The 56485-nt window shown below is 74.4% G+C and carries 57 protein-coding genes, 1 tRNA gene and 1 riboswitch (1 of these 59 cut by a window edge); of the genes, 29 read left to right on the forward strand and 29 right to left on the reverse strand.

From position 1 onward, the window contains the following. Positions 1 to 57: 57 nt before the first annotated feature. Positions 58 to 681, reverse strand: a complete 624-nt coding sequence (locus UXQ13_RS16870; protein WP_225233239.1) for a methyltransferase domain-containing protein — start codon at positions 679 to 681, stop codon at positions 58 to 60. A 75-nt stretch (positions 682 to 756) separates the two neighbouring features. Here UXQ13_RS16870 and UXQ13_RS16875 point away from each other — a divergent pair. The 3 genes from UXQ13_RS16875 to UXQ13_RS16885 all read left to right on the forward strand — a co-directional run bounded on the left by UXQ13_RS16875 (position 757) and on the right by UXQ13_RS16885 (position 2106). After that, positions 757 to 830, forward strand: a tRNA-Gly gene (locus UXQ13_RS16875). Positions 831 to 979: 149 nt separating this feature from the next. After that, positions 980 to 1549: an NADPH-dependent FMN reductase gene (locus UXQ13_RS16880; protein WP_225233240.1), complete on the forward strand. Its 570-nt coding sequence runs from the start codon at positions 980 to 982 to the stop codon at positions 1547 to 1549. Positions 1550 to 1572: 23 nt separating this feature from the next. Continuing rightward, a complete protein-coding gene (locus tag UXQ13_RS16885; RefSeq protein ID WP_225233241.1) occupies positions 1573 to 2106 on the forward strand; it encodes a GNAT family N-acetyltransferase in 534 nt (177 codons plus the stop codon). Positions 2107 to 2310: 204 nt separating this feature from the next. Here UXQ13_RS16885 and UXQ13_RS16890 read toward each other — a convergent pair whose 3' ends face one another. The 3 genes from UXQ13_RS16890 to UXQ13_RS16900 are packed head-to-tail and all read right to left on the reverse strand — an operon-like array spanning position 2311 to position 4469. Then, the gene (locus UXQ13_RS16890) at positions 2311 to 3339 is read right to left on the reverse strand and encodes a type III polyketide synthase (RefSeq protein ID WP_225233242.1); all 1029 of its coding nucleotides are present in this window, start codon (positions 3337 to 3339) and stop codon (positions 2311 to 2313) included. 22 nt (positions 3340 to 3361) lie between these two features. Further along, on the reverse strand, positions 3362 to 4090 hold the full coding sequence (locus UXQ13_RS16895; protein ID WP_225233243.1) for a methyltransferase domain-containing protein: 729 nt from the start codon (positions 4088 to 4090) through the stop codon (positions 3362 to 3364). 10 nt (positions 4091 to 4100) lie between these two features. Next, on the reverse strand, positions 4101 to 4469 hold the full coding sequence (locus UXQ13_RS16900) for a DUF3140 domain-containing protein (protein WP_225233244.1): 369 nt from the start codon (positions 4467 to 4469) through the stop codon (positions 4101 to 4103). Between the two features lie 17 nt (positions 4470 to 4486). Between UXQ13_RS16900 and UXQ13_RS16905 the strand changes: the two genes are divergently transcribed. The 3 genes from UXQ13_RS16905 (at position 4487) to UXQ13_RS16915 (ending at position 6186) form a co-directional block, all read left to right on the forward strand. Then, positions 4487 to 4996: a DUF6328 family protein gene (locus tag UXQ13_RS16905; protein ID WP_225233245.1), complete on the forward strand. Its 510-nt coding sequence runs from the start codon at positions 4487 to 4489 to the stop codon at positions 4994 to 4996. Between the two features lie 63 nt (positions 4997 to 5059). Continuing rightward, entirely contained in the window at positions 5060 to 5980 is a 921-nt protein-coding gene (locus UXQ13_RS16910) for a ribokinase (protein WP_225233246.1), read from the forward strand. A 35-nt stretch (positions 5981 to 6015) separates the two neighbouring features. Beyond that, positions 6016 to 6186 (forward strand): hypothetical protein, encoded by a 171-nt coding sequence (locus UXQ13_RS16915; protein WP_225233247.1) that lies wholly within the window; start codon positions 6016 to 6018, stop codon positions 6184 to 6186. Between the two features lie 2 nt (positions 6187 to 6188). Here the strand turns inward: UXQ13_RS16915 and UXQ13_RS16920 are convergent, their stop codons facing one another. The 8 genes from UXQ13_RS16920 to UXQ13_RS16955 are packed head-to-tail and all read right to left on the reverse strand — an operon-like array spanning position 6189 to position 16765. After that, on the reverse strand, positions 6189 to 7346 hold the full coding sequence (locus UXQ13_RS16920) for an acyl-CoA dehydrogenase family protein (RefSeq protein WP_225233248.1): 1158 nt from the start codon (positions 7344 to 7346) through the stop codon (positions 6189 to 6191). After that, a complete protein-coding gene (locus tag UXQ13_RS16925) occupies positions 7343 to 8857 on the reverse strand; it encodes a class I adenylate-forming enzyme family protein (RefSeq protein WP_336392575.1) in 1515 nt (504 codons plus the stop codon). The genes UXQ13_RS16920 and UXQ13_RS16925 overlap by 4 nt, the downstream gene beginning before the upstream one ends. Then, a complete protein-coding gene (locus tag UXQ13_RS16930) occupies positions 8857 to 10785 on the reverse strand; it encodes an ATP-binding protein (RefSeq protein ID WP_225233250.1) in 1929 nt (642 codons plus the stop codon). Before UXQ13_RS16930 ends, UXQ13_RS16925 begins: the two co-directional genes overlap by 1 nt. Beyond that, positions 10782 to 12395: an acyl-CoA carboxylase subunit beta gene (locus UXQ13_RS16935; RefSeq protein WP_336392576.1), complete on the reverse strand. Its 1614-nt coding sequence runs from the start codon at positions 12393 to 12395 to the stop codon at positions 10782 to 10784. Before UXQ13_RS16935 ends, UXQ13_RS16930 begins: the two co-directional genes overlap by 4 nt. Then, positions 12392 to 13543 carry an acyl-CoA dehydrogenase family protein gene (locus UXQ13_RS16940; protein ID WP_225233252.1) on the reverse strand — a complete coding sequence of 384 codons (1152 nt, stop codon included), beginning with the start codon at positions 13541 to 13543 and terminating at the stop codon, positions 12392 to 12394. The genes UXQ13_RS16935 and UXQ13_RS16940 overlap by 4 nt, the downstream gene beginning before the upstream one ends. Continuing rightward, complete coding sequence (locus tag UXQ13_RS16945) at positions 13540 to 15240, reverse strand: acyclic terpene utilization AtuA family protein (RefSeq protein ID WP_225233253.1); 1701 nt, start codon at positions 15238 to 15240, stop codon at positions 13540 to 13542. Before UXQ13_RS16945 ends, UXQ13_RS16940 begins: the two co-directional genes overlap by 4 nt. Further along, positions 15237 to 16004, reverse strand: coding sequence for a TIGR03084 family metal-binding protein (locus tag UXQ13_RS16950; RefSeq protein ID WP_336392577.1), 768 nt, complete (start codon positions 16002 to 16004; stop codon positions 15237 to 15239). The genes UXQ13_RS16945 and UXQ13_RS16950 overlap by 4 nt, the downstream gene beginning before the upstream one ends. Before the next feature lie 50 nt (positions 16005 to 16054). Then, the gene (locus UXQ13_RS16955) at positions 16055 to 16765 is read right to left on the reverse strand and encodes a TetR/AcrR family transcriptional regulator (RefSeq protein ID WP_225233255.1); all 711 of its coding nucleotides are present in this window, start codon (positions 16763 to 16765) and stop codon (positions 16055 to 16057) included. 112 nt (positions 16766 to 16877) lie between these two features. On the opposite strand from UXQ13_RS16955, the gene UXQ13_RS16960 reads away from it, so the two are divergent. The 11 genes from UXQ13_RS16960 (at position 16878) to UXQ13_RS17010 (ending at position 26136) form a co-directional block, all read left to right on the forward strand. After that, positions 16878 to 18407, forward strand: a complete 1530-nt coding sequence (locus tag UXQ13_RS16960; protein ID WP_225233256.1) for an acyl-CoA synthetase — start codon at positions 16878 to 16880, stop codon at positions 18405 to 18407. Then, entirely contained in the window at positions 18407 to 19417 is a 1011-nt protein-coding gene (locus UXQ13_RS16965) for a TIGR03617 family F420-dependent LLM class oxidoreductase (protein ID WP_225233257.1), read from the forward strand. The genes UXQ13_RS16960 and UXQ13_RS16965 overlap by 1 nt, the downstream gene beginning before the upstream one ends. 80 nt (positions 19418 to 19497) lie before the next feature. Continuing rightward, positions 19498 to 20427 (forward strand): metal ABC transporter solute-binding protein, Zn/Mn family, encoded by a 930-nt coding sequence (locus UXQ13_RS16970; RefSeq protein WP_225233258.1) that lies wholly within the window; start codon positions 19498 to 19500, stop codon positions 20425 to 20427. Continuing rightward, complete coding sequence (locus UXQ13_RS16975) at positions 20424 to 21209, forward strand: metal ABC transporter ATP-binding protein (protein WP_225233259.1); 786 nt, start codon at positions 20424 to 20426, stop codon at positions 21207 to 21209. Before UXQ13_RS16970 ends, UXQ13_RS16975 begins: the two co-directional genes overlap by 4 nt. Before the next feature lie 12 nt (positions 21210 to 21221). Then, positions 21222 to 22109 (forward strand): metal ABC transporter permease, encoded by an 888-nt coding sequence (locus UXQ13_RS16980; RefSeq protein WP_225233260.1) that lies wholly within the window; start codon positions 21222 to 21224, stop codon positions 22107 to 22109. 64 nt (positions 22110 to 22173) lie between these two features. Further along, entirely contained in the window at positions 22174 to 22299 is a 126-nt protein-coding gene (locus UXQ13_RS16985) for a hypothetical protein (protein ID WP_263639366.1), read from the forward strand. 163 nt (positions 22300 to 22462) lie between these two features. Beyond that, positions 22463 to 23116: a TetR/AcrR family transcriptional regulator gene (locus tag UXQ13_RS16990; protein ID WP_225233261.1), complete on the forward strand. Its 654-nt coding sequence runs from the start codon at positions 22463 to 22465 to the stop codon at positions 23114 to 23116. A 43-nt stretch (positions 23117 to 23159) separates the two neighbouring features. After that, positions 23160 to 23582, forward strand: a complete 423-nt coding sequence (locus UXQ13_RS16995; protein WP_336392578.1) for a hypothetical protein — start codon at positions 23160 to 23162, stop codon at positions 23580 to 23582. 37 nt (positions 23583 to 23619) lie between these two features. Beyond that, complete coding sequence (locus tag UXQ13_RS17000; protein WP_336392579.1) at positions 23620 to 23907, forward strand: lipopolysaccharide assembly protein LapA domain-containing protein; 288 nt, start codon at positions 23620 to 23622, stop codon at positions 23905 to 23907. A gap of 106 nt (positions 23908 to 24013) precedes the next feature. Continuing rightward, entirely contained in the window at positions 24014 to 25858 is a 1845-nt protein-coding gene (locus UXQ13_RS17005; RefSeq protein WP_225233264.1) for an acyl-CoA dehydrogenase, read from the forward strand. Positions 25859 to 25977: 119 nt separating this feature from the next. After that, positions 25978 to 26136, forward strand: a complete 159-nt coding sequence (locus UXQ13_RS17010) for a hypothetical protein (protein ID WP_225233265.1) — start codon at positions 25978 to 25980, stop codon at positions 26134 to 26136. Position 26137: 1 nt separating this feature from the next. Here UXQ13_RS17010 and UXQ13_RS17015 read toward each other — a convergent pair whose 3' ends face one another. The 5 genes from UXQ13_RS17015 to UXQ13_RS17035 all read right to left on the reverse strand — a co-directional run bounded on the left by UXQ13_RS17015 (position 26138) and on the right by UXQ13_RS17035 (position 31207). Next, on the reverse strand, positions 26138 to 26743 hold the full coding sequence (locus UXQ13_RS17015; protein ID WP_225233266.1) for a response regulator transcription factor: 606 nt from the start codon (positions 26741 to 26743) through the stop codon (positions 26138 to 26140). Continuing rightward, entirely contained in the window at positions 26740 to 27921 is a 1182-nt protein-coding gene (locus tag UXQ13_RS17020) for a sensor histidine kinase (RefSeq protein ID WP_225233267.1), read from the reverse strand. Before UXQ13_RS17020 ends, UXQ13_RS17015 begins: the two co-directional genes overlap by 4 nt. A gap of 41 nt (positions 27922 to 27962) precedes the next feature. Next, the gene (locus UXQ13_RS17025; protein WP_225233268.1) at positions 27963 to 28823 is read right to left on the reverse strand and encodes an ABC transporter permease; all 861 of its coding nucleotides are present in this window, start codon (positions 28821 to 28823) and stop codon (positions 27963 to 27965) included. Next, entirely contained in the window at positions 28820 to 29758 is a 939-nt protein-coding gene (locus tag UXQ13_RS17030; RefSeq protein ID WP_336392580.1) for an ABC transporter ATP-binding protein, read from the reverse strand. Before UXQ13_RS17030 ends, UXQ13_RS17025 begins: the two co-directional genes overlap by 4 nt. 117 nt (positions 29759 to 29875) lie before the next feature. Then, the gene (locus UXQ13_RS17035) at positions 29876 to 31207 is read right to left on the reverse strand and encodes an MFS transporter (RefSeq protein WP_225233270.1); all 1332 of its coding nucleotides are present in this window, start codon (positions 31205 to 31207) and stop codon (positions 29876 to 29878) included. A gap of 89 nt (positions 31208 to 31296) precedes the next feature. Between UXQ13_RS17035 and UXQ13_RS17040 the strand changes: the two genes are divergently transcribed. After that, positions 31297 to 32121 (forward strand): tyrosine-protein phosphatase, encoded by an 825-nt coding sequence (locus UXQ13_RS17040; protein WP_225233271.1) that lies wholly within the window; start codon positions 31297 to 31299, stop codon positions 32119 to 32121. Positions 32122 to 32239: 118 nt separating this feature from the next. Here UXQ13_RS17040 and UXQ13_RS17045 read toward each other — a convergent pair whose 3' ends face one another. Together UXQ13_RS17045 and UXQ13_RS17050 are read right to left on the reverse strand one after the other, a co-directional pair. Next, the gene (locus UXQ13_RS17045; protein WP_225233272.1) at positions 32240 to 32395 is read right to left on the reverse strand and encodes a hypothetical protein; all 156 of its coding nucleotides are present in this window, start codon (positions 32393 to 32395) and stop codon (positions 32240 to 32242) included. Between the two features lie 332 nt (positions 32396 to 32727). Then, positions 32728 to 34437, reverse strand: coding sequence for a phosphoenolpyruvate--protein phosphotransferase (locus UXQ13_RS17050; protein ID WP_336392581.1), 1710 nt, complete (start codon positions 34435 to 34437; stop codon positions 32728 to 32730). A gap of 259 nt (positions 34438 to 34696) precedes the next feature. On the opposite strand from UXQ13_RS17050, the gene UXQ13_RS17055 reads away from it, so the two are divergent. From UXQ13_RS17055 to UXQ13_RS17070, 4 genes are all read left to right on the forward strand, one after another. Next, the gene (locus UXQ13_RS17055) at positions 34697 to 35464 is read left to right on the forward strand and encodes a DeoR/GlpR family DNA-binding transcription regulator (protein WP_225233274.1); all 768 of its coding nucleotides are present in this window, start codon (positions 34697 to 34699) and stop codon (positions 35462 to 35464) included. Continuing rightward, positions 35461 to 36435, forward strand: a complete 975-nt coding sequence (locus UXQ13_RS17060; protein ID WP_225233275.1) for a 1-phosphofructokinase family hexose kinase — start codon at positions 35461 to 35463, stop codon at positions 36433 to 36435. The genes UXQ13_RS17055 and UXQ13_RS17060 overlap by 4 nt, the downstream gene beginning before the upstream one ends. 28 nt (positions 36436 to 36463) lie before the next feature. Further along, entirely contained in the window at positions 36464 to 38584 is a 2121-nt protein-coding gene (locus tag UXQ13_RS17065) for a PTS fructose transporter subunit IIABC (protein ID WP_336392582.1), read from the forward strand. Between the two features lie 81 nt (positions 38585 to 38665). Continuing rightward, complete coding sequence (locus UXQ13_RS17070) at positions 38666 to 38926, forward strand: HPr family phosphocarrier protein (protein WP_225233277.1); 261 nt, start codon at positions 38666 to 38668, stop codon at positions 38924 to 38926. 87 nt (positions 38927 to 39013) lie between these two features. On the opposite strand, the gene UXQ13_RS17075 is transcribed toward UXQ13_RS17070, so the two are convergent. Genes UXQ13_RS17075 through pdhA form a run of 3 tightly spaced genes read right to left on the reverse strand, consistent with a single transcriptional unit; the run spans position 39014 to position 42647 of the window. Continuing rightward, a complete protein-coding gene (locus tag UXQ13_RS17075; RefSeq protein WP_225233278.1) occupies positions 39014 to 40543 on the reverse strand; it encodes a dihydrolipoamide acetyltransferase family protein in 1530 nt (509 codons plus the stop codon). Next, positions 40543 to 41517 carry an alpha-ketoacid dehydrogenase subunit beta gene (locus UXQ13_RS17080; RefSeq protein ID WP_225233279.1) on the reverse strand — a complete coding sequence of 325 codons (975 nt, stop codon included), beginning with the start codon at positions 41515 to 41517 and terminating at the stop codon, positions 40543 to 40545. Before UXQ13_RS17080 ends, UXQ13_RS17075 begins: the two co-directional genes overlap by 1 nt. Further along, a complete protein-coding gene (gene pdhA / locus UXQ13_RS17085) occupies positions 41514 to 42647 on the reverse strand; it encodes a pyruvate dehydrogenase (acetyl-transferring) E1 component subunit alpha (protein WP_336392583.1) in 1134 nt (377 codons plus the stop codon). The genes UXQ13_RS17080 and pdhA overlap by 4 nt, the downstream gene beginning before the upstream one ends. A gap of 130 nt (positions 42648 to 42777) precedes the next feature. Here pdhA and UXQ13_RS17090 point away from each other — a divergent pair, with 130 nt between their 5' ends. Genes UXQ13_RS17090 through UXQ13_RS17100 form a run of 3 tightly spaced genes read left to right on the forward strand, consistent with a single transcriptional unit; the run spans position 42778 to position 45344 of the window. After that, positions 42778 to 43248 carry an Lrp/AsnC family transcriptional regulator gene (locus tag UXQ13_RS17090; protein ID WP_225233281.1) on the forward strand — a complete coding sequence of 157 codons (471 nt, stop codon included), beginning with the start codon at positions 42778 to 42780 and terminating at the stop codon, positions 43246 to 43248. A 29-nt stretch (positions 43249 to 43277) separates the two neighbouring features. Then, positions 43278 to 44786 (forward strand): alpha/beta fold hydrolase, encoded by a 1509-nt coding sequence (locus UXQ13_RS17095; RefSeq protein ID WP_225233282.1) that lies wholly within the window; start codon positions 43278 to 43280, stop codon positions 44784 to 44786. A 39-nt stretch (positions 44787 to 44825) separates the two neighbouring features. After that, on the forward strand, positions 44826 to 45344 hold the full coding sequence (locus UXQ13_RS17100; RefSeq protein ID WP_225233283.1) for a hypothetical protein: 519 nt from the start codon (positions 44826 to 44828) through the stop codon (positions 45342 to 45344). A 166-nt stretch (positions 45345 to 45510) separates the two neighbouring features. On the opposite strand, the gene UXQ13_RS17105 is transcribed toward UXQ13_RS17100, so the two are convergent. From UXQ13_RS17105 to UXQ13_RS17115, 3 genes are all read right to left on the reverse strand, one after another. Beyond that, on the reverse strand, positions 45511 to 46824 hold the full coding sequence (locus UXQ13_RS17105) for a serine hydrolase domain-containing protein (protein ID WP_225233284.1): 1314 nt from the start codon (positions 46822 to 46824) through the stop codon (positions 45511 to 45513). Between the two features lie 9 nt (positions 46825 to 46833). Further along, positions 46834 to 47172 (reverse strand): DUF3817 domain-containing protein, encoded by a 339-nt coding sequence (locus tag UXQ13_RS17110; RefSeq protein ID WP_225233285.1) that lies wholly within the window; start codon positions 47170 to 47172, stop codon positions 46834 to 46836. Positions 47173 to 47322: 150 nt separating this feature from the next. Beyond that, positions 47323 to 48405, reverse strand: coding sequence for a C40 family peptidase (locus UXQ13_RS17115; protein WP_225233286.1), 1083 nt, complete (start codon positions 48403 to 48405; stop codon positions 47323 to 47325). 15 nt (positions 48406 to 48420) lie between these two features. Next, positions 48421 to 48578, reverse strand: a riboswitch (cyclic di-AMP (ydaO/yuaA leader). Positions 48579 to 48781: 203 nt separating this feature from the next. Here UXQ13_RS17115 and UXQ13_RS17120 point away from each other — a divergent pair. From UXQ13_RS17120 to UXQ13_RS17135, 4 genes are all read left to right on the forward strand, one after another. Further along, the gene (locus UXQ13_RS17120; protein WP_225233287.1) at positions 48782 to 50305 is read left to right on the forward strand and encodes a phytoene desaturase family protein; all 1524 of its coding nucleotides are present in this window, start codon (positions 48782 to 48784) and stop codon (positions 50303 to 50305) included. A gap of 63 nt (positions 50306 to 50368) precedes the next feature. After that, complete coding sequence (locus UXQ13_RS17125) at positions 50369 to 51046, forward strand: DUF433 domain-containing protein (protein ID WP_225233288.1); 678 nt, start codon at positions 50369 to 50371, stop codon at positions 51044 to 51046. A 3-nt stretch (positions 51047 to 51049) separates the two neighbouring features. Next, positions 51050 to 51469: a PIN-like domain-containing protein gene (locus UXQ13_RS17130; protein WP_225233289.1), complete on the forward strand. Its 420-nt coding sequence runs from the start codon at positions 51050 to 51052 to the stop codon at positions 51467 to 51469. A gap of 20 nt (positions 51470 to 51489) precedes the next feature. Next, positions 51490 to 52605: an NDMA-dependent alcohol dehydrogenase gene (locus tag UXQ13_RS17135; protein ID WP_225233290.1), complete on the forward strand. Its 1116-nt coding sequence runs from the start codon at positions 51490 to 51492 to the stop codon at positions 52603 to 52605. Here the strand turns inward: UXQ13_RS17135 and UXQ13_RS17140 are convergent, their stop codons facing one another. From UXQ13_RS17140 to UXQ13_RS17155, 4 genes are all read right to left on the reverse strand, one after another. After that, complete coding sequence (locus tag UXQ13_RS17140; protein ID WP_225233291.1) at positions 52606 to 53499, reverse strand: carbohydrate ABC transporter permease; 894 nt, start codon at positions 53497 to 53499, stop codon at positions 52606 to 52608. Between the two features lie 4 nt (positions 53500 to 53503). Further along, a complete protein-coding gene (locus UXQ13_RS17145; RefSeq protein ID WP_225233292.1) occupies positions 53504 to 54664 on the reverse strand; it encodes a carbohydrate ABC transporter permease in 1161 nt (386 codons plus the stop codon). Then, positions 54661 to 55899: a sugar ABC transporter substrate-binding protein gene (locus UXQ13_RS17150; RefSeq protein ID WP_225233293.1), complete on the reverse strand. Its 1239-nt coding sequence runs from the start codon at positions 55897 to 55899 to the stop codon at positions 54661 to 54663. The genes UXQ13_RS17145 and UXQ13_RS17150 overlap by 4 nt, the downstream gene beginning before the upstream one ends. 73 nt (positions 55900 to 55972) lie before the next feature. Next, positions 55973 to 56485 carry the end of a LacI family DNA-binding transcriptional regulator gene (locus tag UXQ13_RS17155; protein WP_225233294.1) on the reverse strand. The gene runs 579 nt beyond the window's last position, so 513 of the gene's 1092 nt are visible here — the last part of the coding sequence; the start codon falls outside the window, past its right edge — the gene reads right to left on this strand; its stop codon occupies positions 55973 to 55975.

Raw genomic sequence — 56485 nt, forward strand, 5'->3', positions numbered from 1 at the left:
GTCCTACGTCCCGGCCCCTACCGCCCCGCTGTCAACAACCTCATGCACCGCAACATCCTAGGCGCGACGGGCGGTGACCGCCCAGAGCGGGTCGCCGCGGCCGGCCGGGGTGCGCAGCTGCACCTCGGGCTCGGTGAACCCGCCGGCCCGGCGCAGCAGCTCGACGACCAGTGCCCCGTGCTGGGCGTCGGAGGTGCCGAGCCAGCCGTGCACGGCCTTGGTCGGGAAGCAGCGGTTGGAGAAGGTGATCGCCACGGTCCCGCCGGGTCGCAGCACCCGGACGGCCTCGGTGAGCACCTCGACCGGACGGGTCAGGTAGTCGATCGAGACGCAGCAGACGACGGCGTCCACGTCGGCGTCGGGCAGCGGGATCCGCGGGTCGGCGTTGAGGTCGTGCACGATGCGCTGGGTCGCGGCCGGGTTCGCGTCGAGCTCCGCGGCGTTCATGCCCAGGACGACGAGCTCGACCGGCGGCTGCTCGAAGTGCGAGACCCACGACGACATCAGGTCCAGCACCCGGCCGGTGAGTCCGAGCTCGGTGTACAGCGCCCCGACCGCGGCGATCGCGCGGTCGTCGATGTGCGTGACCAGGCGGGGCGGGCCGTAGAAGACGGTGTCCGGCGTGGGGTCGTCCCGGTCGAAGAAGCCGGGCGGGAAGCCGTCGTACGGGTCGGTGGTCACCCGTCGAGTCTGCGGCCGGTGCGGGGGTCTCCGCCGGGCGGAGCGGGCGCTGCGGTAAGGTTCTGGAGCGCTCACGCGGGTGTAGTTCAATGGTAGAACATCAGCTTCCCAAGCTGACAGTGCGAGTTCGATTCTCGTCACCCGCTCCACGTGAAAGGCCCCGGTCCGTCGTGGATCCCGGGGCCTTCGTCGTCGCTGCCGCCGGGCCGACCGACGTGAGCACCCGTCACCGAGAGCGGGTCGATCCGGGCTGCGGCGTAGCTTGAGGGCTCAACCAGTCGTCCCGAGGAGTTCCGCCGTGCCGCTTCCCGTCCTCCAGGTGATCGCCGCCAGCACCCGTCCCGGCCGCAAGGGCATCGCCGTCGCCCGCTGGGTGGCGCAGCAGGCCGAGGCGCACGGCGGGTTCGACGTCGAGCTGGTGGACCTGGCCGACGCCGGTCTGCCGGTGCTCGACGAGCCCAACCACCCGCGGCTGGGCCAGTACACCCAGCAGCACACCAAGGACTGGTCGGCGACGATCTCCCGGGCCGACGCCTTCGTGTTCGTCTTCCCCGAGTACAACCACTCGATGCCCGGCGGTCTGAAGAACGCGCTGGACTTCCTGTTCCACGAGTGGGCCGACAAGGCCGCCGGCCTGGTCTCCTACGGCGGCGTCTCGGCCGGCACCCGCTCGGCCGCTGCGCTCAAGCCGGTCCTCGGCGCGCTGCGCATGGTGCCCGTCGTCGAGGCCGCCACCATCCCGTTCTTCACCCAGTTCATCGACGAGGACGGCGTCTTCACCGGCAACGCGGAGCTGGAGGCCGGCGCCACGGCGATGCTCGACGAGATCGCCCGGCTGACCGCGGGCCTGCAGACCGTGCGCCGCTGACCGGCAGGCACGAGGCTGTCGGGATGGACCTGCGGACCCTCCCGACCGCCGACCTGGACGCCGGTGAGCTGGTCGCGCTCCGCGCCTTCCTGGACGGCGTCTTCACCGACGGCTTCCGGGACGACCACTGGAGCCACGCCCGCGGCGGCCTGCACGTCCTGGCCACCCGCAACGGCGAGCTCGTCGGGCACGCCGCGGTGGTCGGCCGCCAGCTCCTGGTCGGCGACCGGACCCTGCGCACCGGCTACGTCGAGGCCGTGGCGGTGGCCTCCTCGGCGCGCCGGCAGGGGGTCGCGACCGCACTGATGACCGAGGTCGAGCGGTTGGTGCGGGGCGGCTCCGAGCTCGGCGCGCTGGCCGCCAGCGTGGACGGCGTCGGGCTGTACGAGGCCCGCGGCTGGACCCGGTGGCAGGGCCCGCTGTGCGCCCTGACCCCGGACGGCCGGACCGAGGGCGACGCGTCCCGGGTCTACGTGCTGGCCACGCCGGAGACCCCGATCGCCCTGGACCCGACCATCCCCCTGGTCTGCGACTGGCGGCGCGGCAGCCTCTGGTGAGCTAGCGGGTTGTGCGCGCCGATTGCCACAGCGTGCCGACCCGCCGGAGCGGTGGGACAAGCGGTGCGCACGGTTCGTCCGGGACGCCGGAGGGCTGGCGGCCCGGCGTGCCAGCCGTCACGATCGACGCGGCGGATGTGAGACGGCATCGTTCCGCTCGTGCCCGCCCGACCAGGCCCTGCCCCCGCCCGGTCGCCCCCGGGTTCAGGCCGGCAGGAGCAGCGTGGCGTAGAGCGTCAGCCCAGGCCCGAAGGCCATGGCGACCACCGGCCCGTCGACGTCCCCGAGGTCCTCGAGGACCAGCAGCACCGTCGCCGACGAGCAGTTGCCGTGCTCGGCGAGCACCCGGCGCGAGGGCGCCATCTGCGCCTCGGTGAGCCCCAGCTGGTCGCGGGCGACGTCCAGGATCCGCGGGCCACCGGGGTGCACCGCCCACCCGGCCACGTCCTCCACCTTCAGGCCGGCGGTGTCCAGCAGCTCCTGCACCACGTCGCCGACGTGCCGGGCCAGCACGTCGGGCACCCGCGGCGACAGGCCCATCTTGAAGCCGAGGTCGGTGACGTCCCAGGTCATGTGGTCGGCGGTGGAGTGGTCGGTGCGCGCCACCGTCGCCGCCACCCGCATGCCGCGGCGGGCGTCGGGCTCGAGCACCACCGCGCTGGCCGCGTCGCTGAACAGCGCGTGCGCCACCACCTGCGACAGGTCGTGCCGGGCCGGCTGCACGTGCAGGCTGGTCAGCTCGCAGCACAGCAGCACCGCCGGCCGGGACCGCGCGGTCACGTAGTCCCCCACCGCGCCCAGGCCGGGCAGTGCCGCGTAGCAGCCCATGTGCCCGACCAGCAGGCGCTGCACCCCGGCCGGCATGCCCAGGTCGCTGGCCAGCCGGATGTCCAGACCCGGGGTGGCGTACCCGGTGCAGGTGACGACGGCGAACAGCCCGACGTCCCCGGGTGCCAAGCCCGCGGAGTCCAGCGCGGAGGCGACCGCCTGTTTGCCCAGCGGGAGCGCCTCGGTGATGAACCGCTCCATCCGGGCGCCGGTGCCCCACTGCGACAGGTCCTCGTGCACCGGGTTGGCCACCGCGTGCCGGGTCCGCACCCCGGCGGCGTCGAACACCCGGCGGGCCGACCGCAGGCTGGCGTAGTGCTCGGCGAAGAAGCCGTCCCACACCTCGTCCTGGGTGTAGGTCGCCGGCAGCGCCCGGCCGGCACCGGTGATCACGGCGCCGCTCATCGGGGCCGGTCCTGGGGAAACGTCACTCCTCGACGGTACGGGCGGGAGCGCCGGGGCGCTTGCGGCCGTAGCCGGCGAACAGGATGCCGCTCCAGCGCATCGGCACCATCCGCACGGTGGGCCGCCGTCCGCGCTTCCAGGCGACCAGGTCGCGCACCGACGGCCGCAGACCGACCAGCCGCAGGTCCAGGCCAAGGCGGTCGGCGGCGGCCAGCAGCCGGCGGCGGTCGACGAACAGTGCCGCGTCGTGGATGCCCGGCGGCGGCCCGCCCGGGATGCGCTCGGCGATGCCGATGGCCACCGGCCCGGCCAGCCGGGAGTCCGCGATCGCGTCGACGACCAGGGTCCCACCCGGCCTGAGCAGCCGGGCGCACTCCGCCAGCACCGCGACGTCGTCCTCGACGTGCTCGAGGATCTCGCCGCAGACGACGACGTCGGCGCACCCGTCGGCCAGCGGCACGGCCAGCACGGACCCGCGGACGGCGGCCACCCCGTGCTCTCTGGCCAGCCCCAGACCGGCCGCGCCGAGGTCGACCCCGACGTGCCGGTAGCCCAGCCTGCGGACGTGCGGGGCCATCAGACCGCCGCCGCAGGCCAGGTCCACCAGGACGGCGTCCGGGGACGGCGCCGGCGGCAGGTGCTCGGCGCGGGAGGCGGCCAGCCAGTGCAGCATCGCGAACCCACCGGCCGGGACCCACCACTGGTCGGCGAGCTGGTCGTACTGGGCGGGGTCGTTCCTGGCCAGCGGCACCCCCGGGACGCTACTTCTTCACTGGGTCGTGACCCCAGTTCATCAGCGAGTACCGCCAGCGGGAGTCCTCCATCGACTCCGACGTGGGCCGCTGGGCCAGGTGCCGCTTCACGTAACCGGTCACCTTCCGCATGTGCTCGTGGTCGTCGTCGGTCAGGTCGGCCACCTTCGTGTGCAGCAGCTCCACGATCCGGCGCCCGGACTCGTGTCCGGTCGACTCCCCCGACCCGCCGGACTTCTGGCCCACCGACTTCGACTCGTCGGTGTCCAGGAAGTCCTCGAGCTGCTTCGCGGTCATGTTCACCGCCTCGTGGAACCCGTCCCGGGTCTGCTTGTCGTCGTCGGCCACGCCGTCCTCCAGGTGATCGGTGCTCCCCACCGGGGTACCGCCTGGCCATGGAGGGGAAACCGGGACCGCAGCACACCGCCCGCGATCGGGACGAGACCCCTGACCAGGTGCTCGACCGCAACACCGGTGAGCTGCTGCAGGAGCTGCGGGTCACGATCACCGGCGTCCAGGTGCTGTTCGGCTTCCTGCTGACGCTGCCGTTCAGCTATCGCTTCGGCGACCTGGACGGCCTGGAGACCGCGCTCTACACGGTCACGCTCATGGCCACGGCGCTGTCGACGATCGCGCTCATCGCCCCGGTCCCGGTCCACCGACTGCTCTTCCGGCGGCGCGAGCGGGCGGCGCTGGTCCGCGTCGGCGACCGGCTGCTGGTGGTCGGGCTGGCCCTGCTGCTGCTCGGCGTGGTCAGCGCGGTGCTGCTGGTCCTGGACGTGGTGCTCGGCTGGACGGCGGCCCTGGTCGGCGGCGGGGTCGTGGCGGTCGCGGGCCTGGTGACCTGGTACGCGGTGCCGATCCGCATCCGCACCCGGAGCGACCGGGATGATCAGCTGCGGTGAGGACGGCGCCTGGCCGACCGGGCCCCCGGCGGCGCCACCTAGGCTCCCGACCGTGATCCAGCTGTGAGCGTGACCGTCGTCGGCAGCCTCAACGAGGACGTCGTGGTGACCGTCGACCGGCTGCCCGGCCGCGGCGAGACCGTCATCGGCACCGGCGTCCAGGTCCTGCCCGGCGGCAAGGGCGCCAACCAGGCGGCCGCGGCCGGTCGGCTGGGCCGCGGCGTGCACATGGTCGGCCGGGTCGGTGCGGACGACGCCGGGGACCGGCAGCTGGCCGCCCTGGCCGAGGCGGGCGTGAACGTCGGCCGGGTGCACCGGACCGACGGCGTCCCGACCGGCTCGGCGACCATCCCCGTCGAGGCCGCGGGCGGGGAGAACCTGATCGTCGTCGTCCCCGGGGCGAATGCCGCGCTGACCGCGGCCGACGTGGACGTCGAGAGCGTGCACCGGGCCGGCGTCCTGCTGCTGCAGCTGGAGACCCCGCTGGAGACCGTGCTGGCCGCCGCCCGCGCCACCGGGGGCACCGTGGTGCTCAACCCGGCCCCCGCCCAGCCGCTGCCGGCCGAGCTGCTGGCCGCCGTCGACGTGCTGGTGCCCAACGAGCACGAGCTGGTCCAGCTGGCCGGTGCGCCGACCGCGGAGCGCTCCCCCGCGCAGCTCGCCGAGCTGGCCCGCGGCCTGGCCGCCCGCTCCGTCGTGGTCACCCTCGGCGGCGCCGGGGTGCTCGTCGTCCCGGCCGAGGGCCCGGCGCTGCACCAGCCGCCGCTGGCCGTCGAGCCGGTGGACACCACCGGCGCCGGGGACTGCTTCAACGGCGCGCTGTGCCAGGCGCTGTCCCGCGGCGACGACCTGCCGACCGCGGTGGGCTACGCCGCGGTCGCCGCGGCGCTGTCCACCACCGGGCCGGGCGCCCGGGGCGGGCTGCCCGACGACGACGCCGTCCGGGCCGCGCTGCCCCGACTGCCGGGGGCGCGCCAGGTCTGAGGTTGGCCCGCGCACCGATCGGGCACGGCACAGCCATGACCGACACCACGCCCACGCACCCCGAGGACCCCGCCGAGGGCGCCGACCCCACCGGTCCCGACGGCGCCGGCCGCACCCCGCACCCGGACGAGCCCGCCGAGGGCGGCGACGACGAGGCCGACGCCGCCGCCGGCCTGGACCCGGAGAACCGGGTCACCGGCATCTGAGCTCAGTAGGACCGGGGCAGCCGGAGGTCGTGCTGGGCGATGAAGTTCAGCACCATCTCCCGGCTGACCGGCGCGATCCGGGAGAACCGGGACGAGGTGATCAGCGCACCGATCCCGGTCTCCTGGGACAGGCCCGTCCCGCCGTGGGTCTGCACCGCGGCGTCCACGGCGTGCACGACGGCCTCGGCGGCGGCGTACTTGGCGCTGTTGGCCGCCGACGCCGCGTCCTTGCCGGTGTCGATCAGCCAGGCGGCCTTGAGCGTCATCAGCCGGGCCAGCTCGACCTCGACCTGCGCGGCGGCCAGCGGGTGCGAGACGCCCTGGTGCGCGCCGATCGGGGTGCCCCAGACCCGGCGGTCCCTGGCGTAGGCGGCGGCCTTGTCCAGCGCCAGCCGGGCGGTGCCCAGCGAGTAGGCCGCGCCCATCACCCGCTCGGGGTTCAGCCCGGCGAACAGCTGCGCGATGCCGGCGTCCGGGGAGCCGACGAGGGCGTCGGCGGGCAGCCGGACGTCGTCCAGGAAGAGCTGGAACTGGTGCTCGGGGCTGACCAGCTCCATCGGGATCGGGGTCCGCGACAGGCCCGGCGCATCGACGGGGACGACGAACAGCGCCGGCCGCAGCGTGCCCTTGGCCGAGTCGGCCAGCTTCGCCACGACGAGCACCGCGTCCGCGACGTCGACGCCGCTGATCCACACCTTCTGGCCCTTCAGCACCCACTCGTCGCCGTCCCGGCGGGCGACGGTGGTGATCTCGTGGCTGTTGGACCCGGCGTCGGGCTCGGTGATGGCGAACGCCATGGTCAGCGAGCCGTCAGCGATGCCGGGCAGCCAGCGGTCGCGCTGCTCGGGGGTGCCGGAGCGGGCGATGATCGTGCCGCAGATGGCCGGGCTGACCACCATCATCAGCAGCGGGCAGCCGGCCGCCCCGAGCTCCTCCAGCACGATCGACAGCTCGACCATGCCGCCGCCCCCGCCGCCGTGCTCCTCGGGCAGGTTGACGCCCAGGAACCCGGCCTTGCCGGCCTCGTCCCACAGCGCCCGGGTGGTCCCGCCGGTGCGGGACTGCTCCAGGTACCAGGAGTGGCCGTACCGGCCGGCCAGGTCGGCCACGGCCGTGCGCAGGTCGCGCAGCTCATCGCCCTCGTCGAAGTCCAGGGTCACGGGGACACCACCTCACGGCGCAGCTGCGCCTTCGCGATCTTCCCGGCGGGCGTCGTCGGCAGCTCGCCGCGCACCTCGAACCGGCGGGGCACCTTGTAGTCGGCCAGCCGCTCCCGGCACCAGGCCGCGAGCTCGGTCGGGGTGGGCGGGGACGCGGGGTCCCGCGGGACGACGAAGTACAGCCCCACCTCGCCGAGGACGTCGTCCGGGACGCCGATGCCGGCGGCCAGCGCGACGCCCGGGTGCGCGGCGAGGACGTTCTCCACCTCGACGGGGTACACGTTGAACCCGCCCTGCAGGAACATCTCCTTGCGGCGGCCGCGCAGCACCAGGTGGCCGGTGGCCTCCCGGATGACCATGTCGCCGGTGGCCAGCCAGCCGTCGGGGAACCCGGCGGCGGTCTCCGCCGGCAGCTCCCAGTAGCCGCGGGCCACCGAGGGCGCCCGGACGTACAGCTCGCCGTCCTCGCCGTCTGGAACGTCGGTGCCGGTGGCCGGGTCGACGACCCGCAGCTCGACGTCGTCCAGCGCGGTGCCCAGCGTCCGGCAGACGGTGTCCAGGTCGTCGGTCAGCGGGCTCATCACGCAGGCGCCCGACGTCTCCGACAGCCCGAACAGGTTCTGCACCACGGCGCCGGGGAACGCAGCGCCCATCGCCCGGGCCAGCGGCGGGTCCACGTTGGAGCCGCCCACGACGGCGATCCGGGCGCTGGAGACGTCCCGCGGGGCCTTCGCCTGCTCGGCCAGCATGAGCACGTACATCGTCGGCACGCCGGCCACCACGGTCACCCGGTGCGCGGCGACGGCGTCCAGCGCGGCGGCCGGGGAGAAGGCCGGCAGCATCGCGATCGACGCCCCCGAGGTCAGCGCCGCGAGCACCGTGCAGGTGATGCCGCCGACGTGGTTGAACGGCAGGTTGGACACGAAGACGTCGGTCGGGCCGGCCTGCTGCCGGTCGCGCTGCCCGATGGCGGAGGCCAGCAGGCTGCCGTGGGTGAGCACCGCGCCCTTGGGCCGGCCGGTGGTGCCCGACGTGTAGAGCACGACGGCGGGGGTGTCCGGGCCGAGCTCGACCTCGGGCACCGCGGCGTCGACGTCGCAGAGCGAGGCGAAGCCGTCCGGGCCGTCGTCGCCGAACCAGATGACCTGCAGGCCGGGCAGGTCCAGCGAGGCGTACAGCGCCCGGACGTCGACCCCGGGCAGCTCGCCCTCGCTGACCACCAGCGTCGTCCCCGACTGGCCGAGCATGTGGGTCAGCTCGGTCTCCCGGTACCGCGGGTTCAGCGTGACGACGGCGGCTCCGGCCCGGACGGCGCCGAAGAAGAGCACCAGCCAGTCGGTGGTGTTCAGCCCGGACACCGCCACCCGGTCGCCGGGCCGGATGCCGCGGGCTGCCAACCCGGCCGCGCACCGGTCGGCCCGGGCGTCGAGCTCCCGGACGGTGACCGGGTCGGCCCCGCCGAGCAGGAAGGGCCGGTCGGGCGCCTCGCGCAGTGCGGTGGACAGGTCCATCAGGTCTCCCCCTCCAGGACGGTGAGGACCGCGCCGGCCTCCACCTGGGCACCGACGACGACGTCCACGCTGGTCACGACGCCGTCGGCGGGCGCGGTGACCGGGTGCTGCATCTTCATCGCCTCGAGCACGAGCAGCCGCTGGCCGGCGGTGACCCGGTCCCCGACGGACACGTGGACGGCGACCACGGAGCCGGGCATCGGGGCGACCAGCGACCCGGCGGCGACGGCGGCCGACGGGTCGGGGAACCGCGGCAGCACCCGCAGGGGCACCGACCAGCCGTCGCCGTCCACCCAGACGTCGTCCCCGTGCACCGCGACGGACAGCCGGCGCTCGACGCCGTGCACGGTCAGCACCACCTCGTGCGGCTCGGCGGACACCAGCTCGACGCCCTCGGGGCCCTGCAGGCCGTCGCGGGTCAACCGGTAGCTGACCTCGGCCGTCTCGAACGCCGTCCGCTGCGGCTGCGAGACCACGTTGCGCCACCCGCTGGGCAGGTCGCCCAGCACGGCGGCGTCCCGGCGCCGTCCGGCGGCCAGCGCCAGCGCAGCGGCGAGCGGGGCCAGGGCAACCTCGTCGTCGCTGGCCAGCGGTGCGGCCAGCACGTCCAGGCCGTGCCGGTCGAAGAACGCGGTGTCGGTCTCCCCGGCCAGGAACGCCGGGTGCCGCAGCGAGCGGACCAGCAGGTCGCGGTTGGTGGTCGGGCCGTGCAGCCGCGCGTTCGCGAGCGCGGCGGCCAGCCGGGCGGCGGCCTCGGCCCGGGTGGGCGCCCAGGCGACGACCTTGGCCAGCATCGGGTCGTAGTGGGTGGAGACCACGCTGCCGGCGACGACCCCGGCGTCCACCCGGATGCCCGCGGCGGGCGGCACCGCGAACGCGGTCCCGGGGACGTCGAAGCCGTGCACCGGTCCGCTGACCGGCCGCCAGTCCTGCGCCGGGTCCTCGGCGTAGAGCCGGACCTCGATCGCGTGGCCGGTCGGCGCCGGGGGCTCCGCGGGCAGCCGCTCGCCGGCGGCGATCCGCAGCTGCCAGGCGACCAGGTCCAGGCCGGTGACGCACTCGGTGACCGGGTGCTCGACCTGCAGCCGGGTGTTGGTCTCCAGGAAGAAGAACGCCCCGTCGGCGCGGACCAGGAACTCCACGGTGCCGGCGCCGACGTAGTCGATCGCCCGGGCCGCGGTGACCGCCGCGTCGCTCAGCGCGGCGCGCAGCTCCGGGGTGACGAACGGCGACGGGGTCTCCTCGACCACCTTCTGGTGCCGGCGCTGCAGCGAGCACTCCCGCTCCCCCAGCGACCAGACGGTGCCGTGCGCGTCGGCCAGCACCTGGACCTCGATGTGCCGGCCGGCCTCGACGTAGGGCTCCACGAACACCGTCGGGTCGCCGAACGCCGACGCGGCCTCGGCCCGGGCCGTCTCGACCTCCGCGTCCAGGTCGGCCAGCGCGCGCACGATCCGCATCCCGCAGCCGCCGCCGCCGGCCGACGCCTTGACCAGCACCGGCAGGTCGGCCTCCGTGACCTCGTTCAGCTGCAGCACCGGCACACCGGCGGCGGCCATCAGCGCCTTGGCCTCGACCTTCGAGCCCATCGCGTCGATCGAGGTGGCCGGCGGGCCGATCCAGGTCAGCCCGGCGTCGACCACCGCCCGGGCGAAGTCGGCGTTCTCCGACAGGAACCCGTAGCCCGGGTGCACCGCGTCGGCGCCGGCGGCCCTCGCCGCGGCGACCAGCAGGTCGGCGCGGAGGTAGGTCTCCGCCGGCGTGGCCCCGGGCAGCCGGACGGACCGGTCCGCCTCGGTCCGGTGCGGGCTGCCGGCGTCCGGGTCGCTGTAGACGGCGACCGTGCCGATGCCCAGGTCGCGGCAGGTCCGGAACACCCGCCGCGCGATCTCCCCCCGGTTGGCCACGAGCACGCGGGTGACGGTCACGGGCGGAACACCCCGTAGGCGGGGGTGCCGTGGCCGGCGCCGGTGCCGGCGACCTCGCCGGACGCGATCGCGGACAGGCACATGCCGAGCACGGTGCGGGTGTCGCGCGGGTCGATGATCCCGTCGTCGTAGACCCGGCCGGACAGGAACTGGGGCATCGACTCCGCCTCGATCTGGGCCTCGACGGCGGCGCGCATGGCGGCGTCGCCGTCCTCGTCGAACGGGGTGCCGCGGGACTCCGCCGCGGCCCGGGCCACGATCGAGAGCACGCCGGCGAGCTGGGCCGGGCCCATGACGGCGGACTTCGCCGTCGGCCAGGCGAACAGGAACCGCGGGTCGTAGGCCCGCCCGCACATGCCGTAGTGGCCGGCGCCGTAGGAGGCGCCCAGCAGCACCGACAGGTGCGGCACCCGGCTGTTGGAGACGGCGTTGATCATCATCGCGCCGTGCTTGATGATCCCGCCCTGCTCGTACTCCTTCCCGACCATGTAGCCGGTGGTGTTGTGCAGGAAGAGCAGCGGGGTGTCGCTGGCGTTGGCCAGCTGGATGAACTGGGTGGCCTTCTGCGCCTCGGCGCTGAACAGCACGCCCTGCGCGTTGGCCAGCACGCCGACCGGGTGGCCGTGGATGCGCGCCCAGGCGGTGACCAGCGAGGGCCCGTAGCGCGGCTTGACCTCGTCGAGGTCGGAGTCGTCGACGACCCGGGCGAGCACCTCGCGGGGGTCGAAGGGCTGGGACAGGTCGGTGCCGACGACGCCGAGCAGGTCGTCCTCGGCGTACCGCGGCGGCAGCACCGCCGAGGGCGCCGGCCCGCGCTTGCGCCAGTTCAGCCGGGCGACGACCCGGCGGCCGATCCGCAGCGCGTCCACCTCGTCGACCGCGACGTGGTCGGCCAGCCCGGACACCCGGCCGTGCATCGCCGCACCGCCCAGGGACTCCTCGTCGGCGACCTCGCCGGTGGCCATCTTCACCAGCGGCGGGCCGCCGAGGAACACCTTCGCGCCGCCGTCGACCATCACGACGTGGTCGCTCATGCCGGGCACGTAGGCCCCGCCGGCGGTGGAGTTGCCGAAGACGATCGCGATCGTCGGGATGCCGGCCGCGGACAGCCGGGTGAGGTCGCGGAACAGCTGCCCGCCCGGGATGAAGATGTCCTTCTGGGTGGGCAGGTCGGCGCCGCCGGACTCCACCAGGTTGACCAGCGGCAGCCGGTTCTCCCGGGCGACCTGCATGGCGCGCAGCGTCTTCTTCAGCGTCCACGGGTTGCTCGACCCGCCGCGGACGGTGGGGTCGTGCGCGATCACGACCACCTCGACGCCCTCCACCACGCCGACGCCGGTGACCACGCTGGCGCCGACGGTGAAGTCGGTGCCCCACGCGGCCAGCGGGGAGAGCTCCAGGAACGGGCTGTCGGCGTCCAGCAGCAGCTCGACCCGCTCCCGGGCCAGCAGCTTGCCCCGCCCCCGGTGCCGGGCGACGGCCTTCTCCCCTCCCCCGGCGACGGCGCGGGCGTGCTCGTCGTCCAGCGCGCGCAGCGCCGCGAGCACCGCGGTCCGGTTGGCGGCGAACTGGTCGCCGGCGGTGTCCAGGGCAGAGCGGAACACGGTCATGCGGGGGCCTCCGAGTAGCCGAGGAGCCGGCCGGCCAGGTCGGTGAGCACCTCGGTGGCGCCGCCGCCGATGCCGAGGATCCGGACGTCTCGGAAGTGGCGCTCCACCTCCGAGTCGCGCAGGTAGCCCATCCCGCCGTGCAGCTGGACGGCCTGGCTGCAGACCCACTCCCCGGCGGCGACGGCGGCGTTCTTGGCCAGGCAGGCCTCGGCGGCGACGTCCTCCCCCGCGGCGTGCCGGACGACGACCGAGCGGGTGTAGGTGCGGGCCAGCTCGACCCGGGAGTGCATCTCGACCAGCCGGTGCACCACGGCCTGCCGGCCGGCCAGCGGGACGCCGAACGTCGTCCGGTCCCGGGTCCAGGCGCGGGTCAGCGCCAGCGCGCGGTCGGCGACGCCGTAGGCGTGCACGGCCAGCGCCAGCCGCTCGGTGACGAACTGCCGGGTGATCTGGCCGAACCCGCCGCCCTCCGGGCCGACCAGGTTGCCCACCGGCACCCGGGCGCCGGCGTAGGCCAGCTCCGCGGTGTCCGAGCAGTGCCAGCCCATCTTCGCCAGCGCCCGGGAGACGGTGAACCCGGGCGTGCCCCGGTCGACGACCAGCAGGCCGACCCCCCGGGCGCCCGGCCCGCCGGTGCGCACCGCGGTGGTCACGAAGTCCGCGCGGGTGCCGCTGGTGATGAAGGTCTTGGTGCCGTCCACGACGAAGGAGTCGCCGTCCCGGACCGCGCGGGTGCGCAGCGCGCCGACGTCGGAGCCGGCGTCGGGCTCGCTGACCGCCAGCGACCCGATCAGCTCCCCGGCCAGCGTCGGCCGGACGTACCGCTCGACCAGGTCGGGATCCCCGGCGGCGACCAGGTGCGGCAGCGCGATCGAGTGCGTGAACAACGCCGCCAGCAGCCCGGACGACGCCCCGGCCGCGAGCATCGCCTCCAGCACGGTGACCACGTCGACCAGGTCACCGCCCTGCCCGCCGACCTCCTCGGGGAAGCCGATGCCCAGCAGCCCGGCGTCCGCGGCGGCCCGGTGCAGCGCGCGCGGCACCGCGCCGGCGGTCTCCCAGGCGTCCAGGTCGGGCAGCACGTGCCGCTGCACGAACCCGGCGGCCGACTCCCGCAGCTGCACGCGCTCCGCCGACTCCCAGCTCACAGCAGGGCCTCCGGGATATCCATCTCGCGCCCGCGCAGCCACTCGCCGACCGCCTTGCCCTGCGGGTCGAACCGGGTGCTGGCGGCCACCCCCTGACCGAGCAGGCCCTCGACCACCACGTCGACCGCGCGCAGGTTCGGCAGCGGGTGCACGGTGACCGGCAGGTCCGCGGCCTCGGGCAGCAGCTCCCGGACGACGTCGGGGGTCAGCGCGGCGGCCAACCACGCGGCGCCCTCGTCGGTGCGCGCCCAGAGGCCGACGTTCGCCGTCCCGCCCTTGTCGCCGCTGCGGGCCCGGGCGACCGCACCCAGCGGCGCGCGCCGGGTCGGACCGGGCTCGACGGACGTGGCGGGGACGGCGGGCAGGTCGGCCAGCGGTGCGGTGACCGCCGGCGGCGGGATGTCCACCCGGCTGCCGTCGGGCAGCACCGCGACGTGCGGCACCGCGGTCTGCGGCACGTAGGCCGGCGCGTAGACGCCGTACGCCGAGCCCGACCCGGGCGGCGCGGTCAGGTGGAAGCCCGGGTAGGAGGCCAGCGCCATCTCCACCGCGGCGCCGGAGAACGCCCGGCCGACGACCTCGGCGACCGGGTCGGTGGCCTGGGCGCGCAGCAGCACGCTGGCGCCGGCCTCGGTGTCGGCGTCCGGGCGCTGCACGCCGACGGTCGACCAGACCAGCTCGGCCGGGCGCGGGTCCAGCGCGGCCTCGAACTGGGCCCGGGCCAGCGCCGCCTTGGCCTCGATCCGGTCGCCGGTGAGCACGAAGGTGACCTCGTTGCGGTGCCCGCCCAGGGCGTTGAGGCAGACCTTGACGTCCGGCGGCGGGGCCTCGCCGCGGACGCCGTCCAGCAGTACCCGGTCCGGGCCGTCCGGGGTCAGCCGCACGGTGTCGAAGCGGGCGACGGCGTCGGGGCCGGCGTACCGGGCGCCGGTGATCTCGTAGAGCAGCTGCGCGGTGACGGTGTCCACGTCGACGACCCCGCCGGTGCCCGGGTGCTTGGTGATCACGCTGGACCCGTCGGCGCGCAGCTCGGCCAGCGGGAAGCCGGGGTGCAGCAGCTGCTCCAGCGGGTGCTCGTCGAAGGCGGACAGGTTGCCGCCGGTGGCCTGGGTGCCGCACTCCAGCACGTGCCCGCAGGCCATCGCGCCGGCGATCGCGTCGTGGTCCTCCCGCCCCCAGCCGAAGTGCGCGATGCCCGGGCCGACGACCAGCGAGGCGTCGGTGACCCGCCCGGTGACCACGACGTCGGCGCCCGCGCGCAGGCACTCGGCGATGCCGAACGCGCCCAGGTAGGCGTTGGCGGTGATCGGCTCGCCGAACCCGAGCTCGGCCGCGCGGGGCAGCAGGTCGTCGCCCTCCACGTGCGCGACCGCCGTCGGCACGCCGAGCCGGTCGGCCAGCGCGCGGACGGCGTCGGCCAGCCCCGCCGGGTTGGTGCCGCCGGCGTTGACCACCAACCGCACGCCCCGGTCCCGGGCCAGGCCCAGGCACTCCTCGAGCTGGGCCAGGAAGGTCCGGGCGTACCCGCGGGAGGCGTCGCGAGCCCGGTCCCGGCCCAGGATCAGCATGGTCAGCTCGGCCAGGTAGTCCCCGGTGAGCACGTCCAGCGGGCCGCCCTCGAGCATCTCCCGGACGGCGGCCCGCCGGTCGCCGTAGAAGCCCGACGCGTTGCCGACCCGCAGCGCCGGCGGCGTCACCGGGCCTCGCTGCCGGCGCCGGGCTCACCGGCGAAGGCCTGGGCGACGGCCATCCAGCGGGCGGCGGCCTCGCCGGTCGTGGCCAGGTCGAGCGCGGCGAGGGGACGGCGCTGGGTGACCCGCAGGCAGAAGTCCAGCGCCGGGCCGGTCACCCGGTCGGCCGCGGACTCCTCGCCCCAGCTCCACACCGCCCCCGACGGCGCGACGAGCTCGACCCGCACGTCCTCGGTCGGGGCCGGCAGGCCGTGCTGGGCGTGCGCGAAGCCGCGGGTGACCACGCCCAGGTGCGCGACCGCCCGCAGCCGGTCGGTGGCCGAGACCGGCAGCCCCAGCGCGTCGGTGACGTCGACGCCGTGCGCCCAGGTCTCCATCAGCCGGGCGGTGGCCATCGACGCGGCGCTCATCGGCGGGCCGTACCAGGGCAGCTTCTGCCCCGCGGGGACGGCCGCGAGCGCTGCGGCCAGGGCTGCGCGCCCGGTCCGCCAGCGCTCGAGCAGCTCGGCCGGGGGGACGGCGGCGCCGGCCGCGGCCTCGGCGTCGACCAGGCCGTCGGTGTCCGGGAGCGCGCGGAAGGCCGTCGGGTCGGTGGCCGCCAGCGCGGCGACGTCGTCGGTCCAGGCCAGGTGGGCGACCTGGTGGGCGACGGTCCAGCCCGCGGCCGGCGTCGGGGTGGCCCAGCCGGTGTCGTCGAGACCGGCGACCACGTCGTCCAGCGCCCTGCTCTCGGCGTCCAGATCGGCCAGCAGACCCTGCAGCAGCGACACCCGAGATCTCCCTCGCCAGGCCGGGCGGTCAGCACTGACCGCCCGTACGGTCAGCTTGGCCCGACGTCCTCGTCGGCGTCAAGACCCGCGACCGCGCGACCGGCGGCGAGCGCCTCGTCGACCACCGCCACCACCGCCCCGGCGGGGTCGGCCAGGTCGGCGGCGCGGCTCGGGTCGGCCAGCAGCCCGCCCAGGTAGGTGTCCACGTAGGACGCCGCCACCGCCGCCACCGGCTCGGCCCCGGCGGGGTCGAACCAGGTCCACATCCAGTGCACCGAGCCGAACAGCTGCAGCGTGCGCAGCCGGGCGTCGCCGGGCCGGAAGTCCCCGGTGCGCTCGCCCTCGGTCAGGACCGACACCACCAGCTGCCGGTACTCGTCCCGCAGCCCGCGGGAGGTCTCCATGCCCGGGGCGGCGGCGAACCGGCGCACCTCGCGCTGGAAGGCGATCGTCGCCGTCCGGTCGACGACCTGGTAGCGCACGCCCAGGTGCAGGAAGGCCGCCAGCCGCTGGGCCGGCCCGGGCAGGGCGTCCCAGACCACCCGCACCTCGGCCAGCCGGCGTCGCATGTAGGTCTCGTGCAGCTCGGTGAGCAGCTGCTCCTTGGTGCCGAAGTGGTGCACGATCGTGCCCTTGCTCAGCCCCAGGCCGGCGGCGAGGTCGCCGAAGTTCGTGCCGTCGTAGCCGCGCTCGGCCACCATCGCGGTGAAGGCGTCGAGGATGTCGCCGCGCCTGCTGCCGCGCCGCACGGGTCCGCCCACGGCGCCGACCGTACCGGGCACCGGCCCCGGGCAGTCAGGGTTGACCGTGCGCCCGGTCACACCGCAGGATCCCCCGGTACACCCGCCGCCGAGCACCCCGAGGGAGCGCGCCGTGTACCCCGGCACCTACGCCGACCGCACGCCGGACAAGGCGGCCGTCGTCGTCGCCGAGACCGGGCGGGTGGTCACCTACGCCGAGCTCGACGACCGGTCGACCCGGCTCGCCGACGTCCTCCGCCGGCAGGGGCTGGGCCCCGGCGACCACGTCGCGTTCATCGCCGACAACACCCCCGAGGTCTTCGAGGTCTACTGGGCCGCGCTGCGCTCGGGCCTGTACGTCACCGGGGTCAACAACCACCTGACCGCCGACGAGGCCGCCTACATCGTGCGCGACTGCGGCGCCCGGGTGCTCGTGGCGTCGGCGGGTGCCGGCGCCCTGGCCCGGGGCGTCGCCGAGCGCTGCCCCGACCTGGGCCTGCGGCTGGCCTGGGGCGGCCCGGTCGAGGGGTACGAGGACTACGAGGCGGCCCTGGCGGCGGCCTCGCCCGAGCGGCCGGCCGTGCAGCCCGCGGGCGCGGACATGCTCTACAGCTCGGGCACCACCGGCCGGCCCAAGGGCGTGCTGCCCAACCTGCCCACCCACCGCATCGACGAGCCCGGCGACGTGTTCACCGCCGTCTTCGGCCCGCTCTACGGGTTCGACGCCGACACCGTCTACTACTCGGCCGCGCCGCTCTACCACGCGGCGCCGCTGCGCTTCGGCGGCATGCAGCACCGGTCCGGCGGCACCGTCGTCATGGCCGCGAAGTTCGACGCCGAGACCGCGCTCGGGCACATCGAGCAGTACCGCGTCACGCACAGCCAGTGGGTGCCGACCATGTTCGTGCGGATGCTCAAGCTGCCGGCGGAGGTGCGCGAGCGGTTCGACGTGTCCAGCCAGCAGGTGGCCATCCACGCCGCCGCGCCGTGCCCGGTCGAGGTCAAGCAGCAGATGATGGAGTGGTGGGGGCCCATCCTCGACGAGTACTACTCCTCCACCGAGGGCAACGGCGTCACGATCATCCGCCCGCAGGACTGGCTGGCCCACCCCGGCACCGTCGGCCGGGCCGCCCTCGGCGTGCTGCACATCTGCGACGAGGAGGGGACCGAGCTCCCGCCCGGGGAGATCGGCACCGTCTGGGTCGAGCGCGACGCCATGCCCTTCAGCTACCACGGCGACCCGGAGAAGACCGCGGCCGCGCAGCACCCCGACCACCCGACCTGGTCGGCGATCGGCGACATCGGCCGGGTGGACGACGAGGGCTACCTCTACCTCACCGACCGCAAGGCCTTCATGATCATCTCCGGCGGGGTGAACGTGTACCCGCAGGAGGCCGAGGACGTGCTCGTCATGCACCCGGCGGTGGCCGACGTGGCGGTGATCGGCATCCCCGACGACGACCTCGGCGAGGCCGTGCTCGGGGTGGTGCAGACCGTCGAGGGCGTCGAGCCCTCGCCGGACCTGGCCGCCGACCTGATCGGCTTCGCCCGCGAGCGGCTGGCCGGCTACAAGGTGCCCCGGCGCATCGAGTTCATGGCCGAGCTCCCGCGCAGCGCCGCCGGCAAGCTGGTCAAGCGCCGGCTGACCGAGGTGTACCGCTGATGTTGCTCGACGCGTCGCTGACCACCGCCGAGGACCCGGCCGCCACCGCCCGCGACCTGGAGGAGCGGGGCTACGCCGGGGTGTGGGCCTCCGAGGTCGCGCAGGACCCGTTCCTGCTGCTGCACACCGCGGCGCTGGCCACCTCCCGGGTGTCGGTGGGCACCGGCATCGCGGTGGCCTTCGCCCGCTCGCCGATGACGCTGGCCTACACCGCCTACGACCTGCAGCGGTACAGCCGGGGCCGGTTCGTGCTGGGCCTGGGCACCCAGATCCAGGCGCACGTGGAGCGCCGGTTCTCCATGCCCTGGTCGGCCCCGGCCGCGCGGATGCGGGAGTACCTCGGCGCGCTGCGGGCGATCTGGGCGACCTGGACCGACGACGTCCCGCTGCGGTTCCGCGGCGAGCACTACCGGCACACGCTGATGACCCCGATGTTCACCCCGGCCCGGCACGCCTGGGGCGCCCCGCCGGTGCACCTGGCCGCGGTCGGCCCGCTGATGACCCGACTGGCCGGCGAGGCCGCCGACGGGCTGCTCGCGCACTCCTTCACCACCGAGCGCTACCTGCGCGAGCGCACCCTGCCCGCCCTGCACGAGGGCCTGGACGCCGAGGGCCGGTCCCGGGCCGACGTCCAGGTCAGCCTGCCGGGGTTCGTCGTCGGCGGCCGGGACGACGCCGAGCGGTCGGCCGCCGCGGCCGCGGTGCGCGGCCAGATCGCGTTCTACGGGTCGACGCCGGCCTACCGCCCGGTGCTCGAGCTGCACGGCTGGGGCGACCTGGGCGACGAGCTGCACGCGCTGTCGACGTCGCGCAGCGAGGACAAGTGGCAGGCGATGGCCGACCTGGTGGACGACGAGGTGCTCGGCACGTTCGCCGTGGTCGCCGACCCGGACGAGGCCGGCGCCGCCCTGCTGGCCCGGTTCGACGGGCTGGTCGACCGGTTCAGCATCTACCCCGGCACCGGCGTCCCGCTGGCCGCCTGGGACCCGGTGGTGCAGGCCCTGCGCTGACCCGACTGGACGGCACCCTGCCCGGTGTGGTGACATTGCTTCCGAGAATCATTGTCAACAAGCTGCGCAGGAGTGCCATCGTGTCCCGCCGTCCCACCGTCCTGGCCCTGCTGGCCGCCTCGTCCCTCGCCCTCGCGGCCTGCGGTTCCGACGGCGGCAACTCGACCCTCACCACCGAGGCCGACACGGCCAACTGCCCCGGCGACGTGCTCGACGTCGTGGTCTCGGTGAACCAGTGGGGCGACATCGCCCGGGCGCTGGGCGGCGACTGCGCGACCGTCACCACGGTCATCAACTCCACGGCCGTCGACCCGCACGACTACGAGCCCAGCACCGGCGACATCGCCTCCTTCGAGGACGCCGACCTGGTCGTGGTCAACGGCGCCGACTACGACCACTGGGCCTCCGACGCCCTGGCCAACCTGGACCCCGAGCCGGCCGTCGTCGACGCCGCCGAGGTCGTCGGCGTGGCCGACGGCACCAACCCGCACCTCTGGTACTCCCCCGACTACGTGCAGCAGACCGCCGCGGCGATCACCGCCGAGCTGACCGAGCTGTCGCCCGACGCCGCGGACCACTTCGCCGGCCGGGCCGCCGCCTTCGCCACCGACCTGGAGCCCTGCACCGCCGAGCTGACCACGATCCAGGGTCTGGCCGCCGGCAAGAGCTACGCCGCCACCGAGACGGTCTTCGACTACACGGCGGCCGCCGTCGGGCTCACCGACGCCACCCCCGAGGGCTACCGGGACGCCGCCAGCAACGAGAGCGACCCGTCCTCCGGTGACGTGGCGGCGTTCGAGGCCGCTCTGTCCGACGGCAGCATCGACGTGCTGGTCTACAACACCCAGACCGAGGGCAGCGTGCCCGAGCAGCTGCGGGCCGCCGCCGAGGCCGCCGACGTCCCGGTGGTCGAGGTCACGGAATCCGTGCCGGACGGGGATGATTCCTTCGTCGAGTGGCAGCTGGCCCAGCTGCAGCAGCTCGCGGACGCACTCGGTGGGGGTCAGTGACGCACGGATCGACCTCGGAGACCCCGCCTGCCCTCGTGCTGGACGGGGTCTCCGTCGTGCGCGGCGGGCGCACCGTGTGGACCGAGGGCGACCTCGCCGTCCCCGCCGGCGCGGTCGTCGGCGTGATCGGGCCCAACGGCGCGGGCAAGACCACCCTCTTCCAGCTGGCCCTGGGCCTGCTGCCGGTGGCCACCGGCCGGATCGAGGTGCTCGGCGCCCCGCCCCGGCGGGGGAACCGCCGGATCGGCTACGTGCCGCAGAACTACACCGCCGCGCTCGGCGAGGCCGTGCGTGCCCGCGACCTGGTCGGCCTGGGGCTGACCGGCAACCGGTTCGGCATCCGGCGCAGCACGCCGGCCGAGCGCGCCCGGGTCGACGACGCGCTGCGCCGGGTCGGCGCCGCCGGCTACGCCGACCGCCGGATGAGCGAGCTGTCCGGCGGCCAGCAGCAGCGGGTGGCGATCGCCCAGGCGATCGTGGACGACGCCGACCTGCTGCTGCTCGACGAGCCGCTGGCCAACCTGGACCTGCGCAACTCCCAGGAGATCGTCACCCTGCTCGGTGAGCTGCGGCAGGAGCGGGCGGTGACGATCATGGTCGTCGCGCACGACCTCAACCCGCTGCTGCCGGTGCTCACCGACGCGGTCTACCTGCTCGACGGCCACCCGCACCACGACGTCATCGGCGAGGTCGTGACCGAGGAGCTGCTCACCCACCTCTACGGCACCCGCGTGCGCGTCGTCCGGACCGCGCAGGGCGACCTGTTCACCCGCAGCGGCTGAAGGAGCCCTCCCGTGCGCTACCAGGAGAACTGGCTCCAGATCCTGCAGACGACCTTCATGCAGCACGCCCTCGTCGGCGGCAGCCTGGTCGCCCTCACCGCAGGCCTCATGGGCTACTTCGTCATCACCCGGCAGAACGCGTTCGCCGCGCACGCCCTGGCCCACATCGGCTTCCCGGGCGCCACCGGCGCGATCCTCGTCGGCGCCCCGGTGACGCTGGGCCTGGCGGTCTTCTGCGTGGGCGGCGGGCTGCTGATCGGCCTGTTCGGCAAGCGGGTGGCCGAGCGGGAGATCGCCACCGGCACGATCCTCGCCTTCGCCACCGGCCTGGGCGTGCTGTTCGCCTCGCTGGCCACCGCCAACGCCTCCACCACGACGAACGTGCTCTTCGGCAACCTGCTGGCGATCAGCACCGACCAGCTGTGGCTGTTCGGCGGGTTCACCCTGCTGGTGGTCGTGGCGCTCGCGGTCATCGCCCGGCCGCTGGTGTTCGCCTCGGTCGACCCGGCCGTCGCTGAGGCCCGGGGCGTGCCGGTGCGCGCGCTGGGCGTCGCCTTCGTCGTCCTGCTGGCCCTGACCGTGACGATGGCCGTGCAGGTCGTCGGCACCCTCCTGCTGTTCGCGCTGGTGGTCACCCCCGCCGCGGCGGCGCTGCGGCTCACCGCCCGGCCGGGGCTCGTGGCGGCGCTGTCGGTGGCGTTCGCGCTGGCCTCGGTGTGGATCGGCCTGGTGCTCTCGGCCGTCGTCGACCTGCCGCCGAGCTTCTTCGTGGTCAGCGTGGCGGTGCTGATCTGGGGTGCGGTGCTGCTGGGCACCCGGGAGCGTCACCGGGCCCGGCCGACCGACCCGGTGGCCGGCGGGCACGACACCGTGCCCGCGGTGCCCGAGCACACGCACTGACCCCTCCGGGGGTGCCACGCGCCACCGGTGGTCAGCGGGCGGTCACCGGGTGCATCCTGGGGCGATGACGAGCCCGGACCAGCCGCAGCGCAGCGGCACCTCCTCCACCGACCCCGCCGAGGGCAGCGAGCCCACCGCCGCACCGGTCATCCGGATGCTGGCCAACCCGCGCCGGGTACGACGCGCCTGACCCCCTCGGCAGAGTTCGGCCAGGCGTGACCGCCCAGTCACAACGGTCCCCTCCGTCTCCGGTGGCACGGGCGGCTCACCAGTACGTATGACCCTGAGTTGTGGCGCCGACACACCGGCGTGCCGCGAACTGCTCCGTCACGGAGACGTGCACCATCGCTGACGTGACCGCCGCCCTCGCCCTCGACTACAGCCCCGCGCCCAGCGACGCCCACGGCTCGCTGGCCGCACCGATCCCGGTGCGCCGCAGCCGCGAGGAACGCCAGGCCATCGTGCTGGACACCGCCGAGCGGTTGTTCTCCGGCCGCAGCTCGCGCAGCGTCGGCATGGACGAGCTGGTCCGGGAGACCGGCCTGGGCAAGATGACCGTCTACCGGCTCTTCAAGAGCAAGGACGACCTGGTCGGGGCCTACCTCTCCCGCAAGGCCGCCACGCTGCTGGGCTACATCGACTCCCAGCTGGGCGGCTTCGCCGACGACCCGCGCGGCGCCCTGCTGGCCGTCGTCGACGTGGTGGAGAAGGACGTCACCCGCACCGGCTTCCGCGGCTGCCCGTTCACGAACGTCAGCAGCGAGTACGACGACCCGCAGCACCCGGCCCGCTCGGCCGCGGCGGACTACAAGTACGAGCTGCACATGCGCCTGGTCCACCTCGCCGAGGAGCTCGTCCCCGGGCACGGCGACGACCTGGCCTCGCAGCTGCACCTGATCATCGACGGCATGCAGCTGTCCGGTGGCCTGCTGGGTCCCGACGGCCCGGCCAGCCACGGCCGCCGCCTGGCCGAGCGCCTCGTGGACGCCGCGGTCGCCGGCGCCTGACCGCGACGGTTCGAGCCGGTCGCGCCGGGGCAGCAGTGCCTGCGTGACCGACCGATCCCGCCCCGACCTCGACGACACCACCGTCGAGGCGCTGGGCAAGCTGTCCGAGGCGCTGGAGACCGTGGAGCAGGCCCGCGGCTTCCTCTACGCGTTCCACCAGCTCTCCGGCAAGGCCGACATCCTGCTCGGCGAGGCGCTGGACTCCTTCCGGGAGGCCGGCGCCACCGCGCTGGCCGACGACCTGGAGCGGGACCTCCTGGGCCGCGACGTGGTGGCCGACCGGTGGACCTTCCAGGTCGTCGAGGACTACGACGACGGCTACTGGACGGCGTTCCGCGCGGCCGACGCCCGGGCCCGCACCGAGCTGTCCGGCGGCGACCGGCACGTGCTCGAGGCCCGGATGAAGCAGCGCGAGCGCACCCCCGGGGCGCCGCGCCAGGAGGCCGGTCCCGGGCTCGCGCCCTGACGGGCGGACCGACCGGTCCACCCCTACGGTCGGCGGCGTGACCTCCTCGTCCCCCGCCGCCGACCCGACCCCGCCGCCGGCCACCGCGCCCGCCCCCAAGCGCCGCGGGGGCAGCAGCCTGGGCCGGACGCTGGCCGGGGTCCTGCTGGTCACCCTCACCGTCGTCCTGGTGCTCTTCGTCGTCTTCAACACCCAGACCGTGCGCGTCTCGCTGGTGTTCGGCGTCGTGGACCTGCCGCTGGTCATCGCCCTGCTGGCCGCCGCCGTCCTGGGCGCCCTGATCGTCGCGCTGCTCTCGATCCGCGCCCGCCGCCGCGACCGCTGACCCCTCGGGGCGAGCCGGCTCGACACTTGTTACCGGCGGGTAATAGGGTTTGTTACCCACGGGTACGAACGGCCCGTCGGTAGCCAGACGCGCCGGGAGCAGCCAGATGGGCCACTACACCGCCAACTTGCGGGACCTCGAGTTCAACCTCTTCGAGTTCCAGTCCACCAAGGACCGCTTCGGCACCGGGCCGTTCGCCCAGATGGACGCCGCGACCGCCCGCGGGGTGCTCGACGAGGTCCGCCGACTGGCCGAGGGCCCGCTGGCCGAGAGCTTCGTGGACGCCGACCGCCACCCGCCGGTGTTCGACCCGGCCACCCACACGGTGACCATGCCCGAGTCGTTCAAGAAGTCGATCAAGGCGATCGACGACGGCGAGTGGTTCCGCCTCGACCTGCCCGAGGAGCTCGGCGGGTTCGGTGCTCCCCCGAGCATGCGCTGGGCCGCCTACGAGATGATCCTGGGCGCCAACCCCGCCGTCTTCATGTACGGGTCGGGCCCGAGCTTCGCCTCCGTGCTGCACGGGTTGGGCACCCCGGAGCAGCAGAAGCTCGCCGAGCTGATGATCGAGCGGCACTGGGGCGCCACGATGGTGCTCACCGAGCCCGACGCCGGCTCCGACGTCGGCGCCGGCCGCAGCCGCGCGGTGCGCCAGGACGACGGCACCTGGCACATCCACGGCGTGAAGCGGTTCATCAGCTCCGCCGAGCACGACATGGCCGAGAACATCGTGCACCTGGTGCTGGCCCGGCCCGAGGGCCACGGCCCGGGCACCAAGGGGCTGTCGCTGTTCGTCGTCCCCAAGTTCCACGTGGACGTGGAGACCGGCGAGCTGGGCGAGCGCAACGGCGCCTACGTGACGGGCGTGGAGAAGAAGATGGGCCTCAAGGTCTCCACCACCTGCGAGCTCACCTTCGGCGACGGCCCGGTGCCCGCGGTCGGGACGCTGGTCGGCGAGGTGCACGACGGCATCGCGCAGATGTTCCAGATCATCGAGTACGCCCGGATGTTCGTCGGCACGAAGGCGATCGCCACGCTGTCGGCCGGCTACCAGGTGGCGCTGGACTACGCGAAGTCCCGGGTGCAGGGCGCGGACATGACCGCGACCAGCAAGGATGCCCCGCGGGTCACGATCACCCACCACCCCGACGTCCGCCGCTCGCTGATGCTGCAGAAGGCGCACGCCGAGGGCATGCGGGCGCTGTACCTCTACACCGCCACCTTCCGCGACCAGGTGATGGAGGCCGAGGCGGCCGGCACCGCGGACAGCGACGAGGCGAAGCTCGCCGAGAAGCTCAACGACCTGCTGCTGCCGATCGTGAAGGGCTACGGCTCGGAGCGGGCGTCGGCGCTGCTGTCGGCCGAGTCGCTGCAGACCCTGGGCGGATCGGGCTTCCTGCAGGACTACCCCGTCGAGCAGTACGTGCGCGACGCCAAGATCGACACCCTCTACGAGGGCACCACGGCGATCCAGGGCCAGGACTTCTTCTTCCGCAAGATCGTCAAGGACGGCGGAGTGGCGATCGGCTGGCTGGCGTCGCAGATCCAGCAGACCCTGGACGCCGAGGCCGGCAACGGGCGGCTCAAGGAGGAGCGGGCGCTGCTGGCGACCGCGCTGGACGACGTCCAGGGCATGCTGACCACGATGTTCGGCCACCTCGGCCAGGCCGCGCAGGACATGCGCAACGCCTACCTGGTCGGCCAGAACACCTCCCGCTTCCTGCTGGCCGCCGGCGACCTGGTCACCGCGTGGCTGCTGGTCCGGCAGTCCGAGGTGGCGCTGGCCGCGCTGGCCGGGGAGGTCTCCGAGCGGGACCGGCACTTCTACGAGGGCAAGGTCGCGGCCACCCGCTTCTTCTGCTCCCAGGTGCTCCCCAAGCTGACGGCGGAGCGGGCCATCGTGGACCGCACCGACAACTCCCTGATGGACGTCGACGAAGCCGCCTTCTGACCCAGCTCGGCGTGGTTCCTGCTCATCCCGGCCGCAGGATGCCCAGGAACCACGCCGTGCTCACCCCTCGCTCGCGCGGCGATGGGTGAGCCGCGGCCGCGCGGGGCAGGGAGCGGGGCATGAGCGACCCGATCACCAACCCGGCCGATGCCCCCTCCGACGACAACCTGGTCGACGGCCGCCCCGGCGACACCGTCCCCGGCAGCGACGACACCACGCTGACCACCGACGACGCCGCCCAGGACGACGACTCCGAGGCCCAGCCCGACAACTCCTGAGTCAGATCCAGCCGTGGCGGCGGGCGGCGTCCACGGCGGCGTGCCGGTTGGCGGCGCCGAGCTTGCCGGCCGCCGACGACAGGTGGTTGCGCACCGTGCCCACCGATAGGTGCACCTTGGCCGCGATCTCCTCGACCGTCGCCCCGCCGGCGGCGAGCTCGAGCACGTCGGCCTCGCGAGGGGTGAGCGGTGAGTCCCCGGCGCTGATCGCCTCGGCGGCCAGCTCGGGGTCCACGTAGCGCCCGCCGGTGTGCACGGTGCGCACCACCTGGGCGAGCACCGCGGCGTTCACCGTCTTGGGCAGGAACCCGCGCACGCCGGCCGACAGCGCCCGCTTCAGGTGCCCGGCCCGCCCGTGCCCGGTCACGATGACCACCCCGCAGCCTGGCAGTGCCTCGGCGAGGTCACCGGCCACCGAGATGCCGTCCCGGTCGGGCATCTGCAGGTCCAGCACCGCGACGTCGGGCCGGTGCGCCCGGGCCATCGCCAGCGCCTCCGCGCCCGAGGCCGCCTGGGCCACCACCTCGAGGTCGTCCTCCAGCCCGAGCAGGGCGGCCAGCGCCGTCCGGATGAGGTTCTCGTCGTCGGCCAGCAGCAGGCGGATCACGCCGGCACCTCCGCGACCAGCACGAAGTCGGCGCCGACCCGCTGCGCCGAGAGGCGCCCGCCGGCGGCGGCCAGCCGCTCGGACAGGCCCGTGAGCCCCGAGCCCCATGCCCCGACGTCGCCGGTGGCGGTGTTGGTCACGGTCAACGACACGTCCGGGCCCGACTCCACGACCGCGATGGTGCACGACCCGCCGGACCCGTGCCGCAGCACGTTGGTCACCGCCTCGCGCACGACCCAGCCCAGCACCACTTGCGCCTGCTCGGTCAGGTCGGCGTCCTCGCCCTGCACCACGCAGTCGATGCCGGCCGCGCGCAGCACCGAGCGCGCACCGGCGAGCTCGGAGCCCAGGTCGACCGCCCGGTAGCCGCGCACCACCTCGCGGACCTCGGCCAGCGACGACCCGGCCAGCGCGCCGATCGCGGCCACCTCGTCGGCGGCCTCGGGCCGGCCGCGGCGCACCAGCTGCTCGGCGAGCTGGGACTTCACCGCGATCGCCGACAGGTTGCGGCCCATCACGTCGTGCAGGTCGCGGGCGAACCGCAGCCGCTCCTCGGCGACGGCCAGCTGGGCCTGCACCCCGCGCGCCCGCTCCTGCTCCCGGACGACGTCCAGCAGCCAGACGCTGAACCGGAACGCCCCGACGAACCCGACGAGCGCCACGACGATCGACAGCCCCACGATCACGGCCCCCAGGAGCGGGACGCCGCGCGCCGCCCCGACCGCGGCCGACAGCACGCCGGCGACGAGCGACCCGCCGACCAGGGGCCGGTAGGGCACGGTGACCGACAGCGCGACCAGCACACCCGCGGCGACCAGCCCGACGAACCACGGCCCCGCCGGCGACGGCACCCCGTCGGCGTCCCGGGCGGCGGTGACCTGCAGGCCGAGCCCGACCGTGGTCGCCCCGGCCACCAGCGCGACCACCAGTGCCGGACGCGGGACGACGGCCCGCCGGAACCCGGTCTCGGCCACCACGATGCACGCCCCGGTGGTGACCAGGGCGGCCACGGCGAGGGCGAGGTCCCAGACGACACCCCGGCCCCGGTAGGCCGACACCGTGGCCAGCAGCAGCACGAAGGGCAGCCCGACCAGCGTGACGTGGAACGACCAGCGGGTGTAGATCTCGATCCGGTCGGTGTCCGACCGGCTGCTCCACCAACGCGTCAGGCCCGGCACGGCAGCCATGCTGCCGTGCCGGGCCGGGGTGGCGCGCACGGTCACCGGCGCGGCGCCCAGCGGAACCCGCGGCGGGCCAGCACCGCGGCCACCACGATCCAGGCCACGAGGACGCCTGCCGGGAAGACCGCCCAGGTCCAGACGGACACGTCGCCGATCGGCTCGCCCTCCCAGGTGGTGCCGGAGAAGCCCAGGTGCAGCAGGTCCACGACCGGGGTCACCGGGAGGAACCGGGCGATGCCCGACAGCCACTCGGGCAGGGTCGACAGCGGGAAGAACATGCCCGACAAGGCGCTGGAGACCAGGACGATCGGCAGCGTGGTGATCTGCGCGGACTCCGCGGTGCGGGTGAAGCCGGTGCTCGCGATCGCCAACAGGACCATCAGCACGAGCCCGGCCAGGACGCCGACGACCACCAGCAGCGGCTGCACCGGGGCCGACCACTCGCCCAGCGCGACGACGCCGGCGGTGACCACGACCAGCTGGCCGACGGTGACCAGCAGGGTGGGGACGGCGGTCGCGGCGAGCACCTCGCCGTCGGAGAGCTCCCCGGTGCGCATCCGCTGCAGCACCAGGTCCTCCCGGCGGGCCACGTAGGTGGTGACCAGGTTGTAGTAGGTCAGGTAGACCAGGCTGATCACCACGGCGGCGGTCAGCAGCGTGGGGCCGAGGCCGACCTCTCCGCCGCCGATCCCCAGCGCGGGCACCGCCGCGACCAGCAGCAGCGGCATGAGCACGGAGTTGAAGACGGCGGTGCGGTTGCGGACGAGCAGGCGGGCCTCGGCGCCGGCGGCGGCGCGCAGCCGGGCCGGGCGGGACGGTCCGGTGGGTCGGGTGGCGGTGGTCGTGGTCATGTCGGTCCTCTCCTGGGTGGTGGGGCGGGTGGTCGGTGCGGCGCTCACGCGGCCTCCCCGACCCGGCCCTCGGCGACGGCCAGGAACGCCTGCTCCAGCGACGCGGCGGTGGCCTGCAGGTACCGCAGCACCACGCCGTGCTCGGCGGCCCAGGCCAGCAGCTCGGCCAGCACCGGCTGCAGCGCCCGGGTGTGCCACTCGTACCGGGGACCGGTGGACACGACCTGGACGGCGGTCGGCACCGGTGGCTGCGGGGTGCCCGCGTCGAGGGTGAAGCGGACGACGGCCGGCTGGGTCTCGGCGATCTCCTCCTGGGTGCCCGAGAGCACGATCCGGCCGGCCTTGAGGATGGCGACCCGGTCGGCCAGCTCCTCGGCCTCCTCCAGGTGGTGGGTGGTCAGCACCACGGCGGCCCCGCCGTCCACCATGTCCTGGACCAGCCGCCACACCTGCCGGCGGCTCTCCGGGTCCAACCCGGTGGTCGGCTCGTCGAGGACGACCACGTCGGGGCGGCCCAGCACGGCCAGCGCGAGGTCCAGGCGACGGCGCTCGCCGCCGGACAGGCTGCGCACCCGGACGTCGGCCCGGCCGGTCAGCCCGACCTGGGCGATGGCCTCGTCGGCGTCCCGCGGGGCGGACAGCGTGCCGGCCCAGCTGCGCACGGTCTCGGCGACGGTGAGGTCGCCGGGCAGCCCCGAGCTCTGCAGCAGCATGCCCATCCGGGAGCGGACGGCGGTGCGGTCGCGCACCGGGTCGGCGCCGTGGATCCGGACGCTGCCGCCGCCGGGCGCCGCCAGGCCCTCCAGCACCTCCAGCGCGGAGGTCTTGCCGGCGCCGTTGACGCCGAGCAGGGCGAACACCTCCCCGGGCCGGACCTCGAAGGAGATGCCGCGGACGGCCTCGAAGTCGCCGTAGCTGCGGCGCAGGTCGGTGACCTCGATCGCGGGGACCGCGGTCGAGGGTGCTGCGGCGGTGGTCTGCATCGTCGTCCTCCAGGGGCTCGATCGGTCACCCCTGACGTTGCCCGCCGTCCCGCCCCCGGGCAGGTGCCGTCCCTCACGACCTGCGGCGGCTCCTGCACGGTCGACCCATGACGAACCTCATGCCCGGACGCGGTCGGTGTCCGCGGCGCGGAGGCGACCGCGCAGCGCGAGCACCGTCAGGCCGGCGACCAGCATCATCACGCCGACCACCCAGAGCCCGGCCCGGGAGTTGCCGGTGGCGTCGAGCAGGAAGCCGGTGATGTAGGGCGCCCCGAAGCCCGAGCTGTTGCCCAGCGTGTTCACCAGTGCGATCCCGGCGGCCGCGCCGGCGCCGGCCAGGAAGGTCGAGGGCAGGTACCAGAAGACCGGCAGCGCGCAGAAGACGCCGACCGCGGTCACGGTGATCACCGCCATCGTGGCCAGCGGGGACTCCATGTACAGCGCGACCGGGATGCTCACCGCGCCCAGCAGGGCGGGCAGCGCGACGTGCCAGACCCGCTCACCGGTGCGGTCCGAGTGCCGGGACCAGAACACCATCGCCACCGCGCCGACGGCGAACGGGACGGCGACGATCAGCCCGTTCTCCAGGATCGAGAACTCGGTGTCGAAGGACTCGGCGAACCCGGCGACGATGGTCGGCAGGAAGAAGCTCAGCGCGTAGAGGCCGTAGGTGACGCCGAAGTAGACCAGGCCCAGCGCCCACACCCGGGGGTCCCGCAGCGAGTCCCGGACCCGGTGCTTGCCCGACGCCTGCGTCGCCTGCTGCTCGGCGGCCATGGTGTCGTCGAGCCACCGCCGCTCGTCGGCGGCCAGCCAGTCGGCGTCCTTCGGCCGGTCGGTCAGGTAGAACCACGCCGCGACGCCCAGCACGACGGCGGGCAGGCCGAGGACCAGGAACATGATCCGCCAGCCGGCCAGGCCGAAGAGGCCGTCCCAGTACTGCAGGATCGCCCCCGCGACCGGCGCACCCAGGGCGCTGGAGGCCGGCAGCGCGATCATGAACAGCCCGGTCAGCCGCACCCGCACCGAGCGCGGGACCCAGAACGTCAGGTACAGCATGATCCCGGGGAAGAACCCGGCCTCGGCGATGCCCAGCAGGACGCGGAACGCGTAGAGCATCGGGGCGTTCTGCACGAAGGCCATCGCGGCGGCGATCAGCCCCCACGTCACCAGGATGCGGGCGATCCAGCGGCGGGCGCCGAACCGGTGCAGCGCGATGTTGCTGGGCACCTCGAAGAGCAGGTAGCCGATGAAGAACAGCCCGCTGGCCAGCCCGAACATCGTCTCGGTCAGCCCGAGGTCCGCGCTCATCGTGAGCTTGGCGAACCCGATGTTCGTGCGGTCGACGTAGTTGAGGAAGTAGGCGAGCCCCAGGAAGGGGATCAGCCGGACGGCGACCTTGCGCACCACCCGGGCCTGCATCCCGGCGTCCGTGTCCTGCGTCGTCACCGACCCACCCCCTGCGACCGCGGCCACCTCGTCGTGGCCGGGACCCACCCTAGGAGTCCGGCGGCGCGGCGGCTGACTAGGTTCGGGGCATGGCCGACGACCGCTGGATCGACCTGACCGGCACCGCCAACACCCGCGACCTCGGCGGCCTGCCGCTGGCCGGCGGCGGGACGACGGTCCCCGGGCGGGTGCTGCGCAGCGACGACCTGCAGGAGCTCACCCCGACCGACGTCGAGCTGCTCACCGACCGGTTCGGGCTGACCGACGTGGTCGACCTGCGCACCAGCGCAGAGGTGCGCATGGAGGGCCGCGGTCCGCTGCGCGCCGTGGCCGGGGTCGACCACCGGCACTTCTCGCTGATCCCCGAGGTCGGCGAGTACACCGACGTGTTCGCCGACGACGACGCGGCCGGCGACGTCGACCTGCCCGCCGACTGGGTGGAGACGCTGCTCCCCCGCACGGCGGGGCCCGGCGACGAGGACGAGCCGCCGTCGGTGAAGGCCTACCTGGGCTACCTCTCCGACGGTGCGGACAACGTGGTCGGCGCCCTGCGCGCGGTCACCGCCGCCCCCGGCGCCTCGGTCGTGCACTGCGCGGCGGGCAAGGACCGCACCGGCGTGGTGTGCGCCCTGGCGCTGAGCGTGGCCGGGGTGCAGCGGGAGGCCGTGGTCGCCGACTACGCGCAGACCGCGGAGCGGATCGAGGGCGTGGTGGCCAAGCTGGCCGCGCGGCCGACCTACGCCGAGGACATGACCCGCCGGGACGTCGCCAGCCACACCCCGCGGGCGGAGACCATGCGGCGGGTGCTCGACCTGCTCGACGAGCGGCACGGCGGCCCGCTGGGCTGGCTGGACGCGCACGGCTTCGGCCCGGACGAGCAGGCCGTCCTGCGCCGCAAGCTCACCGAGGACTGACCCGACCCCGGACAGCGGACGACCCCGCACTCCCTGGTGGGAGTCGGGGTCGTGAGCTGTCGGCCCCCTCGTAGGGCCCCGCGGCGTGCGGAGCGCGTCGTGGGGGACGAGGGGGTCCTTATCGGGTGAAGCTGGAGAACTGGGTGCTGTTGGCCAGGGTCAGCAGGTCGTCGCGCATCGCGGGGCTGCTGCTGCGGGCGAGGGCGGCGTCCAGGGCCCGACGGGTCCGCGACGCCTGACGACGCTGACGCCAGGTGCTGGTCACGCTGCTCATGGTGGTTCCTTCTTCCGTGCTGCTGGGTGGTTGTTACACCTGCATTAAAGCAGGCGGAGCCGCTTCTATTCCAACGGAACACAGGTCACGTCGGCGTTTGATCTACGGATGTTCACCCGAAAGCAGCAGGAACCTAAGAATCGTGCCGCAGGACACACCCCAGCGGTGGCCTGCGCCACCCCCGCCGTCCGGCGCTGTGTCCAGGCCCACCCGGACCCTCGGGCGCGTCGCCTCACCACCTCCCGGGAACGGCAAAGGAACCTCTGCACCCCCCTTCGTCGCGGAGAGGGGGTGCAGAGGTTCCTTTGCCCGACGAGCGGGCGGGTGCTGCGTCAGGCGGCGTCGACGACCTCGCGGACGGCGGCGCGGGCGGCCTGCGGGTCGGCGGCGGACAGCGCGACCTCGGCGGCCCGCTGGCAGGTGGCCAGCGTGACGGTGCCGAGCTTCGCGCCCACGCCGGCGACCGAGGAGGCCGCGCACGACAGCGAGGTGATGCCCAGCCCGACCAGCACGCAGGCCAGCAGCGGGTCGGCGGCGGCCTCGCCGCAGACCCCGACCGGCTTGCCGGTCCGCTGCCCGGCCTCGGCGGTCAGCTGCACCATGCGCAGCAGCGCCGGCTGCCACGGGTCGGTCAGGTCGGCCAGGTCACCCGACAGCCGGTCGGCGGCCAGCGTGTACTGCGACAGGTCGTTGGTGCCGATGGACAGGAAGTCCAGGTGCTCCAGGAACCGGTCGGCCAGCAGCGCCACCGAGGGCACCTCGACCATCACGCCGGGCACCATGCCCCGCTCGCGCACCAGCGCGGCGAAGTCGGCAGCCTCGGCGACGGTGGACACCATCGGCGCCATCACCCACGGCGCGGCACCGGTGGCCTCCGCCGCCTGCTTCACCGCGTCGAGCTGGCGGGTGAGGATGCCGGGGTTCAACCGGGTGGTGCGCAGCCCGCGCACGCCGAGCGCCGGGTTGGCCTCGTCGGCCGGGGTGGCGAAGGCCAGCGGCTTGTCGGAGCCGGCGTCCAGGGTGCGGACGACGACCTTGCGGCCGGCGAAGGCCTCGAACACCGCGGCGTAGCCGGTGGCCTGCTCCTCGACCGAGGGCTCCTCGCTGTGGCCCAGGAAGGCCAGCTCGGTGCGCAGCAGCCCGACGCCCTCGGCGTGCGCCGCCGCGGCGGCCCGCGCCCCGGCGCCGTCCTGCACGTTGGCCAGCACCTGGACGGCGTGCCCGTCGGCGGTGGTCGCCGGGCCCTCGTAGCCGGCCAGCGCGGCGGCCGCGGTCTTCGCGGCCTCCACGCGGGTCTGCGCGTCAGCCGGGTCGGGGTCGACGGTGACCGTGCCCTGCTCGCCGTCGACCAGCACGACCGCACCCTCGGGGACGTCGGCCAGGCCGCCGACGGCCACCACGCAGGGCAGGCCCAGCTGGCGGGCGATGATCGCGGTGTGGCTGGTCGAGCCGCCGAGCCGGGTGGCCAGCGCGACCACCCGGGCGGGGTCCAGGCCGGCGGTGTCGGCCGGGGCCAGGTCGTCGGCCAGCAGCACCGACGGGGTGTCGGGCATGGTCACGCCCGGCTCGCTCTGCCCGGTCAGCTCGGCCACGATCCGGTCCCGGACGTCGTTGACGTCGGTGACCCGCTCGGCCATCAGCCCGCCGAGGCTGGTGAACAGCTCGGCGAACTGCTGGGCGGCGCCCACCGTGGCCACGGCCGCCGAGGCGCCGGCGTCGATCCGCTGCTCGACCGTGGACAGCAGGCCGCGGTCCTTGGCCAGACCGGCCGTCGTCTGCAGCACCGCCGCGCTGACCCCGCTGGCCGCCGCGGCCCGCTCGGTCAGCCGACCGGCCACCAGCTCGGCCGCCGCGGAGAACCGCGCCCGCTCGCCGGCCCGGTCCGCCTCGGCGACCGGGGCGTCGTCCTCGGTGGGCAGCTGCACCGCGCCGTGCGGGCGGATGACCGGCCCGAGGGCCACACCGGGGACCACCGGGGTACCGGTGAGCACCGTCGGCCCGCCGGCCTCGGTGCTGGTGACGTCGGGGTGGGTGGTCGACATCGAGGACCTCTCTCTGGGACTGCGCGGGGGGAGACGGCGGGACGGACGCGGCGACGGCGACGCGGGTGGAACGGTGGTGACGACGGGCTGGCGGGTCGGCGACCGAGGGGTGGACGCTGACCGGACTGCCCGGTGACCAGAGTCACGACTCGCCCTTGACTTGTCAACGTAACGGACGTAAAACAACACCAACACACATCCGAACCCACACAAACGGGCAGGCGGACGTGACCGACGCAACGCTGGGACGGAGGTGACCGTGTACGCCGAGGAACGCCAGCAGGCCATCGCCGGACTCGTCGCGCAGCGCGGGCGGGTCGCCGTCACCGCGGTCGCCGAGCGGTTCGGCGTGACCACCGAGACCGTCCGCCGCGACCTCGCCCTGCTCGAGCGCTCGGGGATGCTGCGCCGGGTGCACGGCGGCGCCGTCCCCACGAACGCGCTGACCGTCCTGGAGCCCGCCCTCGGCGAGCGGCGCAGCACCCGCACCGAGCAGAAGCGGCGGATCGCCCTGGCCGCGGTGGACCTCGTGCCGCAGAACGACGGCAGCCTGATCCTGGACGGCGGCAGCACCACCGCCGCGCTGGCCGAGGTGCTGCCCGCCGGCCGCCGGCTGCTCGCGGTCACCAACTCGGTGCCGATCTCGCACCGGCTGTCGGTCGCCCCCGGGATCGACCTGCACGTGCTGGGCGGGCGGGTCCGCGGCATCACCCAGACCGCCGTCGGTGAGTCCACCGTCGCCGCCCTGGCCGACCTGAAGGCCGACGTGGTCTTCCTGGGCGCCAACGGGGTCACCGGTGCGCACGGCTTCACCACCCCCGACGAGACCGAGGCCGCCTCCAAGCGCGCCATGGTCCGCGCCGCCCAGCGGGTGGTCGTGCTCGCCGACAGCTCGAAGCTCGGCCGCGAGCACCTGGTCCGCTTCGCCCGCATCGACGACGTCGATGTCCTCATCACCGACGACGAGGCCGACCCGGACGTCGTCACCGAGATCGAATCGCACGGGATCGAGGTCCTCACCGCATGATCGTCACCCTGACGGCGAACCCCAGCCTGGACCGGACGCTGGCGCTGCCCGGTCCGCTGGAGCGCGGCAGCGTCGCCCGCCTGGGCGCCAGCAGCACCGAGCCCGGCGGCAAGGGCGTCAACGTCTCCCGTGCGGTGGCCGCCGCCGGCGCCGACGTCGTGTCGGTGCTGCCCGCCGCCGACGACGACCCCATCGTCCGCGCGCTGCAGGCCCTCGGCCTGCGGCTGGCCACCGTCGGCATCGGGACGCCGGTGCGCACCAACTACACGCTCACCGAGCCCGACGGCACGACCACCAAGCTCAACGAGCCCGGCGCCGTCCTGGACGAGGCCGCCCGGGCCGCGCTGGCCGCCGCGGTCGCCGAGCACGCCGTCGGCGCCCGCTGGGTCGCGCTGTGCGGCTCGCTGCCGCCGGGCACCCCGGTCGACTGGTACGCCGACCTGGTCCGCGCCGTCCGCCGCACCGGTGCCCGGATCGCCGTGGACACCTCCGAGGCCCCGCTGCTGGCGCTGCTCGCCGCCGGCCCGGACGCCGCGCCGGACCTGCTCAAGCCCAACACCGAGGAGCTCGCCCAGCTGGCCGGGGTGAGCGAGGCCGAGGTCGTCGCCGACCCGCAGGCCGCGCTGGCCGCCGTCGCCGTCCTGCACGAGCGCGGGGTCCGCGAGGTGCTGCTCACCCTCGGTGCCGACGGCGCCCTGCTGTCCACCGCGGGCGGCGAGCTCTTCTCCGCCCGCCCGCCGGCGATCACCGTGCGCAGCACGGTCGGCGCCGGCGACTGCAGCCTGGCCGGTTACCTGCTGGCCGACCTCGCCGGCGCCTCCCCCGCCGACCGGCTGCGCAGCGCGGTCGCCTACGGAGCGGCCTCGGCGTCGCTCCCCGGATCCGCCGTCCCCACCCCGACCCAGGTGGACGGTGCAGCAGTACAGGTCACCCCCGGCTTCGCCGGTTCTGCACCGTCCCTCTCCCACTGACACACCCCCCGAACCCAGGAGACCTCCCGTGTCCGCACTCATCACCTCCGACCTGGTGGCGCTCGACGTCAGCCCGGGCGCCGACAAGACAGCGGTCATCCGCCAGCTGTCCGAGCTGGTGGCCGCCAGCGGCCGGGCCACCTCCGCCGACGGCCTGTACTCCGACGCGATGGACCGGGAGGCCAAGGTCGCGACCGGCCTGCCCGGCGGCATCGCGATCCCGCACTGCCGCTCCGCCGCCGTCACCGAGGCCTCGCTGGCCTTCGCCCGGCTGACCCCCGGCGCCGACTTCGGCGCCCCGGACGGCCCGGCCGACCTGGTCTTCCTGATCGCCGCCCCGGCCGCCGGCGACGCCGACCACCTGACGCTGCTGTCCGCGCTGGCCCGCGCGCTGGTCCGGCCGGAGTTCGTCGCCTCGCTGCGCGCCGCCGGCTCGGCCGACGAGGTCGTCGCCCTGGTGCAGGACGTCGTCGCCCCCGCGCCGACCGCCGCACCCGCCACCGTCGCCGCCCCGGCCGCGGCCGCCCCCGCCGCCGCGGCACCGGCCGCCGCCGGCCCGACGCTGATCGCGGTCAGCGCCTGCCCGACCGGCATCGCGCACACCTACATGGCCGCCGACAAGCTGGCCGCCGCCGCCCGCGAGATGGGCGTCGACCTGCACGTGGAGACCCAGGGCTCCTCGGGCTCCACCCCGATCGACCCCTCGGTGGTCAGCAAGGCCGCCGCGGTCATCTTCGCCGTCGACGTGGGCGTCAAGGACCGGGAGCGGTTCGCCGGCAAGCCGGTCATCCAGTCGGGCACCAAGCGGGCCATCCAGGAGCCCGAGGTCATGATCCGCGAGGCCCTCGCCGCGGCCCAGGACCCGAACGCCCGCCGCGTCCCCGGCACCGGCGTCGCGGACTCCCCGTCCTCCTCGGGCGGCAAGCCCAGCACCGGTGCGGAGATCCGCCGCTGGCTGCTCACCGGCGTCAGCTACATGATCCCGTTCGTCGCGGCCGGTGGTCTGCTCATCGCGCTGGGCTTCCTCTTCGGCGGCTACCAGATCGTGCTCACCGACCCGGACTCGGCCGGCGGCCAGAGCTACGCGCTGAACTGGGCGCTGAACAACAGCTTCTTCAACCTGCCGGTCGCCGGCGACGTCGGCTCCGGCCTCAACGACGGCCTGCTCGGCTACCTGGGCGCGCTGTTCACCGTCCTGGGCCAGGCCGCCTTCGGCTTCCTGGTCCCGGCCCTGGCCGGCTACATCGCCTACGCCATCGCCGACCGGCCCGGCATCGTGCCCGGCTTCGTCGTCGGTGCGGTCTCCGGGACCGTCGGCGCGGGCTTCCTCGGCGGCGTCGTCGGCGGCATCATCGCCGGCTTCGTGGCCCTGTGGATCAGCAAGTGGAAGCTGCCCGCCGGCGTCCGCGGGCTGCAGCCGGTCGTGATCATCCCGCTGCTGGCCACCCTGATCTCCAGCGGCATCATGGTGCTCTTCCTCGGCCGACCGCTGGCCGCGGCCCTCACCGGCCTGGGCAACTTCCTCAACGGCCTCACCGGCGCCTCGGCGATCCTGCTCGGGATCATCCTGGGCCTGATGATGTGCTTCGACCTGGGCGGCCCGGTCAACAAGGCGGCCTACGTCTTCGCCACCACCGGCCTCACCGCGGCGATCGCCGGTGACGGCGGCCGCCAGCAGCTGGTCATCATGGCCACGGTCATGGCCGCCGGCATGGTGCCCCCGCTGGCCATGGCGATCTCCACCGTCGTCCGGCCCAAGCTGTACACCGCCGCCGAGCGCGACAACGGCAAGGCCGCCTGGCTGCTGGGCCTGTCCTTCATCTCTGAGGGCGCCATCCCGTTCGCCGCGGCCGACCCGCTGCGGGTCATCCCCTCGATGATGCTGGGCGGTGCCACCACCGGCGCGATCGTGGCCGGTGCCGGCGTCGAGCTGCGCGCCCCCCACGGCGGCATCTTCGTGTTCTTCGCGATGAGCAACTTCTTCCTGTTCATCATCGCGGTGATCATCGGTGCGGTCGTCGGCGGCGTCGCCGTCACGCTGGCCAAGTCCGTCGGCCGCACCCCCGAGGCCGCCCCGGCCGAGGCCACCGAGGCAGCGATGGTCGGTGCCCCGTCCTCGACCACGGGTGCCGCGGTCGCCGCGAGCTGACAGGATCGACCCCGACACCGGGGCGCGGGCGGTCCGCCGTCCGCGCCCCGCACCTCACTCGACGAAGAGGAGCGCACCTCCATGCCCAGCAAGACCGTGACCGTCGGTTCCGCCGTCGGCCTGCACGCCCGTCCCGCCGCCCTGATCGCCGAGGCCGTCGGCAAGGCCGGGGTGCCCGTCACCCTCGCCACGCCCGGCGGCAACCCGGTCGACGCCGGCTCGCCGCTGATGATCATGACCCTGGGCGCCAAGAAGGGCGCCGAGGTCGAGGTCTCCAGCGACGACCAGGCCGCCCTCGACCAGATCGCCGCGATGGTCGAGCGCGACCTCGACGCGGAGTAGCACCGCACCGCACGAGCGAGGGAGCCCTTCCCGAACGGCCAGGCAGCTGGCGTTCGGGAAGGGCTCCCTCGCTCGTTCCCGGGGTGGCTACAGGACGAGCGCCACGCCCGGGTCGTGCAGCACGGCGCCGATGTCGGCCAGGAACCTCGAGCCCAGCTCGCCGTCGATGATCCGGTGGTCGAACGACAGCGCCAGCTGGGTGACCTGGCGGACCTTGATCTTGCCCTTGTGCACCCAGGGCATCTCGCGGATCGCGCCGAAGGCCAGGATCGCCGACTCGCCGGGGTTGAGGATCGGCGTCCCGGTGTCCACGCCGAACACGCCGACGTTGGTGATCGTGATCGTGCCGCCGGACATCGCCGTCGGGCTGGTCTTGCCCTCGCGCGCGGTGGCGGTCAGGTCGCCCAGCGCACCGGCCAGCTCGGCCAGGGACAGCCGGCCGGCGTCCTTGATGTTGGGCACGATCAGCCCGCGCGGGGTGGCCGCGGCGATGCCCAGGTTCACGTAGTCCTTGACCACGATCTCCTGCGCCGCCTCGTCCCACGAGCTGTTCACCATCGGGTGCCGGTGCGCGGCCAGCAGCAGCGCCTTGGCCACGAACAGCAGCGGGCTGACCCGCAGACCGGCCAGCTCGGGACGGGACGCCAGCCGGGTGCGCAGCGCCATCATCCGCGTGACGTCGACGGTGAGGAACTCCGTGACGTGCGGGGCGGTGAACGCGCTGGTCACCATCGCCGCCGCGGTGTGCTTGCGGACGCCCTTGATCGGGATCCGCTGCTCGCGGCCCTCGGTGCCGGCCTCGGCCGCGGGGAACCGGACGACGGTCCCGGCGTCGGCGGCCAGCTCGGCCGGCGTCCGGGCGGGGGTCGCTGCACCGGACTGCGCCCCGGACCGGGCGGCGTCGACGTCGGCGCGGGTGATGACCCCGCCGGCACCGCTGCCGGTGACCGTGGTCAGGTCGACCCCGAGGTCCTTGGCGTACTTGCGCACCGGCGGCTTGGCCAGCGGGCGCGGGGCCCGGCGTCCGGGCGCGACCGCCTGCGACGACGCGGCCTCGGTGTCCGTGGCGTGCTGCTCGGCGGCCCGGCCGATCTCCAGCCCGCCGTGCCGCACCGGCTTGCTCGTCGCGTCCGGTGCCGTGGCCAGCAGCGGCGGTCGCTCGGTGCCGCCGCTGCCGTAGTCGGCCTCGGGCAGCACCTGCGGGGCGGTCGCCCGCTCGGCCACCGCGGCGCCGGCGTTCCGGGGACGGCGCTTGGCCTCGGTGTTCTTGGGGCCGTAGCCGACCAGCACCGAGGTGCGACCGCCGGGCGCGGGCCCGCCGATCAGCCCGGCGGCGGGGGTGTCGTCGTCCGCGGCCGCTGCGGGTGCGTCCCCGCCGATGTCGATGGTGATGATCGGCGAGCCGACGTCGACCGTCGTCCCCGGCTCGTGCAGCAGCTCGACCACGGTGCCGGCGTACGGGCTGGGCAGCTCGACGGCGGCCTTCGCCGTCTCCACCTCGCACAGCGGCTGGTTGGTCACGACGACGTCGCCGACGGCCACCAGCCACTGCAGGATCTCGCCCTCGGTCAGGCCCTCGCCGACGTCGGGCAGCTTGAACTGGCGCAGGTCCGGCATCAGAACTCCATCGAGCGGTCGACGACGTGCAGCACCCGGTCCAGGTCGGGCAGGTACTCCTCCTCGAGCTTGGACGGCGGGTAGGTGACGTCGTAGCCACCGACCCGCAGCACCGGGGCCTCCAGGGAGTGGAAGCAGGTCTCGGTCACGCGGGCGGCGATCTCGGCGCCCAGGCCCAGGTTGGTCTGCGCCTCGTGGACGACGACGCAGCGGCCGGTGCGGCGGACCGACTCCTCGACCGGACCCAGGTCCAGCGGGGACAGCGTGCGCAGGTCGATGACCTCCAGCGAGCGGCCCTCCTCGGCGGCGGCCTCGGCGGCCTGCAGCGCCGTCTTCACCATCGGGCCGTAGGCCAGCAGCGTGACGTCGTCGCCGGCCCGCACCACCCGGGAGCTGAACAGCGGCGGCGGGGTGGCCTCCAGGTCGACCTCGGCCTTGTCCCAGTACCGGCGCTTGGGCTCGAAGAACACCACCGGGTCGGGGCTGGCGATGGCCTGCTGCAGCATCCAGTAGGCGTCCGAGGGGTTGGACACCGCGACGACCTTGAGCCCGGTGGTGTGCGCGAAGTAGGCCTCGGGGCTCTCGCTGTGGTGCTCGACCGCGCCGATGCCGCCGCCGAACGGGATGCGGATGGTGATCGGCATGGGCAGCCGGCCGCGCGAGCGGGCGTGGATCTTGGCCACCTGGGTGACGATCTGGTTGTAGGCGGGGAAGACGAACCCGTCGAACTGGATCTCCACGACCGGCCGGTAGCCGCGCATGGCCAGCCCGACCGCGGTGCCCAGGATGCCGGCCTCGGCCAGCGGGGTGTCGACCACCCGCGCCTCGCCGAAGTCCTTCTGCAGCCCGTCGGTGATCCGGAAGACCCCGCCGAGCTTGCCGATGTCCTCGCCCATGAGCACGACCTTCGGGTCGTCCTCCATGGCCTTGCGCAGGCCGGTGTTGAGGGCCTTGCCCAACGTCAGCGTGGTCACGAGGCGAAGCCCTCCTGGTAGGCGAGGAACTCCGCGCGCTGGGCGGCGATCTCGTCGGTCTGCTCGGCGTACACGTGGTCGAACATCTCGGTGCCGGCCGGGTCGGGCATCTCCAGCGTGCCCTTGCGGATGCGGACGGCCAGCTCGTCGCCCTCGGCCTCGACCGAGGCGAAGAAGTCGGCGTCGGCCTTGCCCGAGCGGGACAGGTGGGCCTTGAGCCGGGCGATCGGGTCGCGCAGCTTCCACTCCTCCAGCTCGTCGGCCAGCCGGTAGCGGGTCGGGTCGTCGGAGGTGGTGTGCGCGCCCATCCGGTAGGTGAACGCCTCGATGAAGGTGGGGCCCGAGCCCTCGCGCGCCCGGGCCAGCGCGGCCCGGGTGACGGCCAGGACGGCGAGGACGTCGTTGCCGTCGACCCGGACGCCGGGGAACCCGAAGCCGGCGGCGCGGCGGAACAGCGGCACCTTGGACTGGCGCTCGATCGGCACCGAGATCGCGTACTGGTTGTTCTGGCAGAAGAACACGACCGGGGCGTCGAAGGTGGCGGCCCAGATCATGGCCTCGTTGACCTCGCCCTGGCTGGTCGCGCCGTCGCCGAGGAAGGCGATCGCGGCCCCGTCGCCGCCCGCCGTCCCCGAGTCGCGCTGGATGCCCATGGCGTAGCCGGTGGCGTGCAGGCACTGCGCGCCGATGACCACGGTGTACAGGTTGAACTTGGTCGCCAGCGGGTCCCAGCCACCGAGGTCGTTGCCCCGGAACAGGCTGATGACGTGCAGCGGGTCGACCCCGCGGGCCCACGCGACGCCGTGCTCGCGGTAGGTGGGGAAGGCCATGTCCTGCGCGCCCAGCGCGCGGCCGGCGCCGATCTGCGCGGCCTCCTGGCCCAGCAGGGAGGCCCAGATGCCGAGCTCGCCCTGGCGCTGCAGCGCGGTGGCCTCGACGTCCCACCGGCGGACCAGTGCGAGGTCGCGGTAGAGGGACCGGAGCTCGTCGTCGGTGACGTCGATCGCGTAGTCCGGGTGCTCGACCCGTTCGCCCTCGGGCGTCAGCAGCTGCACCAGGTCGGGTTGGGCAGGCAGGTGCGGTGCACCCGCCCCGGGTACGGGGTCGACCATCTCGCCGAGCGCGGTCACGGCTGTTCTCCTCACGTCGCAGAGCTCCGTGTGCAGCACATCACTGCCCGGCCGAGATGCGCAAGGCAGCTGCCCGGATCTGAGCAGGATGATCAGTCGGACCGGGATGTGGCGTGGCACACTGAGCACCGTGAGCGGGATCGATGCCACCGACGCCCGGCTGCTGCTCGCCCTGTCCGAGGATCCGCGGGCCACGGTGATGGCGCTGTCGCAGACCCTCGGGCTGGCCCGCAACACCGTGCAGGCCCGGCTGACCCGGCTCGAGTCCGGCGGGGTGCTGGACCCCTTCGAGCGGCGCGTGCGGCCCGAGGCCCTGGGCTACCCGCTGGGCGCCTACGTCACGGTGACGGTGGTGCAGACGTCGCTGGCCGAGGTCAGCGCCGGGTTGGCCGACATCCCCGAGGTGCTCGAGGTCATCGGCCTGTCCGGGGCGGCGGACCTGCTCGTGCAGGTGGTGGCCCGCGACGCCGACGACCTGTGGCGGATCAGCGAGCAGGTGCTGGCCATCCCCGGCGTCCAGCGCACCGACACGAACCTGGCGCTGCGGCGCTTCGTCGACCACCGGATGACCCCGCTGCTCAGGCGCGCCGCCGGGCGCTGACCGGCGGTGCAGCCCGGTTAGGGTGCGCCGTGCGGATCCGCCCTGTGCTCGTGCTGGTCGTGCTGCTGCTGGCCGGGTGCCGGATCGACGGGACGGCGTCCCCCGCGCCCGACGGGTGGGAGTTCGTCTCCGAGCAGCCGTGCGCGGACGCCGGGGCCGACGGTGCGTCCGACTTCTCCTGCGTGACCCTCAGCGTGCCGGTCGACCACGCGCAGCCGGCCGGCGAGCACTGGGACGTCACCTTCGGCGTGCTGCGGGCGGAGGGCGAGCGGAAGGGCGTCTACGTCACCGCCACCGGCGGGCCGGGGTCCAGCGGTCTGGACGTGGCCGACTCCTACGCCGCGGCCTTCCCCGACGACGTCCGGCAGGGCTTCGACGTCGTCTTCCTCGACCAGCGCGGGATCGGGCTGTCCCAGGAGCTGCGCTGCGACGACACCTACTACTCCTACTCGGGGTTCGTGGACACCTCGTCGACCCCCGCCGAGCGGGACGCCTTCGCCGACGCGAGCACCGGCTTCGGCGAGGACTGCTTCGCCGAGGCCGGCGTCGACCCGGCCACCGCACCCCGCTACGCCACCGCCCAGGCCGTCGAGGACCTGGAGGACTTCCGGCAGTGGCTGGACGCCCCGGAGCTGACCCTCTACGGCGAGAGCTACGGCACCCAGTACGTGCAGACCTACGCCGCCGCGCACCCCGACCGGGTCGCCGGGCTCCTGGTGGACGGTGTGGTGGACCTGGCCACCGACCAGCCCGAGTTCGCCGTCGAGCAGGCGCAGGGCCAGTCCGACGTCCTCGTCGCCACGCTGGCCCGGTGCGACACGAACCCCGTGTGCGCGGCCGTCGCACCCGGGGACTCCCTCGCCGACTACGACGCCCTGCTCGCCCGGCTGGCCGCCGACCCGGTCACCCCGCCCGGGGGCGACCCGGTGGACGACTACACGCTGCGCGCGGCGGCGGGGTCGTCGATGGGTGACCCGTACGCCCGGCAGGAGTTCACCGACGCGCTCAACGACGCCCTGGTCGGGGACTTCGCCGGTCTCGACGCACTGGGCAACGGCGGCTACGGCCCGACGTCGGACTTCTCCGACGCGCTGTACTACGCCGTCGAGTGCCAGGACTACGACGTCGTCCCCGAGGGCGGCGACCCGCGGGCGGTGCTCGACGACTGGCTGGACGCCGGGGCCGCGGCGGGGGTCGACCAGCTGCGGCTGAGCAGCTTCTACGGCGACGTGGACTGCCTGTTCTGGCCCGGGTCGACCACCACCCCCGACTTCGCCCGCCCGGCACCCGTGACCGACCCGCCCTACCCGGTGATGGTGCTCAACGCCGACACCGACCCCGCCACCCCGTTCGTCGGTGCGCGCAGCGTGTTCCGCGACCTGGTGCCCGGCGCCGGACCGGCCGACGCCGCGATCGTGCAGCTCTACGGCCCGCACGTGATCTACGGCCGGGGCGACCCGTGCATCGACGAGCCGGTGGACGCCTTCATCACCACCGGCCAGGTGCCGGCGCAACGGGTCACCATCTGCACCTGGTGACGGTTTCCACCTCCGGCCCGCCCGGGTAGTCCGCCCGGCATGGCGAAGAAGACCCCTTTCGGTGCGATCGGCAAGGGCAGGCGCGGCATCTCCACCGGTGGGTGGTTGGTCCGCGGCGCGGCTGCCGGCGCGGCCGGGACGACGGTGCTGAACACCGTCACCTACCTGGACATGGTGCTGCGCGGCCGCGGCACCAGCAGCACCCCGGAGCAGACCGTCGAGGCGCTCGCGGACAAGGCCCACGTCGGGATCCCCGGCGAGGGCGAGACCCGGGACAACCGGGTCTCCGGCCTGGGCCCGCTCACCGGGATCGCCGCGGGCGTGGGGGTCGGCGTGCTCGCCGGGTTGGCCCGCGCGGCGGGCTTCCGGCCGAACCCCGTCGTCGGCGGCCTGGTGGCCACCGTCGGGGCACTGGTCGGCGCGAACGGCCCGATGGCCGCGCTGGGCATCAGCGATCCGCGGACCTGGTCGGCCACCGACTGGGCCGCCGACGTCGTCCCGCACCTGGCCTACGGCTTCGCCACCCACGCCACCCTGGCCGCCCTCGACCGCGCCTGACCGCCGGCCTCGAGTGACAGCTGAGGGTGGTTCCGGCGCCCTCGAGACCGCGCTGAGCTGTCACTCGGTGCGCTGGCCCCCGGGTTCAGCAACGGCCGTCCTGGCTCACCGGCGTCGGTGAGCCAGGACGCACGTCGGTGGACCCAGCTGATCCACGCCGCAGGGGTCAGCGCCAGCCGGCGGGGTCGACGCCGCCGGGGACCGGGGCGGCGGGGTCGTAGGGCTGCCGGGTGAAGACGAACGTGGCCAGGTCCAGGTGGTCGTCGGCGATCCGCAGCGTCTCGCCGGCGTAGTAGCCGTCCAGCCCGACCCAGCTGCCGTCGGCCCGCCGGGTGAACCGGCTGGCCCGTCCGCCGCGGCCGGGCAGCGGACCCAGGTGCAGCAGGCCGCCGGCCTGCGCGCGCAGCACGTGCGGCGCCGGGCCCCAGAACCAGACGCCGAGGACGTCCAGCGGCACCGGCGGCGGGGACGGCGTCCACGCAGGCCCGACGTACGGCTCGGCGGCCTTGAGGTCGGCCAGCAGACCGGGCACGAGTGGGTCCAGGCCGCTGGTGGTGTTGGCCAGCATCACCGCGCCGGCCGCCTCGGACCGGTCGACGAACACCCCGGCCAGGAAGCCCGGCATCGACCCGCCGTGCCCGACCAGCGTGGTGCCCTCGACCCGCACCACCTGCAGACCGAGCCCGTAGGCCGACCAGCCGGGCGCGGAGAAGTCCACCCCGGCGGGCACGGTCATCTCCGCCAGCGTGCCGGGGGCGAGCACGTCGCCGGTGTCGCCCAGCAGGAAGGCGGCGAACCGGCCCAGGTCGGTCAGCGTCGCCCACAGCTGGCCGGCCGCGTCCATCACCCCGGCGTCGTGCTCGGGCTCGGGCAGGACGACGTCGGCCCACGGGTGGACGGCGGTGCCCTGCGCGGCGGCACCGGACGGGCGAGGCGTCGTCCGGGTCATGCCCAGCGGTGCGAGCACCTCGGCGGTGACCGCCTCGACCCACGGCCGGCCGCGGTGCCGGGCGACCAGCTCGCCGAGCAGGCCGAAGCCGAGGTTGGAGTAGTGGAACCGGCGCGCGGCCCCGAGGACGACGTGCTCGGGGCCCAGCTGCAGGTCGGCCAGCGACCCGCCGGGCACCCGCTCCCACCAGCCGCCCGGGCTCTCGCTGGAGGCGCCGGCCAGGTGCGAGAGCAGCTGGCCCACGGTGCGGTTGCCCAGCGGGGTGCCGGGGACGTGCCGGTCCAGCGGGTCGTCCAGGCCCAGCCGGCCCTCGTCGCGCAGCCGCATCACGACCACCGCGGTGATGCTCTTGCTGATCGAGCCCAGCCGGTACTGCACGTCGATGTGCGGGTCGGCGACGTCCCCGCGCCCGGCCGACCAGGCCAGCCCGCCGTCCCGGACGACGCCGGCCACCAGGCTGGGCGCCCGGCCGTCGCGCTGCACCTGGGCGGTGCGGGCCAGCAGGGTGCGTGCGGTGGTGGGCTCGACCATCCCCGCAGGCTAGGTGGTGGTGACCGGTGCGCCCACCGGCAGCCGACCGTCGCGGACGGCCCGCCGCTCGAACCACACGGTCATGAACGGCGGCACCGAGGAGACCAGGGCCAGGACGACGGTCGGCAGGTCCCACCGCAGCACGCGCCAGGCGACCAGCGCGAGCACCACGTAGACCACGAACACCGCCCCGTGGATCGGCCCGGCGACCTGGACACCGACCTCCGACGTGCCCAGCACCCACTTCACGAACATGCCGGCCAGCAGCAGCGCCCAGCTCACCGCCTCGGCGAGGGCGACGACGCGGAAGGCACGGGCGACGGTCCGGGGTGCGAGGAGGGCGGCCACGACCTGTCCCAACGAGGCGGGCCCGGCCGGCGTCCCCGGGTGTGACGGACCCCGCACCAGACCCCCGCACCGGACCCCCGCACACGGCCCCGGACACGACGGAGCCCCGGTCACCGAGGTGACCGGGGCTCCGTGCTGCTGCGGGGTGGCTCAGCCGGCGAGGCGGCGGTACGCCGTGGGCGAGGAGCCCATCGCGTCGATGCTCGACACCTTGACCACGTCACCGGACGTCGGGGCGTGCACCATCATGCCGTTGCCGATGTAGATGCCGATGTGGCTGACCGGGGAGTAGAACGCCACCAGGTCACCAGGCTGCAGCTCGCCGCGGGAGACCGACTGCCCCATCACGGCCTGCGCCTTGCTCGAGTGCGGAGCGGCGATGCCGGCAGCGGCGTAGGCGTACTGCACCAGCCCCGAGCAGTCGAAGCTGTCGGGCCCGGCAGCGGCCCACACGTACGGGTCACCCACCTGGGCCAGTGCCGTGTCGACGGCGGTCTGCGCAGCCGCGGAGTTCGCGACCACGGAGCCCACCGGGCTGGTGGGGGCACTGCTGGAGCCACTGGAGCTGCTGGCGGCGGGCGCGGTGTCACCCGCGGCGGCGACGGCGGCGCGCTCGGCGGCGGTCAGCGCGTCGTACTGCGCCTGGTAGTCCGCGATCTGGGCGTTCAGGTCGGCCTGCTGCGCGGTGACCGCGTCCAGCTGGGCCTGGGCCTGCGCAGTGGTCTGCTCGGCCTGCTGCTGCGCGGCGGCGGCGGCCTCGTCGGCCTGCTGCGCCTCGCTGAGCACGTCGGTGTTGTGCTGGGAGAGCAGGTCCAGTGTCGCGGTCTGCTCGACGAACTCACCGGCCGAGGTGGAGGTGAGCAGCGCCTGCAGCGAGGTGAGCTGGCTGCCGCCCTGGTAGGCGGTGCGGGCGACGTCGGTGACCGAGCCGCGGGCGGCCTCGAGGGCGGCCTGGGCGGCCTGCGCGGTGGCGGCGGCCTGGTCGGCGGCGGCCTGGTCGGTGTCCAGCGCGACGCGGGCGTCGTTGAACTGCTCGGTGAGGACCTCGAGCTGCTGGCCCCGGTCGACGATCAGCTGCGCGGCCTCGGCCGAGGTCGTCGGCTCGGCGGTGTCGCCGGGGGCGGCCACGGCGGGGCTGGCGGTCAGCAGGACCCCGGCGGCGGCGAAGAGGGTGATGACGGCGCGGCGCCCGCGGAGGGCAGGGCGACGCGCGGACAAGCTGGTACTCGCCATGTGCGGCGGGTGGTCCCTTCTTCCAACGAGCCGCCTACCGAGTTAGCTGACGGATTCGGACGGGAAGTTCGCCCGGCACGTCGACCTGGGTGGTCGTCGTGCTTCACCCCAGTGCTGCGGTGGGTCCCCGGTCCACGTCCGCCCCGGTGGTGCTGGAGGGGCGGCTGTGGTTCGGCGGCGTCCGGCCGGTGCCACCAGGGAGAGGTGGCGGAACGATCCGTCCGGACGTGGCGACGGTAAGGGGGTTGCCGACTCGTGACAAGTGAGGCCCCCGCGATTGTGGACTTCTCCACGTCTGCGCCCGGAACACGCCATGAGCACGCTCACAACGCGTGAGCGGACGACTGCGACCCCGCCGGTCGGTCACCATGCCGGGATGCGCTTCGACGTGGTGGTGGTGGGCGGCGGTCACAACGGTCTGGTCGCGGCGGCGTACCTGGCCCGGGCCGGCCGGTCGGTGCTGGTCCTGGAGCGCCGGGCCGGCCTGGGCGGGGCGGCGGTGAGCGAGCAGGTCTTCCCCGGCGTCGACGTCCGGTTGTCGGCCTACTCCTACCTGGTCAGCCTGCTGCCCGACCGGGTCGTGGCCGACCTGGACCTCGACGTCCGGCTGGCCGACCGGGCGGTCAGCTCGGCCACCCTGCTCGGCGACCGTGCACCGGTCGTGGAGCGCGACCCCGGCCCGGTCACCGCGCAGTCGTTCCGCGACCTCACCGGGTCCGACGCCGAGTGGGCCGGCTGGCAGCGCTTCTACGACCGGCTGGCCACCCTGGCCGAGGACCTCTCCCCCACGCTGGTCGAGCCGTTGCCGACCACCGCCGAGCTGGAGCGTCGGCTGCGCGACCGGCAGCTGTACCGCGACCTGCTCGAGCGCCCGCTGGCCGACGTGGTCGCCGACCACCTGGACTCCGACGTCGCCCGCGGGATCGCGCTCACGGACGGGCTGATCGGCACCTCCGCCGACGTGCACGCCGCCGACGGGCTGGCCGGCCGCTGCTTCCTGTACCACCTGGTCGGCAACGGCACGGGCCTCTGGCGGGTGCCGGTCGGCGGCATGGGGGCGGTCAGCGGCGCGATGGCCGACGCCGCCCGCCGGGGCGGCGCCGAGCTCCGCACCCGGGCGACGGTGACCGCGGTCGAGACCCGCGACGACGGCGTCACGGTGCACTGGACCGACGACGACGGGACGACGCACGCGGTGGACGCCGGCCACGTGGTCGCCGGCTGCGCGCCGGCCGTGCTCGACGAGCTGACCGGGGCGGCGCCGGGCCCCCGGCCGGTGGGCGCCCAGCTCAAGGTGAACATGGTGCTGACCCGGCTGCCCCGCACCCGGTCGGGCCTGGACCCGGCGGTCGCGTTCGGCGGCACCTGCCACGTCGACGAGGCCGCCTCGCAGATCGACGCCGCCTGGGCGCAGTCCTCGGCCGGCCGGCTGCCCGACGTCATCCCGTTCGAGGTGTACTGCCACTCCCTCACCGACCCCTCGATCGTCGGGGACACCGGGCTGCACACGCTGACCCTGTTCGGGCTGCACACCCCGGCCGACCTGTTCACCGCCGACCCGGTCGGCACCCGCGAGGAGGCGGTCCGCCGTGTGGTGGCCCAGCTGGACGCCCAGCTCGAGGAGCCGCTGGCCGACTGCCTGGCCACCGACGGGGAGGGCCGCCCGTGCCTGCAGGCGTCATCCCCGCTGGACGTCGAGGCCTCGCTCGCCATGCCGGGCGGGCACATCTTCCACGGCGACCTGGCCTGGCCGGTGGCGACCGAGGCGCAGCCGGCGGGCACCTGGGGCGCGGCCACCGCCCACCCGCGCGTGGTGGCGGCGTCCAGCGGCGGCACGGTCCGCGGCGGTGCCGTCAGCGGCCTGGGCGGCTACGCGGCCGCCCGCCACCTGTTGGGGTGACCCACCGGACATCCCGTCCACAACCGTGACGCCCGCCGGGCTCAGGGATGGGATGATCCGGAGGTGACGGTGTCCATGCTCGACCGGGCCATCTACTCCTTCGGGGATGTGGACCGCCTCGTCGGCCTGCCCGCTGGCACCGCCCGTCGTTGGCTCGACGGGTACGAGCGCTCAGGGTCCCGCTACGAACCCGTTCTCCGCGAGCACTCCGACGGTTCGGCGGCCGTCACCTGGGGTGAGCTCGTCGAGGCCCGCCTGCTCGCCGAGTTCCGTTCCCGCAAGGTGTCCATGCAGAGGATGCGTCCGGCGGTCGCTGCCCTGCGCGACGAGTTCGGGCGTTACCCCCTGGCCCATGCGCGCCCCTTCCTGACCGTCGACAACCGAGAGCTCGTCCGCCGCATGCAGGATCGACTCGAGCTGGACCCCGACCTGAGTCTCGTGGTCGTTCGCAACGGTCAGGTGGTCCTGTCGGCCGCTGCGGAGCGGTTCCAGCACTCGGTGCACTACGAGGACGACGCCGTCGCACTCATCCGGCCTTCCGCAGCGACACCTGACGTGACCATGGACCCCGCCCGGTCCTTCGGGCAGCCGACTGTCCGAGGAATCCGTACCGACGCCATCGCCGAGGACTTCCGCGCCGGCAGCGAGAGGGACGAACTGGTCGAGCTGTACGACTTGACGCCGACCTTGGTGGATCAAGCGATTCGATTCGAGCTGATCGCCGCCCGCGACGCCGCCTGACCGGTGGCCGCGCTGGCGGGGGTCACGTTCTTCGCCGACGAGAACTGCCTCGGCATGGCCCGTTGCCTCTTGAAGGAGGGCCGGGACGACGTCGTGCACCCGGGCCACGTCCTGCTGCCCGACGTACCTCTCGGTTGCCCGGACCTCGAATGGATGGCGACCATCGCACGCCACGACCTCGTCGTCCTCACCCGCGACAGACGCATCCGGACCCGGCCGGCGGAGTTGACCGAGTACCGGTCTCAAGGCCTGCGCGTGGTGTTCCTCGCCGGGAAGACCGATCGACGACCCAGCGAACAGGCGGCACTGTTCCTGCGACACGAGACCCGTCTGCGACGGGAGATGGTCAAGCGAGGCCCTGGTCCATGGGCGCTGACGATGAGCGAACGCGACCTCCGGCCGATCGACCTGCCCGACAACTGACCACCTGCTAGACAGCGGGGGTGGAGACGACCGGCGCGGTGCTGCGCGGCGAGGGTGGCCGGTACGAACTGGTGACGCTGGAGGTCGGCGACCCCGGCCCCGGTGAGGTGCTGGTCGAGATGGCCTACGCCGGGCTCTGCCACTCCGACGAGCACCTGCGGCACTCCAACGCCGGCGGGAAGTACCCGATCGTCGGCGGCCACGAGGGCTCGGGCGTCGTCCTGGCCGTCGGGCCGGGCGTGCGCCGGGTCGCCCCGGGCGACCACGTGGTGGCCAGCTTCCTGCCCGCCTGCGGCACCTGCCGGTGGTGCGCGTCGGGCCGGTCCAACCTGTGCGACCTGGGCGCCACCATCGCCACCGGTCAGCTGCCCACCGGCACCTGGCCGTTCCGGCTGGACGGCGAGCCGCTGGGCGGGTTCTGCATGGTCGGCGCGTTCGCCCGGCACTCGCTGCTCAGCGAGGCCTCCTGCATCCGGATCGACCCGTGGCTGCCGCTGGACACCGCGGCGCTGATGGCCTGCAGCGTGCCCACCGGGTGGGGCTCGGCGGTCTACGCCGGCGGCACCCGCCCCGGGGACACCGTCGTCGTCGTCGGCTGCGGCGGGGTGGGCGCCAACGCGGTGCAGGGCGCCGTCCACGCCGGGGCGTCGAACATCGTCGCCGTCGACCCGGTCGCGTTCCGCCGGGAGTTCGCCGAGTCCGTCGGCGCCACGCACGCCGTCGAGGACACCCGGAGCGCGGCGATGCTCGCCCGCGAGCTGACCCGGGGCAACGGCGCCGACGTCGTCGTCCTCGCGGTCGGGGCCACCGCCGCCGAGGGCACCCGCCAGGCCGCCCGCTGCCTGGGCAAGGGCGGAACGCTGGTGCTGACGGCGCTGGCCGACATCGGCTCCGACGTCACGGTGTCGCTGCAGGGCAACGGGCTCACCGTCTACGAGCACCGCATCCAGGGCGCGCTGTTCGGCAGCTGCAACGCCCACCGCGACGTCCCGATGCTGCTGCGGCTGGCCAGCGAGGGGAAGCTCGAGCTGGACCGGCTGGTCACCCGCCGGTACGCCCTGGACCAGCTCGAGCAGGGCTTCGCCGACCAGGCCGCCGGCGAGACCATCCGCGGCCTGCTGGTGCACGCGGACTGATCAGCCCTTGACCGCCCCCTCGTTGGCCCCGCCGACGAAGTAGCGCTGGAAGACGAAGAAGACGACGGCCACCGGGATGGTCATCAGCAGCGCGGCACCCAGGGTGAGCGGGAACTGGTTGCCCGAGCCCAGCTGGCCGGTCGTCAGCGTCGCCACGCCCTTGGTCAGCGTGTAGAGGTCCCGGTCCTGGGACGCCACGATGAAGTGCGGCAGCTCGTTCCACGACGCCTGGAAGCTGAGGATGGTCAGCGTGATCAGCGCCGGGCGGGCCATCGGCAGCACGACCGACCAGAACACCCGGAAGGTGCCGGCGCCGTCGATCCGCGCCGCCTCCTCGATCGAGGCCGGGACCGACTCGAAGAACTGCTTCATGATGAAGATGCCCGCGGCGTCGGCGACCAGCGGCAGGAACAGCGCCACCGGGGTGTCGTAGATGCCGAGCTGGTTGAGCACCAGGAACTTCGGGATCAGCAGGACGACGCCGGGCACCGCCATGACCGCCAGGACGGCGCTGAACACCGCCGACCGGCCGCGGAAGTGCAACCGGGCCAGCGCGTAGCCGGCGAGGGAGTCCAGGAACACCCGCAGGCCGGTGACCAGCACCGACACCCAGACCGAGTTGAACGCCCACAGCCCGAAGTCGGTGTCGAACAGCCGGCCGAACGCGGCCGCGGTGAGCGGGTCGGGCAGGAGCGCCAGCGGGTTGTTCGTGGCGTCGCCGTTGGTCTTGAACGACGTCACGACCTGGATGAGGAACGGGTACAGGTAGACGACGGAGAAGAAGACCAGCACGACGTAGGCCAGGAAGCGGCCCACCTGCCGGCCGGGCAGCCGGCGGCGGGGTGCCTCCGGCGCTGGGGCGTCGTCGACGGGGGTCTCGAGGGTGGTGGTCACGCGGTCACCGTCCGGCCTGGAAGAAGGTGGTCTTGGACGACGCCGCCCGGGCCCGCTGGGTGGCCTTGAGCGCCTTCTTCTCGGCGGCGGCGTCCTTGTCGCGCATGAGGAACCGCTGCACCGAGGTGAGCACGATGATGATCGCGAACAGCACGAACGACATCGCGGCCGCGCGGCCCCACTGGCCGCTGACGAACGCCGAGGTGTAGCTGAGGAACGCCGGGGTGAGCGTGGTCTTGGCCGGGTTGCCCTGGCTGATCAGGTAGACCTGGTCGAACACCTGCCAGGTGCCGATCAGGCCCAGGGTGATGACGAGGAACAAGGTCGGCCGCAGCGCCGGCAGCGTGACCGCGCGGAACCGCTGCCAGGAGTTGGCGCCGTCCATCACCGCCGCCTCGCGGACGTCGTTGGGCACGTCCTGCAGCGCGGCCAGGAACATCAGCATGTAGCCACCGGCCGACGTCCAGACCACCAGCAAGATCAGCGCGGCCAGCGCGATCGACGGCCCGGACAGCCAGTCCCACCAGGACAGCCCGAGCGGGCCGCCATCGGTCAGCGCGGCCGGCGGGGAGTCGGCGTCCCAGAACCCGAGGCCGTCGCCGATCAGGTGCAGCAGGCCGCGGGAGTCGCTGAACCAGTTGGGCCCGTCGATGCCGACCAGGCCGAGCAGGCCGTTGACCGCCCCGCCGCCGGTGAACAGGAAGATGAACACCAGGCTGATCGCCACCGAGCTGGTGACGGTCGGGAAGTAGAACGCCGTCCGGAAGAAGCCCTTGGCCCGGATCTTCGAGTTGAGCACCAGCGCCAGGCCGAGCGCGATCGCCGTCTGCAGCGGGACCACCAGCAGGACGTACCAGGCGTTGTTGCGCAGGGCGGTCATGAAGTCCTGCCGGGCCAGGCCCGGCTCGGTCAGGATCGCGGCGTAGTTGTCGAACCCGACGAAGCCGACCTGGCCGGTGAACGGCGATCCCCGCCCGCGCCAGTCGGTGAGGCTGACCCAGAACGCCATGAGGATCGGGATCAACACGAAGAGCCCGATCAGCACGAGCTGCGGGGCGGCGAAGGACCAGCCGGCCCGCCCCTGCCCGGCCCGGGACGAGCTGCGCCCCGACCCCCGCGGGGAGGCGGTCGCCAGGGCCCCTGCGGGAGCCGGGGCCGCGGTCATCCGCCGATCGCCTGCTCGAGGTTGGTCTGGGTGGACTGCAGGATCTCGGCCGGGTCACCGGTCTCGATCGCCCCCAGCTGGCTGTCGAAGTCCTGCAGCACCGGCTCGACGCCCGGTGCGTTGACCGGCCCCTGCGCGTAGTCGGCACCCGCGATGTAGGCCTCCCGCTCGGGGAACTGCTGCAGGTAGGCGTCGGCCAGGGACTGGCGCGAGGGGAGCACACCGGTGTCCTGGGTCAGCGGGGTCATCGCGTCGGCGCCGGTCAGGTAGGTGGCCAGGTCGACCGCGGCGTCCTGCGCGTCGCTGTCGGCGGCCACGGCCAGGCAGTTGGTGAACGACAGCGTGCCCGAGCCGCCGGGGCCCTCAGGCAGCGGGACGACGGTGTAGCCGACGTCCGGGTAGTCGTTGGCCATGCCGCCGACCAGCCAATTGCCCTCGATGGTCATCGCGGCCTTGCCGGTGCCCAGGGCCTCCACGCCGTCCCCGGCGTCGACGTCACCCGGGAAGCTGAAGCTGCCGGCCTGCAGGTTGGTCTGCAGGTACTGCAGCGCCTCGAGGTTCTCCGGGCTGTCCGCGGTGACCTCGCCGCCGTCCTCCGACAGGAACCAGCCGCCGCCCTCGACCATGAACGCACCGACCCGGTCCCGGGTGGCGTTGACGACCAGGCCGGTCTGCTCGCCGGTGGTCAGCCGCTGGGCGACCGTCGCCAGCTGCTCCCACGTGGTCGGGTAGTCGGCCTCGGTCAGGCCGGCGGCCGACCAGGCGGCGTCGTTGATCTCCAGCGCCAGGGTGGAGAAGTCCTTGGGCAGGCAGTACTGCGTGTCCTGGTAGGTGAACGCGTCGACCAGGTTCGGGTAGAAGTCGTCGAGGTCGTCGACCTGGTCCAGGTAGGGGAACAGGTTGCCGGCGTCGGCCTGGTCGGCCAGCCGGCTGGCGTCGAGGTAGAAGACGTCGGGCGGGTTGCCGCCGGCGAAGCCCTGGGCCAGCTCCTGGGAGAGGTCGGCGGCGACCTGGACGTCGACGGTGTTGCCCGACTCCTCCTCGTAGGCGTCGACCTGGGACTGCACGGCCTGGGTCTCGGCGTCGCCGGAGCTGGCGATGAGCATGGTGAGCGAGGCGCTGCCCGACTCCTGCTGCTCGGCGCCGTCGTCGAAGCCACCACCGCAGGCGGCGGCCAGGGACAGCGCGGCGACGGCGACGGCGGCCTGCGCGGACCGGCGGATGGGGTGTCTCACTCGGGGTTCCTCCTCTGCGGTCGGCCGTCGGCGTCGGTGCCGTCGGCCGGGTGGTGCGGGGTGGGTCGGGTGGTCAGTGGGTGCCGGACGGCGGGAACGGCAGGCTCGCCGCGGACGGCGCGGCGTCGTCACCGCGCTGCGAGCTGGCCCGGACGACCAGCCGCGGCGGCAGCAGCACCGGCTGGTCGGCGGCCGGGGAGCCGGGCGGGCCGGGGTCCAGCTGGCCGCGGAGCAGCTCGATGCAGGCCGCGGCGGCCGCGACGACCGGCTGGGCGACCGAGGTGAGCCCCAGGGCGGCGGCGACCGGGCTGTCGTCGAAGCCCACGACGGCGACGTCCCGGCCGGGTCGGCGGCCGAGCTCCTGGACGGCGCCCAGCGCGCCGAGGGCGAGGGAGTCGCTGGCGCAGACCAGGGCGGTCACCCCGCGCGCGGCGAGCAGGCCGAGGGCGGTGGCCTGGGCGACGGCGAGATCGTCGGGGAGCCCGGCCTCCAGGCCGGCGACGGGCAGGCCGGCCGAGGACATGGCGTCCACCCAGCCGGCCCGCCGGTCGTCGCCGGTGCCCGAGCCGGCCGGCCAGCCGAGCCA

Source organism: Klenkia terrae (assembly GCF_037083865.1).
In the GTDB taxonomy this organism is placed as follows: Bacteria; Actinomycetota; Actinomycetes; order Mycobacteriales; family Geodermatophilaceae; genus Klenkia; species Klenkia terrae.

Coding starts and splice junctions, on each gene's coding strand:
- UXQ13_RS17075 (WP_225233278.1), bottom strand. CDS start 40,543: ATGCCGGACCTGCGCCAGTTCAAGCTGCCCGACGTCGGCGAGGGCCTG.
- UXQ13_RS16965 (WP_225233257.1), top strand. CDS start 18,407: ATGTTGCTCGACGCGTCGCTGACCACCGCCGAGGACCCGGCCGCCACC.
- UXQ13_RS17070 (WP_225233277.1), top strand. CDS start 38,666: ATGCCCAGCAAGACCGTGACCGTCGGTTCCGCCGTCGGCCTGCACGCC.
- UXQ13_RS17050 (WP_336392581.1), bottom strand. CDS start 34,437: ATGTCGACCACCCACCCCGACGTCACCAGCACCGAGGCCGGCGGGCCG.
- UXQ13_RS17010 (WP_225233265.1), top strand. CDS start 25,978: ATGAGCGACCCGATCACCAACCCGGCCGATGCCCCCTCCGACGACAAC.
- UXQ13_RS17115 (WP_225233286.1), bottom strand. CDS start 48,405: ATGGCGAGTACCAGCTTGTCCGCGCGTCGCCCTGCCCTCCGCGGGCGC.
- UXQ13_RS17100 (WP_225233283.1), top strand. CDS start 44,826: ATGGCGAAGAAGACCCCTTTCGGTGCGATCGGCAAGGGCAGGCGCGGC.
- UXQ13_RS17145 (WP_225233292.1), bottom strand. CDS start 54,664: ATGACCGCGGCCCCGGCTCCCGCAGGGGCCCTGGCGACCGCCTCCCCG.
- UXQ13_RS16905 (WP_225233245.1), top strand. CDS start 4,487: ATGGAGGGGAAACCGGGACCGCAGCACACCGCCCGCGATCGGGACGAG.
- UXQ13_RS17040 (WP_225233271.1), top strand. CDS start 31,297: ATGGCCGACGACCGCTGGATCGACCTGACCGGCACCGCCAACACCCGC.
- UXQ13_RS17045 (WP_225233272.1), bottom strand. CDS start 32,395: ATGAGCAGCGTGACCAGCACCTGGCGTCAGCGTCGTCAGGCGTCGCGG.
- UXQ13_RS17005 (WP_225233264.1), top strand. CDS start 24,014: ATGGGCCACTACACCGCCAACTTGCGGGACCTCGAGTTCAACCTCTTC.
- UXQ13_RS16935 (WP_336392576.1), bottom strand. CDS start 12,395: ATGACCGTGTTCCGCTCTGCCCTGGACACCGCCGGCGACCAGTTCGCC.
- UXQ13_RS16925 (WP_336392575.1), bottom strand. CDS start 8,857: ATGGACCTGTCCACCGCACTGCGCGAGGCGCCCGACCGGCCCTTCCTG.
- UXQ13_RS17105 (WP_225233284.1), bottom strand. CDS start 46,824: ATGGTCGAGCCCACCACCGCACGCACCCTGCTGGCCCGCACCGCCCAG.
- UXQ13_RS17060 (WP_225233275.1), top strand. CDS start 35,461: ATGATCGTCACCCTGACGGCGAACCCCAGCCTGGACCGGACGCTGGCG.
- UXQ13_RS16890 (WP_225233242.1), bottom strand. CDS start 3,339: ATGAGCGGCGCCGTGATCACCGGTGCCGGCCGGGCGCTGCCGGCGACC.
- UXQ13_RS17120 (WP_225233287.1), top strand. CDS start 48,782: ATGCGCTTCGACGTGGTGGTGGTGGGCGGCGGTCACAACGGTCTGGTC.
- UXQ13_RS16915 (WP_225233247.1), top strand. CDS start 6,016: ATGACCGACACCACGCCCACGCACCCCGAGGACCCCGCCGAGGGCGCC.
- UXQ13_RS17030 (WP_336392580.1), bottom strand. CDS start 29,758: ATGCAGACCACCGCCGCAGCACCCTCGACCGCGGTCCCCGCGATCGAG.
- UXQ13_RS16985 (WP_263639366.1), top strand. CDS start 22,174: ATGACGAGCCCGGACCAGCCGCAGCGCAGCGGCACCTCCTCCACCGAC.
- UXQ13_RS16885 (WP_225233241.1), top strand. CDS start 1,573: ATGGACCTGCGGACCCTCCCGACCGCCGACCTGGACGCCGGTGAGCTG.